Genomic DNA, 57,671 nt, shown 5'->3' on the forward strand with positions numbered 1-57,671 from the left:
CTGTATCACAGCTTTCCGGCCACAGAACACCGCCATCCGGTTCAACACCCAGGTAGACCAGGTAGCCGAATTCCGGGGAGATACTTTCCGGATCAGCGTTATTTTAAACAATCTTATTTCCAACGCTGTTAAGTACCAAAAACCGGAAGAACCTGAACCGATGGTCAACCTGTCGGTAAAAGTGGAACCGCATAAGGCCACCATCTGCATCCGGGACAATGGTATCGGCATCCTGAGCGAGCATCTGAACAACATCTTTAAAATGTTCTTCCGCTCCAAGAACAACAACAAACCAGGAAGTGGCATAGGCTTATACATCGTAAAAGAAGCCCTCAGCAAAATTGGCGGTACAATTAATGTAGAGTCCAAATACGGCGAAGGCACTCAATTTGAAATTACCATCCCGAACAGAAATGAATTCGATACCTGACCTGCGCGTCATATTGATTGATGACAATGAGATTGATTTATTGCTGCATGAGAAGTTGATTACGTTTCAACAAATCAGCAGAACGGTGATTTCATTCGCCAATGCTAACAAAGCACTGGAGTTTTTATCGTCCAATATCGCCCTGCCGAAAATACCTCCTACCATCATTCTGTTAGATATCCAGATGCCTGAAATGGACGGCTTTGAGTTCCTGCAGGCTTTTGATACCTATCCTCAGAAAATCAAATCGCAGTGTCATATTGTGATGGTATCGTCCTCCCTTGATTATGGCGATATCACCCGTACCAATGCCAATCCTTTGGTCATCAAATTACTCCGCAAACCCTTGCTCCTAAAGGAACTAAAGGAAACCGTAGAAGGAATTTTCAAAGATTTTGTGTAAAAAGTTGGCGGATTCGGAAAATTATCTATTTTTGCATTCCCGAAAGGGAAAATAATGGGGGATTAGCTCATCTGGTAGAGCGCAAGCATGGCATGTTTGAGGTGAGCGGTTCGAGCCCGCTATCCTCCACCGATCTTTCAAGACCCGCGCACAGCGCGGGTTTTCTGTTTATACTACCATCGTAATTTTCTGTATTACAAGGATCAATTTGAAAGGTTGGGGACCGAAAAACGGTGTATCTGTTTTCTTGTTGTGTATTTTCAAAATTTTCTAACCCTGGCTCACCCGGCTTTAACGGATATCTAATGCCTGATGCACGCCACCTGAATATTTTCCGTGCAGCCAGACCCTACTATTGGAATACATCCAAAGAACACTCCCGCATCAAGTCCACCTTTACCCCGGGGTTACTATAGGGCTACTGTATGTACCATAGCGATATATCCAGGGAAACACTCCTTTCTCATTTCTGTCGCCAGGCAATGTGTTTTTACTCCATCCCCCAACTTTTCGACTTGATCCATTTTCACCTGATAGCAAATAAAATACTTACGTAACAGATCATTACGAGGTTTTCCGACAGATAGGATTCCTACATTAATTCGCTGCTGCATAGATAAAAAAAATCCGGTCATTGACCGGATTTCTATAACGCTATGATTTCTTCATGTTGGCCTTGATCGCACTCACTTCAGCTTTCAGCTCCTTATTTTCTTTGTCAAGCTGAATAAGGTACAGTGTCAATTCCTCCACTTTTCGAAGGAGCTTGCTGTTCATTTCCTCCAGATCAACGCCCTTTTCTTTCACCGTTGCTGCCGATGGCATATCAGGCAGATGCTGATACCGGCTGATATATGCTTCCAGTTCCTGCAGGGACGGTAAGCTGTAATCTTTGGCGAACACATAGTCGGGCCAGCGCTGTTGGTTCTTTACAACGATCCTTTCCGCGATCATATTACCGGCTACCGCCAACCGGTACCCTTTGGTATCGTGTACGCCTACCCCTACATTGCCACCATTAGGATTCAGGTATAGGGTACCATCTTCAGCAGTGGGTGAATAAGCCTGGATAAAGCCGCTGTTATCCTGGCCTACAGAAATGCCCAGCCCTCCCTGAAAACGAGGAGAGACACAAGTGATATGATGCCCACCAGAAAAGAGATTCTGCTGACTAGTAGGGACATGAATGGTAAAGCCCCCGGTCTTGGCCGTATTAACAATTACCGCATCCATGGTCGATTGGTACGAGGAGGGTTGCAGGTCCGCATCTCCTACTACGATACCACCAGGTGCAGAAACAGGGTCATATTGTTTAAACGACTGTACTTCTGTTACCTCAGCTGCTTTCACTAACTGCAACGCAGGGTCCTGAACATACCCGGTAAAGGAAAATTCGGTCAGTGTAGAGTTGTTGTCGATGGTTACGGCCAGGTACTTTACGCCATTATAACGGAGTGTTACCAAAGAAGCTGGCTCGTTGTAACTGATAAGGCTTCCCCTGTCGGAATTATAAGCCGATGCTGTATTCACCTCCACCGTCCATTTCCGGTTCCATGCCCCCATATGGCCGCGTATCCCAGTGATTTTACCCATCACAAAATGGCCGTCCATGAGGGCATTGTCGTAAGATTTATGCAATAGGACGTAAGCAAATCCCTGAGCATCATCCGTAATGCCTGGAATGTCAATGTTGGTCCAATAGGCTCTGGTGGGGGAAGTTGGTCGTGTCTGTGCGTTAGCACGAACCGAAAAAGCTGCCAGCAGCAGCAGCATGCATGCAATTGTTTTCATGAAGTATAGGTTTGAAACAAAGAATAAAAAAGGGTTATCAGGTTCTGTTGGGCATTTTCATTTGTTGTACGGGTAACACAATAATAAAGGCTGTTCCTTCTCCCTCCACACTGGTGGCAGTAATAGCCCCCTGATGTTTGTCGATCACTTTTTTGGCGATGGCCAGCCCGATACCGGTGCCTTCGTAGTGATCTGCATTGTGCAGGCGCTGAAAGATAGTGAATATTTTAGACAGGTACTTTTCATTGAAACCAATACCATTATCGCGGATGGTTATACGGCAAAAGTCGCCATCTGCCTGCGGCTGGCTGTCGACCGTACTGCCGGCTATCGCTTCGGCGGAGATATGAATTTCCGGGGCCAGATCTTTCCTGGAAAATTTGAGGGCATTACTGATTATGTTCTGGAAGACCTGGCGGATCTGCCCAGGAACAGCTTCAATATGGGGCAAATTTTCCACACGCACCACAGCATGTTTCTCCGTAATGGTCAGTTCGAGGTCACTGATAATTTCCTGCACGACCACATTCAGGTCGGTCACTTCGTATATGCTTGCCGCCGACAGGCGGGAGTAGTTCAACAGATCGTTGATCAGCCGGGCCATCCTTTCTGAAGACCCTACAATCCTTTCCATATAGGACATGGCGCCAGGGTCTGTTTTCAGGAAACGGTCGCGCACAATGGCCCCAAACAGCTGTATTTTACGTAACGGTTCCTTGAGATCATGAGAAGCCACGGAGGCAAACTGCTGCAGGTCGTGGTTACTGGCTTCGAGTGATTTGTTAATCTCCACCAGTTCCTCTGTCCTTTCCTTTACTTTTCGCTCCAGTATTTCATTGGCCTGTTTCTGATGGGCAATATCTGTGAATGTACCGATCCATTTGCTGATACCGGTGCTTTCCCTAACGGGAATAATACGTAGCAGATGGCAGCGGAAACTATCATCTGCCCTGTCTTTCAGATAAACTTCCTTTTCCAGCGGCAACCCGGCACGCAGTGTATCGACGAGGCATTGCTGCAGGCTTTTGTCCATCGGTTGGGTTTCCGGCAGCTGTTGCAAGCTGTCCGCATATTTAAACCAATTGCGGTTAGCATATTCTATCTGCCCGTCAGGGGTAACGGTGAAGGCTATCTGTGGTAATACTTCCAGCATTGTATGCAGCTCATTCACTTTCTCACTGAGCGCCGCCTGGGCCAGCTTGCGGACTTCCACTTCCTCCTGAAGCGATTGGTGTATCTGCTTCAGCTCCTGTGACTGCTGGTAAAGCCGGGAGAAAGTTTTCACTTTCATCAGCAATACGTCCGGATCTACCGGCTTAGTGAGATAATCAATACCACCGGAGTCGTAGCCTTTTACAATAAAGCGTTTTTCTTTGTTGACAGCAGACAGGAATATGATGGGGATATCCTTTGCTTTGCTATAGCCGGAAATAGCTTCCGCCACTTCAAAGCCGTCCATACTGGGCATCTGCACATCCAGAATGATCAGGGTATAACTGTGTTTAAGTATTTTCTTCAACGCCTCTTCACCGGACAATGCCGTATCCACATCGAACTGGTACAATTCGAGCGTTTTCCGGATGGATAAAATATTCTCTGGCTTATCATCAACAATCAAAATCATACACGAATATATTAGGCTGGGATTTTTTTCCAATAACCATACCTCAACCGACCACCAGGCCGGCAAAATCATTAATAAAAGGCGCCATATCAGCCGCTGCCAGCACATGATCTACCGGCACCGCCTGTATGGCATGCCGCGGCATAAAATCCACGATGGCCGTGTCCGGGTCCTGTACGATAGTGATACCGCCTGCTTCATGTACGTCTGCCAGGCCCTCCACGCCGTCGCCGTTAGCACCGGACAGCAGCACTGCCATTGTCTTCGGACCAAACACACCTGCAGCAGAGGTAAACGTAACGTCTATACTGGGCCGGCTGAAATTCACCTTCTCGGAATAGTCCAGGCTCAGGGTATGATCTGTTTCTACCAACAGATGATAATCACCTGGCGCTATATAAATGGTGCCCGGCAAGAGCACCTCTTTCTCTTCCGCCTCACGGACAGGCAACGAGGTTTTGACGGCCAACAGTTCTGCCAGTACGGAATCGGTACTATTTTGCCTGTGCAGGACGATGATCACGGCCGCATCCAACCGTACCGACAGTCCGGGCAACAACGTCAGGATAGCCTGTAAACCACCGGCAGAACCGCCGATCAGCACCACACGGGAAGCTGTAGCCATAGGGGCAATATTTTGTTGATTACAGATGATGTTTCCGCCAGATTTTCTCTTTACCGTCTAACTGCCTGAACTGTCCCGACACACTGGTAAAGTTAAGCGATTCCTTGCTCCCCAGCGCCAGGAAGCCCAAGGGCTCCATGCTGTCACAAAACAGCCGCAGCACCTTATCCTGCAGCGTTTTATTAAAATAGATCAACACGTTCCGGCAGATGATCAACTGGAATTCATTAAACGAGCCATCCGTGACCAGGTTATGGGGAGAAAAAATGATTTTCTCTCCAAGGTCCTGCCTGAATTTGGCGTACTCATAGTTGGCCGTATAGTAGGAGGAGAAATCATGTACGCCTCCCGCCTCCATATAGTTGCGCGAATATTGCTGCATTTGTGAAAGCGGAAAAATACCGGTCCTCCCCTTTTCCAACACACTGGTATTAATGTCTGTTGCATAAATCACCGATTTGTGCAACAGGTTAGCTTCTTTCAGCAAAATAGCAAAAGAATACACTTCCTCCCCGGTAGAACAGCCGGCGTGCCATATACGGATAAGCGGATAAGTGGCCAGCACGGGCAACACCTGTTGACGAAGCACGTAATAAAACTGCGGATCACGGAACATCTCCGTTACATTCACCGTGATCTCCTCCACAAAACGTAAGGCATAATCTGCATCGGAAATAATACGATAGCGGAATTCGGCAAAGCTCGGGAAGCGGTCCAGCTGAAAAAGATGATTTACCCGCCTGTTAATGGAGGCATGGGCATACTCGGTAAAGTCATACCCATATCGCTCCAGCACATCGTTGAGTAACATGCTCACTTCCTGTTCACTAATATGATTCCTGTTCACAGGTTATACAGATAAGTATTGTTGTAGCTGCGACAGCAACACATCTACATCAACTGGTTTTGAAATATAGTTATCAGCCCCGGCTTCGAGGCATTTCTCCCGGTCACCCACCATAGCCTTGGCTGTAACAGCAATAATCGGCAGATGTTCCTCTCTCTCTTTAGCCCGCAGTGCCGCAATGGTTTCGTAGCCGTCCATATCAGGCATCATGATGTCCATCAATACCACGCCTACCTGATGCTCGCCTTCCAGCAGTGCCAGTCCTTCAGCTCCGGTAGAGGCAGCAATACAGGGTATTCCACGGGAGCGCAGCACCGCTTTCAGCGCAAAAATATTGCGGGCATCATCGTCTATGATCAGTACTTTTTTCTGCTCCATATTATTTCATTCCTTTATCGTATAGCCATACACGTAATAACGAAATCAATTGATCAACATCCACTGGTTTGGAGATATAATCCGAAGCACCGGCCTTCAGGCATTTTTCTCTATCTCCCATCATGGCTTTAGCCGTAACGGCAATTACCGGCAGATGAGCGGTGGACGGTTGTTTCCGGATAGCGGCAATGGCATCATAACCATCCATTTCCGGCATCATCATATCCATCAACACAATATCCACGGTATGTTCGCTCAGTTGCTGCAACGCCTCTTTTCCATCCACAGCGGAGAGCACCTTCATCTGGTGCATCTCCAGCGCCTTCGTGAGCGAGAAAATATTCCGTACATCATCATCAGCGATAAGTACGGTCTTGCCTTTCAGCACTTCGTTGAGCAATGACATCTTGCCGTTGCCGGTCTGTGCGGCCGTATTATTTTCTGACACCAGGTGCAGGAACAACGACACTTCGTCCAGCATTCGCTGGTAGGAATGCGCTGTTTTCACAACAATAGAATCTGCGTACTGCCGTATCCGTTGTTCTTCTGCGCGGGAAAGGCTCTTGCCGGTGAATATGATGATGGGAAGATTTTCCAGCCCTTTGATTTCCTTGACAGTCTCCAGTGTCTCATATGCCTGTTGGTCGGGAATGCCCATGTCCAGTATCACACAGTCCACATCCTTTTGTTGCAGCAGTTGTACGCCGTCAGTAACGGTGCTGCTGATTTCTGAATTCACCTGGTAGTTGCCGAGGAAGTAAGCCAGCGCTTTTGCGTGTTTGGCATTCTCCTCGAGTATCAGCACCTTTTTAGTGGACCGCTGCAACACAAATTCCAGTTTCTCAAAAATATGTTGCATGCTTTCCATGGTGACCGGCTTGCTCACAAAGTCCACCGCGCCTTTCATGAGGCTTTCCTTTTTTGCTTCCAGCGAAGAGATGATATGCACCGGTATCGGACGGGTGGCCGGATCATTTTTCAATTCTTCCATTACCTGCCAGCCATCTTTTACGGGCAACTGAATATCGAGCAGGATGCCGATGGGCCTATATTTACGGGCCAGTTCACCCGCCATGTCACCTCTGACGGTAACCACCCCTTTATATCCCCGCTGGCGGGTAAATTCAAGCAACGCTTTTGCGAAGTAGGTGTCATCTTCCACAATCAGCACGGTGGAATCTCCCGGCCTGATATGATCACGATCATCGGGAATATCAGCAGGAATAAGCGGTGCGAGGTAAGATATACCATCTTTGGCGGCCAATCCTTCATCGACTACTGTGGGCTCTTTCACCGCTATCGGAGAAGACACCGGAGCGAAAGCTGCTTTTTCTTTTTTTCGTGCTGCCGGTACCGTTACTGAGAACTCACTGCCATCTTCGCCGTTACTTTCGAGGGAGATGTGCCCACCCAGCAGCTTGGCCAGCTCTCGGCTGATGGACAGCCCCAGGCCGGTGCCTCCGTATTTGCGGCGGGTAGAGCCATCCGCCTGCTGGAACGCCTCGAAGATCACCTGTTGTTTTTCTGCCGGAATACCGATGCCGGTGTCTTTCACTGTAAAGCGAATGATACCGGGTATTTCGCCATTTTGCACCGATAGCGTAACGGAACCTTTGGCAGTAAATTTCAGCGCGTTGGAGAGGAAGTTTTTCAGTATCTGTTCCAACCTGATCTGATCAGTCTCCATAGACGCCGGTGCACCGGGCATAGCAGCCAATTGCAACGTCAGTCCTTTGTCGCGCGCAATCGGTTCAAACAGCGCCTGCATATTGGAGAAAATATTTTCGATGTACACCTGGCCATATTCCAGCTCCATCTTACCGGATTCTATCTTGGACAGGTCCAGTATTTCATCGATCAGCGTCAGCAGGCCTTTGCCTGAGGAATTGATGACCTGTGCGTATTCCACCTGATCGGCATTCAGATTATGGTCGTGGTTTTCAGATAATAACCTGGACAGCAGCAAGATGGAGTTGAGCGGCGTACGCAGCTCATGCGACATATTAGCGAGGAATTCCGATTTATATTTGGTACTGAGTGCCAGCTCTTCTGCTTTTTTGTGGATATCCAGATTACGTTCCACGATGATCTGGTTTTTCTCTTCCAGCATGCGGCTTCTCTCTTCCAGTTCAGCATTGGACTGCATCAGTTCTTCCTGTTGCACTTTCAGCTCTTCTTCAGACACTTGCAGCTTTTGGGTTTGTGCTTCCAGTTCCGCGTTGAGGCTTTCCAGTTCACTATGCTGTACCTGTAGTTCTTCTGCCTGGGCCTGTGTTTCCTCCAGCAGTTCCTGCAGGCGTATCCGGTTGCGGGTACTTTGTATCGCCACCGCGATGCTGTTCGATGCCTGTGTTATGTATTGCATGGCGCTTTCGCTGAAGGGGAACAGCGACCCGATTTCCACTACGCCTTCTGCTATGCCGGCATGTATCAGTGGCATAATGAGCACATGTCCGGGTTGTGCGGAGGCAGCGCCGCCAGCGATATGCAGAAAATTATCAGGCGCTTCACGGAGGTGTATTAGTTTCCGCTGCTGCAATGCCTGTCCCATCAGGGTTTTACCGGCTGCCACTACGGGAGGTGCCGGGTATTGTTCAGAAAGCGCGTGCCCGGCGGAGAAATGCAGGTCACCATTCTGGCGGATATACAGCACGCCTGTTTGTGCACCGGTATATTGTACCAGGTCTGACAGGGCGTCTTTGGTGAGGGACTGCATGTCCCTTTCTGTGAGCAGTGTTTCATTGATTTTATTGAGTCCTGCCTGCACCCATATCTCCTGTTCATTTTCTTCGCGGAAAAGTTTCAGGTCTGCCGCCATTTGCACAACGGCGTTGCCCAGTGTATCTTCACTACTGCGGGGCTTCACCGTGATATTAAAATCTCCTTTCCCGATACTATCAGCCGCAGAAGCCAGTTCCTGGCCTGCCTGGTCAATAGCGCCCAGTGATTTGGACAGGCTGCCGATAGCATCTTTTGAGTGTATATCGGGCGCTTCCCCGCTCATGCCCTGGGCTATTTTGTCGGCGGCAGTACGCAGTATATTCAGGCTCTCCGTAATCGTTTTGATGGTGTAGGTCACGAATGCGATCACTATCACCACAATCAGCACGAGGAAAATGAAATACCGTGTTTTGAGATCATTTTCTTTTTGTGCGATGGTACGGGCTTCTTTGCTCACCTTGTCTACAATGCTACGTTGCAGCTGCTTGAGCTGGTCCACCGCAGCACTGGAATTGTCCCACCACGAGTCGGCATTAAAGAGGGTATCTATTTTCCTGTTTTTGACGGTATTGCCGATGAAATCGGAGGTGATGATGAATTCGTTGCTTTTCTCCACTTTCAGCAATGCGGCAGCATTGGCGGGAGATGACTTGTCGAGGAATTCGGCCCGCAGCGAAGCATACATATCGGTATTGTTTTCGATACGGGAGAAATCATCCGGCCATACTTCCTTTTTCAGGATGAAGTAATAAATATCCATCCGTATGAGGCCCTGATAGGCAGCCATTTGTGCCAGCAGGTACTGGGAATTGAGGTCCTGTTGCAGGGGTTTCAGCACACCGACATCGGGTGTACTGGCGTGCGCGAGGTTATTGAGCCGGAATATCAGATTGGAATAATAATCCAGCACCTCCCGCTGTGGCATGTTCTTATTGTCGATCTCTTTTCTTTTTTTCGGGAGCGTATTGAGCAGCGAATAAGTAAAAAAGTGGCTATCTGCCGCCAGCAGCCTGGATTTCACGGCATCGATGGCCAGATCTGTTTTGGCACGTTGCATCAGCAGGTCGTTCATGGCATAGTTGCCCAGTACGTAATTCACGCTGGAACGGCGTTCCATATGTATTTCATCGGCCACTTTCATCACGGTGGCGGCTGTACTCACGTCCTGTAGCAGGTTTTCGATACTGCGGATATCCTCACTCTGTTTGTTGAATACCTGGATACCCAGATAAATAAGGCATATCAAGGGAACAATAGCAATCAGGAATAACTTCCTGGGCAGTGGCAGCTGCATAAAAAACTTCTTCATCCGCCTGAGCTCGTTTAATTTTTATCAGGAAAATATAAATACCGGGTAAATGGCATCGCAAACCGTATACCTAACAATAAACCAGTGCTATGAAAATAACAACAAAATCATAAATTTGTCTTTATTCTAAATCTCATATGGTGAGCAGCTGTAAATATTCCTCTGTACTTTTAATTGACGATGATGTGGACGACAGGATGATATTTGGCGACGTATTGAAAGAGTTGGTGCCGGATATTATTTACAACGAAGCTATCAACGGTGAAGATGCCCTTACCCGGTTGGAAGAAGGCTTAGTCCCAGATCTGATCTTCCTGGACCTTAATATGCCGCGGGTAGACGGTAAGCAGTTCCTGGCTGAACTGCGGCAGATTGAACATCTTCGCCATATCCCTGTTATCATTTATACCACTTCTTCCCATGAATCTGATAAAAAGGAAACCCGTGCGCTGGGCGCCTCCTATTTTATCACCAAACCGAATAGCTTGCATGAACTGAATCAGCTGCTAAAGGGTATCCTGGAAGAGACGATTCAATATTCCCTGTAGCCGTACCGCATTAAAAAGGCCTTGCAAGGAATTGCATGGCCGGATATTTATTATTGTTAAGATATTCGATTTTTTGTCGCAGGACAAACCTGACAGGACCTTGGAAAGTTCACCCCAAAACACACTACCATGGCCCACTTCCTGTACAGGCAATGTTGTAATACAGCATCCTGGTCAATCCAATAAATATATATAAACGATTTTAATATCCAGAAATTATTTGTGAAGCTGGACAACCTGCTTCAAACTTAATAAATTGCACGTTCTAATCTAATGGTATTATGAATCTGGAAGAACTGGAAAGGTTATATCAGGAACAGGCATACACGGTAGCAACGATTGAACTGGAAACATACCTGGAAGAGCATCCGGTCGAAGCTGCCGCGTGGTACCTGATGGGCAAGTGCAGGCTGGAAATAGCCAAATCCGCCGAGGACAGGGAGGAGATGACCACTGCATACCAAACCGCATACGAAGCATTCAGCAAAGCATTGGAATATAACCCTCAACATGTTCAGGCAAGGATTCACCGTGCCTACATGGGCGCTAACGTTATCAACGATAAAGCAACAGAAACACTGGAAGATTGCCAGTTTATCATTGATCAGGGCGATGAGGAACTGATCACCAAAGCCCTCCTGTACCGCTTTCAGATATGGGTGCTGCAAAATGAAACGGATAAAGCACTGGCAGATATGCACCGCAATCTGGAAATCTATCAGTCGCTCTACCTCGACGACCTCCCACAGCTGAACGTAGCCCGGTTCCAGTGTCATACCCGCATCGGCGACGTATACTACCACAACGAGAATAAACCTACAGCGCTGGATTATTACCGGAAGGCATTCCAGTGCACCGTTTACAATAACCGCACCCTCTCCACGTTGCATTTTGCCCTTGAAATGGCAGATTACGACTTCGCTGCCGAAATGCTGCACATCGCCAGCACTTCCGGTGAACAGGAAGAGGAAGACATGCTGAAAATCCTCCACCAGGTAAAAGCCCTGCTGGACCAGGGTATACGGCACCCCGCACTGGCAAGGGAATTCTGCTGGGGCACCATCGACTTCTGGCATCAGTTCTACGGCGAAGACGAAGCGGAAGGCACCCTGGAACAGATCTCCACCGGCAAACGCTTTATCGCCCTGTATCCGGAGGAAAGTTATTTTTATCACTTCACCGCTACTGCCCTGTTTAATATCGGCAGCTATAGCGAATCATTGCCGTATTATGAAAAGGCAATGGCCATCCGGCCCTACCCTTCGACCATTATCCGGTGGTATTATGCCCACTATAAGACACACGGACAGTTCCCGGACAACTGGACCGATATCGATTACCCTATCGCCTACGATTGGTATTCCGCCGGCGTAGTATGCAATGAACTGCTGCAGGAAGAAGAGGACTCAGGGCCCCGTCAGATACTGATGCAACTGAAGAAATACCTCTACAAGAAGGCTTATGCTTTGTACTACCCCTACTGGTATGAAAATACCGGCTCCTCTTATGCCGGCCATCCGCATCATTTTGCCATGTGCTGCAACAACTACGGCATCACCCTGTTTGAACTGGGCGCATATGAAGAGGCTATTCATATCCATAGCGTGGGATACAATATGTCCCCGTTCTGGGAGCAGCTGGAATCCCGCGCCGATGCGTTTCATCAGCTGGGGAAATATGCCGAAGCCGTGGCCGACCGGCAGATGATCCTCAACACCTTCATCTCTACCCTGCCACTCGTATACTATGTTTCTATTCATGAACGGATCATCGAAGACCTCACCGCACTGGAACGCTACGATGAAGCGATGGCCCTCTACAATAAGATCCTGACGGAATATGAAGAATGGATTGCCAACGATATGGAGGAACTGGAAGAGGATGAAAAAGAGATCATCATTTACAACATAGACCGCATCAAAACCGGTCGCGCCTTTATCAAAACAAATAGCCAGGACGACCTCCACGAAAGAATACAGGCACTCGAAAAACATCTCGAGGAAAAGCCCGACGACAGCGATGCCTACTTCAACCTGATGTACCTGTATTATGACAATGCCCAGTATGAACACTGCATCGGCGCGGTCAACAATCGTATATCCATTGGCGGTATTCCCAAACTGCCGCTGGTATCGCAGATGAAGATATACTACTTCAGGGGTAAAGCAGCGCTTAAACTGCGCCGGTATGAAGCCGCCATCCAGGATATGCTGCAAACACTTGACATCATGTCCCGTGGTGATGAATCAGACAATTCACCCAACAACCGCTGTGGCGTATATGCTTTCCTCGCAGAAGCTTACCTGGGGCTGGAAGACTACGACAGTAGCCTGCAATACGCCAATCAGTGTATTCAGACTTACAAAGATATGAACTGGAGCTGGGATGCAGAATCCTCCGCGTTTTACTACACCATGGCACTGGCACAGGAAGGAAAAGGAGACCTGAGCGCCTGCCGTAAAACCATTGACCGCATTCTGGAAAAAGACCCGGGCTTTCAGTCGGCACTCAGCAAAAAAGCAGGATTGAAAAACAGTAGCGGACTATTTTCGTTTTTGAGGAAGAAAAAAGATTAGTCATAAAAAAAGAAAAAAGCGCGGAGTTGACCTTCGCGCTTTTTTCTTTTTTATGATGACCCATTAATTGATCAATACTTTATTCCGCACCAGCAAACACGCGCCTATGATACCTGACTTTTCACCAAGGCCAGAGATACGCAGCTTGGTATCGTTGTTGACAAGGCTGAGGGAATATTTATTCACCGCGCTTTTGATGGGCAGCCGGATATAATCCTGTGTAGCAGCCAGGCTACCGCCCAGGATCACCAGTTCAGGGTTGAAGATATTGATCAGCAGGGCGATACCGCGGCCCAGGTTCTCTCCTATTTTGGCGATCAGTTCAATCGCCAGTACATCATCGTGAATAGCGGCATCAATGATATCTTCCAGCTGGATGCTGTCCGGTGCGCCGGGTTTACGGCTCAACATGGACGAGGAGCCTTCCCGTAATTTCTCCTGGAACATGCGTGTGAGCGCCCATCCGGATGCTTCCGTTTCGAGGCAGCCTTTTTTCCCACAGTGACAGATGATTTCATTGTCAAACAGCGGAATATGCCCCACTTCGCCGCTGTAGCCTGATTTACCGTAATACAGCTGGCCGTCTATAAGCACACCCATGCCGATACCATAATCGAGGTTCAGGAAAAGCACATTGCGTTCCCCGTGTACCGCATCGGAACAGAATTCGCCGTAGGCCATGGCACGGGAGTCGTTTTCCAGGAAAACGCGGATACCTATTTTCGTCTCGATGATTTTACTCAGCGGCTCCTCATCGAAATAGAAAAAGCTGTAGCTGTAGCCGGTAGCGTAGTTGATACGCCCGGAGAGGTTAATGCCGATGCCCAGTATTTTTTCCCTTGGCACGGGCAAACCATCGATAAAGTTGCTGATCAGTGTACAAAGTTCCTCCAGGGAGGCTTTGTTGTTATCCAGTTTATAAGGGATATTCTCTTCCGTGCAGACCAGGTTTTTCTGCAGGTCAGACAATCCCAGATTAAGATGGTGCTGTTTTACGTCTACCCCGATAAAAAATGCGGAATCAGGTACCAGGCCGTACAGATTGGGCTTCCGGCCACCGGTGGACTCCACCTTTCCGTAATCTTTTACCAGTCCGTCCTGAATCAGGTCGTTGAGCAGGGTGGTTACTTTGGGAGCGCTGAGGTTAAGCTGCTTGCACATGTCAGCAATGGTGGCATTGCCGATGTTGGCGAAGTAGGCCAGGGCGGCTTTCTTCAGGTTAATGTTCTTATAGGCTACCCCGGTAACATTTTCATTGTTCAGTTCTTCGAAAAAGGTCTTAGCCATATATAGTGTGCTTTACTTGATTGAGGGGCCAAGTTAATAACGTTATTCTTAATAATTATTAAAAGCGATCGTAATCAAATCGGTTATTTACATAAACCCGTAATATTTCAAAAATTATTTTATTATTTAGCAAGAATAAATAAATTTTATTAATTAGTATTACCAGTTAGTAATTAAATTTTTTATTTTAGTCGTCTATCTAGTTCTTTATGATTGATATCAGACGAATTTTTATCAGCCAACTTCTTTGTTTCCTGACCTGGCAACTCAGTGCCCAGTCGCTGCAAACCGACCTGCTCATTATCGGAGGCGGAGCCAGTGGCACCACAGCCGGCATACAGGCGGCCCGTATGGGCGTCCGCGTGACCATCCTGGAAGAAACCACCTGGCTGGGAGGTATGCTCACCTCTGCAGGCGTTTCAGCCATTGACGGCAACAATGCCCTGCCATCAGGCCTCTGGGGCGAATTCCGCGAACAGCTGCACCAGCATTACGGCAGCCCGCAGGCCGTAGCCACCGGTTGGGTAAGCAACACCCTCTTTGAACCATCTGTCGGCAATAACATCCTGCAACAGCTGGCAGCCAAAGAGAAACAACTGCAAATCCTTTTTAACACCAGCTGGACAGGTATCAAAAGAACCAACGGCCGTTGGCAGGTCAGCTTTATCCGCAACAACCAGCCAGGCTCCATCGAAGCGCCACTGATCATAGACGCCACCGAACTGGGCGACATCATGGCCGCCACCCACACCGCCTACCGCACCGGCATGGACAGCCGGCAGGAAACCGGCGAAGCCGTAGCACCGCTTAAAGCCAACAACTACATCCAGGTGCTTACCTATGTGGCCACCCTTAAAGATTATGGCGCCGGCACAGATAAAACCATTCCCCGCCCTGCAGGATACGATCCCGGCGTCTTCCGCTGCTGCTGCGCCAACGACGATCCCTACAGCGGCAACGGCGGCAAAATGAACTGCGACCATATGATGCAGTACGGCAAGCTGCCTAATCATAAATACATGATCAACTGGCCAGGCTGTGGCAACGACTACCCCCTCAATGTCATCGAAATGACCCGCGAAGCCCGCTCCAAAGCCCTGCAACAAGCCAAACTGCATACCCTGCGCTATCTCTATTACCTGCAAACGGAACTGGGCTACAAACATCTCGGCCTCGCTGATGATGAATATCCTACGGCCGACAAACTACCCATGATTCCCTACTACCGGGAAGCACGCCGCCTGAAAGGCATTGCCACACTGGGCTTTAATCATGTGGCCACCCCTTTCGATCAGCCGGAGGCGTATTATCGTACAGGCATCGCCGTAGGAGATTACCCGATCGACCACCACCAGGAAAAAGATCCTGCGGTCCCGAAAATAGATTTCTCCAAAGCCAAGGTACCTTCTTACAATATTCCGCTCGGCTCACTGATACCCGCCACCACAGAAGGCCTGATCGTGGCAGAAAAAAGCATCAGCGTCACCAATATTGTTAACGGCGCTACCCGCCTGCAACCGGTCGTACTACAGCTGGGGCAGGCTGCCGGCGCGTTGGCGGCCATCTCCCTGCAACAAAAAATACAACCGCGACAAGTGGCCGTCAGACAGGTGCAACAAGCCTTGCTGAAAGCAGGTGTATACCTCATGCCCTACATCGACGTTCCGAAAGAACATCCACACTTTGCTGCTATACAGCGTATAGGTGCTACCGGTATCCTGCGCGGCACCGGTATACCCTATACCTGGGCCAATCAAACCTGGTTCTATCCTCAGCGGCCCATCAGTGAATATGAATTTACACAGGGGATGCTCACCTACTACCGGGATGCGCGGAAACTGGCGCCCACCGGGCAGGACCTCACACCGGCGTTCCTGATAAAAATATGGCAGACCGCAGGTGTTACCGTCACCTACGACCAGTTAGCGACAGCCTGGAATCAGCTGCAATTCAGCACTACCCTGCGCGACAACCTGCCGCTCAACCGCGAAATGGCCGCTGTACTGACCGACCATTTCCTTCACCCGTTTGATATTCCCGTGTCCTTCACCGGCGCTATTCAACCATAAAACAAGCACATCATGAAAATAACAGGCACTTTCCTCGACGAGATCAGTCACGATATCCCGCACCAGAACTGGGGCCGGGCAGAATGGGACGCCGACTTCTCCCATATGAAAGCCGTGGGCATAGACACCGTATTTCTTATCCGCAGCGGATTTCAACGCTGGCTCACCTACCCTTCCAAAGTTGTCATGCAGGAAGAGGGTGGCTATGAGCCGCCGGTAGACCTGGTAAAAATGTTCCTCGAACTGGCAGACAAACACCATATGAAATTCTACTTCGGTCTTTATGACTCCGGTAAATACTGGTGGAAAGGCGATTTCCAGAAAGAGGTCGACATCAACCTGAAAGTCATTGATGAAGTATGGAAAAATTATGGTCATCATAAATCCTTTCAGGGCTGGTACCTTACGCAGGAAGTAAGTCGCCGTACGGGTAAAGTAATTGACCTCTACGCCAAACTGGGCAAACATTGCAAGGACATCTCCAACAATCTGCCTACCCTGATATCTCCGTGGATAGATGGCAAAAAGGCCGTGATGGCCGCATCTTCCACTATCACCAAAGAAGATGCAGTATCACTGAAACAACATGAAAGCGAGTGGAGCGAGATATTCGATGGCATCAAAGGCGTGGTAGACGCCGTAGCCTTCCAGGATGGCCATATCGAATTCCACGAACTGCCCGATTTCTTTGCCGTCAACAAAAGGATGGCCGACCGCTACGGGATACAATGCTGGACCAACGCCGAATCCTTCGACCGCGACATGCCCATCAAATTCATGCCGATCAAGTTTGAAAAACTGCGCATGAAGCTGGAAGCCGCGCGCAAAGCAGGTTACGACAAAGCCATCACCTTCGAGTTCTCCCATTTTATGAGCCCGCAGTCCGCTTACCTGCAGGCCGGGCACCTCTATAACCGCTATAAAGAATACCTCAAAACCTTCTAATCAATGAACAGGACAATGGAATTTCACGATTATGCCACGTTGTATCGCAACAACCTCCTGAATGATGTCATCCCTTTCTGGATGCAGCATTCACCTGACACCACATACGGCGGCTACTTTACCTGCCTCGATCGGGATGGTAAAGTCTTCGACACCGATAAATTCATCTGGCTGCAATGCCGTGAGGTATGGTGTTTCGCCATGCTGTACAATAAAGTGGAGCGAAAACAGGAATGGCTGGACATGGCCATCCAGGGCGCGGAATTTCTCCGTAAACATGGCCGCGACAAAGACGGGAACTGGTATTTCTCCCTTACCCGTACCGGCGAACCGCTGATAGCGCCTTACAACATTTTCTCCGACTGCTTTGCCGCCATGGCTTTCGGGCAGCTGTACCAGGCCACCGGCAACGAAGATTACAGCCATATTGCCATCAGCACTTTCCACAATATCCTCCGCCGGCAGGACAATCCGAAAGGGCATTATACCAAAGCGGTACCCGGTACCCGTCCTTTGCAGAACTTCGCACTGCCCATGATACTCTGCAACCTGGTGCTGGAAATGGAGTCCCTCCTCGATAAACAACTGGTGGAAGACACCATCCAACAAGGCATCCACACCGTGATGGAAATTTTTTATCAGCCAGACGCCGGTCTGATCATGGAAAACATCACGCCGGAGGGCAAACTCTCCGATTCCTTCGAAGGTCGCCTGATCAATCCCGGCCACGGGTTGGAAGCCATGTGGTTTGTGATGGACCTCGCCACCCGTAACAACGATACCGCACTGATCACCAAAGCCAAAGATATCGCGCTCTCGCTGCTGGAATACGGATGGGACGAGGAACACGGCGGCATCTTCTATTTCCTGGATGTAAAAGGATATCCGCCGCAGCAGCTGGAATGGGACCAGAAACTGTGGTGGGTGCATATAGAAACCATTATCAGCCTGCTGAAAGGCTACCTGCACACCGGTGACGAAAAATGCTGGGAATGGTTTAAAAAAGTACACGATTATACCTGGAAACATTTCCCTGATCCGGAAAATGGTGAATGGTTTGGTTATCTTAACAGGCAGGGACAGCCACTACTTCCGCTCAAAGGCGGTAAATGGAAAGGCTGTTTCCATGTGCCAAGAGGGCTTTACCAGAGCTGGAACACGCTGCAGCAACTGGCAGCCAGACAAGAATTATCTACTCAACCAAAATAGTTATGGCGGTAATATCCACAACCAACCAGCCACAGACCACGGTCACCGGCAGCCGGCAATCCTATATGCCTGCGCTGATTTCGCTGGCTGTACTGTATTTCATGATGGGGTTCATCACCTGTCTGAATGATACGCTGGTGCCCTTTTTCAAGAAGGGGTTCACCCTTACTTACTCCCAGTCTTCGCTGGTGCAATTTTATTTCTTCCTCACCTATGGCATCATGTCAGTACCCGCCGGCAGAATAGTTAGCCGTACCGGTTACAAGAAAGGAATGGTACTGGGCTTTGCCATTGCGGCCATAGGCGGATTGTTGTTTTATCCGGCATCGGTATATCATCAGTATGTACTGTTTCTGGCGGCATTGTTTGTCATCGCTATTGGCATTGTACTGTTACAGGTGGCCGCCAATCCTTACATTACAGCGCTCGGGCCGGCCAATACCGCCTCTGCGCGGTTAACGCTGATACAGGGCGTAGGATCTGTGGGCACTACCGTAGCACCTTTATTCGGCGCCCATTTCATTCTGGCCAGGCTGGAAGAATCGCATGCATCCAGTGAGGCCGTAAGATATCCGTATCTCGGTATTGCCGCGCTGTTGTTGCTGATCGCTTTTGTTGTTTCACGTTTATCCCTTCCCGTTATCAGCACTACCGGCAGTACAGGCAAAACCGATGATGATAACGGCAAGGGCGTTTTCTCGTATCGGAACCTGCGTTTCGGTATTATCGGCATTTTCGTGTACGTAGGTGCAGAGGTATCTATCGGTACTTTTCTGACCAACTATATCACCGACCTGCTGGGTGTTCCGGAGAATGTGGCCAACAATTACGTGGCGTTTTACTGGGGAGGCATGCTGGTAGGACGTTTGTTGGGTGCCGGGCTATTGCGCGTATTACCGCCGGCCAGGGTCCTCGCCGTATGTGCCGTAGCGGCTGTGGCGCTGATACTGGTATCTGTAAGTTCCTCCGGACTGGTGGCAGTATGGAGCATGATTGCGGTGGGGTTGTGCAATGCCATCATGTTTGCCACTATTTTCTCTTTGTCGGTAGAAGGTGTAGGCCGGCATACTACCGCCGCATCGGGACTGCTGTCTACCGCCATCTGTGGCGGGGCGGTGCTCTCTTATGCCCAGGGGCTGCTGAAAGACCATGCCACCTGGCAGATCGCTTTTCTGGTGCCGGTCATCTGTTATCTCTATATCCTGTTTTATGGCCTCAACGGGCATAAAGCATCAAAACAGCCTGTATGAAACGGAGAGACTTTTTAAAGCAATCGGGCATGGCTTCCGGCATCCTGTTGTTACCATCTTTTGTGCAGGCCGCTGTGAGCAGCACACCGCCGTCAGCAGGGCGCAGGGTGGTGTTTATCCGGCTGCAGGGCGGCAATGACGGGCTGAATACCGTTATTCCTTATAGCCAGGAATTTTATTACCAACAGCGGCCGCAGCTGGCAATTCCGGCAGATGAAGTGTTGCCTGCGTCCAATGGCTGGGGGTTTCATCCTGCCTTGCAGGAGCTGATGCCGGTATATGATCGGCGGCAGCTGCTGGTGTTGCAGCAGGTAGGTTACCCGGATACCGACCTGTCACATTATCATTCCGGCCGGATATGGCGTACCGGCTGTTGCCAGGGGCTGGAAACCAATCACTGGTTGCCCGCTTCCGTGGCGGTGGCGGATTACGGAGAACAGGATTTTGGTCCGTCTTTGGAAGATATCACCCGCAGGATTATTCAGGGAGATACTACCGCTGTTTATCATGTAGCGCTGGATGGCTTTGATACCCATCAGTTTCAACGGGTGCAGCATGATCCGTTGCTGGCCACCTATGCGTGTGGTGTGCGGCGGCTGTTGCAGCAGCTGGAAGAGGGCGGCCAGCTGGACAATACGCTGGTGGTCACCTGGTCGGAGTTTGGCCGTAGCCTGACCGAGAACGTGCGCCGGGGTACCGACCATGGCGAGGGTAACCAGGTACATATTTTCGGCAGCCGGTTGAAGCAGTGGGGTATTGAGCCTTGTACACTGTCCGATGGCCACCTGCCGGTACGGACGGATTTCCGCAGCGTATATGCCACCATTGCCCGTCGCTGGCTGGGAGCAGACAGCAGGCTGAATGACCGCTTTCCGGCTATGGGCTGGCTGTAGTGGGTGTTTCTGACACCTTTCTGCGGGATTCTGTTCACAAATTTTTTTAATTCATAGAAAATAATACCTTTGCAGTCCTTTTTGAGTAAAAAAGGACTGCTTTTTTACTTATTTTCGCGCGGCCCTCCGGGGCTGGCAGCCGAAAGCAAAAGTTCTTATTTTTATCAGTTCCGGGTGTGGTGAAATTGGTAGACATGCCAGACTTAGGATCTGGTGCCGCAAGGCATGGGGGTTCGAGTCCCTCCACCCGGACATATACTATTAAGTGGCAATGTGTCAATATGGCAACGTGATAATGCTATGCTTTCCTTCACTTTCATTGTCACTGCGCTCCTATCTGACGCGCTCTCACCTAATCAATTGTCTTTTATTATTTTTTAATTTCCTGCCATTCCTGCTTGCCGTTGTGACTTCATGGCAGAAAATCAAACAAGGAATCATTATTGCTTCTTAAAGAACATTTTTATACAATTCAATTATGGCAACCGTTACCAGAGAAAACATTGGTTTATTGAACGATAAGATCACTGTGAAAGTGAGCCAGGAAGATTACCTTCCTAATTTTGACAAAGCAGTAAAACAATTCAGCAAGAATGCAAATATCCCCGGCTTCCGTAAAGGAATGGTACCTGCCGGTATGGTTAAGAAGATGCACGGTCCTGCCATTTTCGGCGACGAAGTGCTGAAAACCGTGGAAAAAGAGCTGATGGGTTATGTACAGGCAGAGAAACTGGATATCTTCGGTCAGCCGCTCTCTCTGGAAAAAACTGCTAAAAACCTCGATTTCGCTAATCCGGAAGAATATGCTTTCGAGTTTGAAGTAGGCCTGAAACCAACTTTTGAAGTTACTCCACTCGAGAACAACAAAACTACCCTCACCCGTTACAAAGTAGCTGTGACTGATGACATGGTAAACGATGAATTACAGCGTTTACAGTTGAAAGGCGGCAAACCTTCCGAGTCTGAAGCCGTTTCCACTGAAGATGACATCATCAATGTTACTTTCGAAGAAGCAGATGCCAAAGGCAACGTGGTGGAAGGTGGTATCACCAAAGAAAACAGCCTGCTGGTTAAATACTTCACTGACGCTGTTCAGGCTGAGCTGAAAGGCAAAAAAATCAACGACAGCATCGTTATTGAACTGGGTAAATCTTTTGATGAACAACGTTTGGGCTGGATCCTGAAAGATCTGGGCTTTGAAACCGGCGATAAAGAAGCCGCTAAAAAGCACTTCAAACTGACGATCACCAAAATCACCCTGGTTGAAAAAAGAGAATTGAACGAAGAATTCTTCAAAGAAGTTTATCCTGCTGACAGCATCACCACTGAAGAAGCTTTCCGTGGTAAACTGAAAGAAGAAATCGCGAAATACTGGGATTCAGAAAGCCGTAACCACATGCACAACGACCTGTTTGAAGTGCTGGTTCATGAAACGCCGATCGAATTACCAAAGGATTTCCTGAAACGCTGGCTGCAGGTAGGTGGTGAAAAACCTAAAACCGCAGAAGAAGCTGAAAAAGAATTCCCGGGTTTCGACCACCAACTGCGCTGGACACTGATCAGCGATAAACTGGTTCGTGACAATAAACTGGAAGTTTCTTTCGAAGATCTGAGAGAAAGCGCCAAACAAAAAGTACTGGGCTACTATGGTGGCGCCGCTGCTGATGGAGCTGAATGGCTCGACAGCTACCTGGACCGCCTGCTGCAGGACGAAAAATTTGTTGACCAGACTTACCGCGAAATGATCACTGCCAAGTTGTTTGACTGGGCTGAGACCAAGGTGAAAGTGAAAGAAGAGGAAATCAAAGCAGAAGAATTTGTTAATTTACCTCATAAACATCACCATCATGAACATTAATAACGACGAATTCAGAAGATATGCCATTAAACACCGCGGAATCAGCAGCCTGGTTGTAGACAGCTATGCCAAGAGCCACTCTATTAACAGCCTGACTCCCTACATCCTGGAAGAACGCCAGATGAATATGACGCAGATGGACGTATTCTCCAGGCTGATGGCTGATCGTATCATTTTCCTCGGCGACCCGGTAAATGACTATGTGGCTAACGTAATTACCGCACAGTTACTGTTCCTGGAGTCTTCCGACCGCAACCGTGATATTCAGATGTACATCAATAGCCCCGGAGGCAGCGTATACGCAGGTCTGGGCATTTATGATACCATGCAGATCATTTCTCCTGAAGTAGCTACTATCTGTACCGGTATGGCCGCCTCTTTCGGCGCTGTACTCCTGGTAGCCGGCACTAAAGGCAAACGTACTGCCCTGAAACACGCCCGCGTAATGATCCACCAACCTCACGGCGGTGCTGAAGGCCAGACTTCTGATATCGAAATCACTGCCCGTGAGTTCGTTAAGCTGAAAAAAGAGCTCAACGAAATCATTGCCGGTCACTGCGGTCAACCCGTGAAAAAAGTGGAAAAAGACTCTGACCGTGATTACTGGATGACCGCTGATGAAGCTAAAGAATACGGCATCATCGACGACGTTCTCCAGAAAAATCCGAAAAAACAACTGGATACTCCACAGTAATCCGGTAACCGGGAATCAAGACACGATAGATATAGCATAATTCTTAATTGTTAAATCCTGAGAATACTTGGTTTATCCCGTAACAATCACAACATCCGGACTGATCAGGAACATCCTGGCCGGTTAAGATAACTTTAACAGTCCCGCCTCAGGCGGGGCTGTTTTATTTTCTGCCCACCCGGATTTTTAGTGTAAATTTGTAACCCTGTAACGAGATTGCAGGCATTGAGATTCGTCGAAAAATAATTTATTCTGAAATGAAAGAATCGAAAATTCGTTGTTCTTTCTGCAGCCGCTCCAAAGATGATGTGCAGATACTGATTGCGGGTGCTGAAGGACATATCTGTGAAAACTGTGTGGCCAACGCACAGGAGATCATTGACGCGGAGCTCTTCACTCCCGGCAAAAAGCCTGCTGCACCAGCCGCCAGCGCTATGCCCAAAGTAGCTAAGCCCATGGACATGAAGAAGTTCCTGGATGAATACGTGATCGGGCAGGACGATGCTAAAAAAATACTGGCCGTAGCGGTTTACAACCACTACAAAAGGCTGAACCAGCAGATAGGAGACGATGAAGTGGAAATCGAAAAATCCAACATCATCATGGTCGGTGAAACCGGTACCGGTAAAACACTGCTGGCCAAATCCATCGCCAAACAACTTAACGTGCCCTTTACCATCGTAGATGCTACCGTATTTACAGAAGCAGGCTATGTAGGTGAAGACGTGGAAAGTATCCTCAGCCGCCTGCTGCAGGTATGTAACTACGACGTGGAAGCTGCTGAACGCGGCATCGTATACATCGATGAAATCGACAAAATAGCCCGTAAAAACGATAACCCTTCCATCACCCGTGATGTAAGCGGCGAAGGCGTTCAACAAGGCTTACTCAAACTGCTGGAAGGAGCCGAAGTACTGGTACCTCCGCAAGGCGGCCGTAAACACCCTGAACAGAAACTGATCAAGCTGAACACCAGCAACATCCTGTTCATCTGCGGTGGCGCTTTCGACGGTATCGACCGCATCATCAGCAGAAGAGTGCAGACACATTCCATCGGCTTCACTGTCAACAAAGACAAGGAAGAAGAGAACAGAAAACAGATCCTCCGGTATGTAAATTCCCAGGACCTGAAATCTTTCGGCCTGATCCCCGAATTACTGGGACGCCTGCCGGTAGTGACCTATCTCAACTCACTGGACCGCGACACACTGAAAGCGATCCTCACTGAGCCGAAGAATGCACTGATCAAACAATACAAGAAACTGTTCGCGATCGAAAACATAGACCTCCATGTGGAAGCCGAAGCGATTGAATATATCGTGGACAAAGCCATGGAATACAAACTGGGCGCCCGCGGCCTCCGGTCTATCTGTGAAGTGGTACTGAGCGATGCCATGTATGAACTGCCATCTGCCAATGAAACCACTTTTGCGCTGACGAAAGAATATGCCCAGGCTAAACTGGAACAGTCTACCTTATCGAAGCTTAAAGTAGCGTAATCAATTACGGATGACGCGTTACAAATGAAGAATGGGAGAAATCCTGTATCCACACACTGTAACCTGTCATCCGTAATTTGTAATTAACCTTTAAAACCCACTATTATGCAGGAACTTATTCAGCAATTACAGGCCAAAGCCGGCCTCACACCTGAACAGGCCGCCCAGTCGATTGAAGTGATTAAAGAATACGTGAAAGGCAAACTTCCTCCCTTTATTGCGGGTACTGTAGATACCTGGTTTGCCAATATGTCCGACAAACCCGGCGAAAAGAAAGAAGGCCTGATGGACAAAGCCAACGACTTTCTCGATGATGTAAAAGACAAAGCTGAAGACTGGAAAGATAAAGCAGAAGATTGGGCCGAAGATGCTAAAGACAAAATCTCCGACCTCTTCAACAAAGATAAAAAACAGGCATAACCAGCCATCCGAAAGATATAAATGAAAAGCCCCATTGACGCGGTCAATGGGGCTTTTCATTTGTACGTCATTATAAACTCTTCAGGTACAAAAACAACGCCTGCAACTCCTCATCTGAATATTGGGCCGTCATGCTCCACGGCATGTCCTCATTTTTGAGCTTCAGGCCTTCCGGGGTATTACCGGTACGCAATACCGTCATAAACTCCTGTGCGGTCCATTTACCTACATTGCCTTTAGACGTGATATCAGCCACTTTCTTACCGCCGGGAATAGGACTGTCACCGCCGGTAAATTTGGGGTTATGGCATCCCGTACAGGACACAGACAGGTATTCCCCATACTCCCTGGTAACCGCAACGGGCATGGCACCAGGTTGCTGATAGGAATGATCTATCATCTCCGCCGGGAAAAGCGGCAGTTTGCCCAATACCGCCAGCACTTTACCTACAGGGCCGGTCTTTATGGGAGGCAACGTCCTGTTGACCGCCGGTTGCGCTTTACAAAAAGCGATAAGGGCTGCCACGTCTTTGTCGGACAGCTTTGCGGTCTCATAAGAAGGCATCAGCTTCAGGGTTTTGTTGTTGGTACCCAGACCGTGGCGCATGGCTTTGAGCCAGTCCTGATCAGTATAACCGGCAGGACGGCCACCTTGTCCGCTGGTGAGGTTGGCCCCAGCCAAAAGACCGATAGCCGGATCGTTGAGAAAGATCTTGCCTCCCAGGTCGGCGCCGTGACAATCACCACAACCTTTGATCGCATACAGGTGCGCACCGGCAGCTATCGATGCAGCATCATGTGGGATCGTTATTGGCCGCACTTCTACCGCATATTGTTTATTCACATGCGTGCCGTACACATAAAAGAAAATACCGAAAATAATCAGTAACAGGACTGTAAGGCTCAGCAAAACAATGCCGGTCCATTTCAGGATCTTGGGGAACATCATAATAACAATTGTTGGTTTAGGAATCAGCAGGTAAAATTAAAACAGGGAGTTTTGCCGGATATCAGTAGTACTACTCATTTTTAACGTAGAAGAGGGCTGCTTTTAACGTATGAAAGCATAACGTGGATTACAGGCCGTAATACTATTAGTAAGATGCAGATGAGGCTTTTCCGGTATAAGAAAGCACCCGTTTTAAAGGGTGCTTTCCAGTGCGTAAAAGTGTTTCAAATCTTTCTTTGATTTTGTGTTAAGGTTGATAAACGGTAAAGAGTGATGAATTAACCCAAATTTAACGTTCCTTTTGCAATATTAAATAACACTAAAGGGGTAATATTTCATTTTATTGTCAAAAAAGATAAATGGTTTGCCGCTTATCTTTTTTTAAATTAAAAAAAAATCGCTTATCTCCTGTCTATCAAAATCAATATTCAAAAACGCTGTAGTTATCTTAATGCCTCTCTGGCGATCACAATCTTCTGAATTTCAGAGGTTCCCTCCCCGATGGTGCATAATTTTGCATCACGATAATATTTTTCTACAGGAAAGTCCTTTGTATAGCCATAACCACCGAAAATCTGCACCGCGTCATTGGCCACTCTCACTGCTACTTCGGAGGCGAAATATTTCGCCATGGCTGCCTCTTTTGTCATTTTCACACCGCGGTTTTTCATGTCCGCAGCCTGCAAAGTGAGCAGTGTAGCGGCTTCTATCTCGGTCGCCATATCTGCCAGCTTAAAAGACACCCCCTGGAATGAAGCAATAGGCTGATCGAACTGGTGTCTTTCTTTAGCATATTTCACCGCAGCATCACGGGCGCCCATCGCGATACCCAGCGACAGCGCTGCAATAGAGATACGCCCGCCGTCCAGTACCTTCATGGATTGTATGAAGCCATCGCCTTCCGCTCCCAGCATATTGGCGGCCGGAATGCGGCAATTATCAAAAATCATTTCGGCAGTTTCTGAAGCACGCATGCCCAGTTTATTCTCTTTCTTACCTCCACTGAAGCCCGGCGTGCCTTTCTCCACCACAAAGGCGGTCATACCATGACTGTCACGCACATCGCCGGTACGGGCTATCACAACGGCCACATCACAGCTTTTACCGTGGGTGATCCAGCATTTGGTGCCATTTAGCACCCAGTGGTCACCGTCCTTTTTGGCCACACATTTCATGTTCATCGCATCAGAGCCAGTGTTGGGCTCTGTGAGGCCCCATGCGCCAATCCACTCGGCAGTGGCGAGTTTGGGCAGGTATTTCTTTTTCTGTTCTTCATTGCCAAACTGGAGAATGTGCCCTGTACACAAGGAATTGTGTGCCGCCACACTCAGGCCGATAGCGCCGCAAAAACGGGCAATCTCACTGACAACGGTCACATATTCCAGGTATCCCATGCCGCTGCCACCATATTCCTGTGGAACCAGCACTCCCATTAATCCCAGCTCGCCCAGTTGTTTGAACAACTTTACAGGAAACTCCTGTGTTTCGTCCCATTCCAACACGTGCGGTACTATATGTGTTTTTCCGAAATCCCGGATCATTTGCGCGATCTGTTGCTGCATGTCCGTTGGCTCAAAATTCATAACGTGCGGGTTTAAAAAGTGATTACAATGTAATGTTCAATTTTACGATAAATAACGTCATCCACCAACGGTAGCTGCCGGAGCTCCTCCACACGCCTGAAAGCCCCATGGGCACTACGATACTGTATGATAAGACGGGCTAGTTTATAGCGTATGTATGGATGTGCCGCCAAAGATTTTTCATCTGTGAGGTTGAGGTCTATTTTTTTTAGAGATCCGTTACTGATCTGCAATAAAGGTTGAATTTTTTTAAAGGTGCTGTCTGGCAGGCCATAACATTCGCCCACCTGGCTAACGTCGTAGAAGCCGCCCAGCTTCTCCCGGAATGCTACGATACGCCTCGCAAAACCGGGGCCTATGCCCGGCAGCAGCTGCCATTCGGCCGTATCAGCGGCATTAACATCTATTGCCTGTGGCAGTGGTTTACGATGCCGGGCACCGTAATGATAAGCGGTGTCCCTGCGTTCCGCATGCATACTACTGTCCGGCCTCCTGTCAGCAACGCTGCCCGTAATCCGCACATAAGGCTGCAACTGCCGGCATAACGAGGGAGATAGTCCGTATATGCGCTCCAGATCGGCGGCTGAGCGGAACCGTCCGCCTTTCTGCCGGTAACGGTCGATGGTGGCAGCCGTCCGGGCGCTTACCCCCAGCCGCTGCCAGCCTTCGGCAGGCAGGGTATTGGGGTCGAAATAAAACAATGCGGCGGGTACAACGGCCGCGGCTACACGATCGGCAGGTAAATCAGGTGCCAGCGGTTTGTTTGTTACATCTGCTGCAGCGGCTTCCAGGGAACGCAGCGCGGCAGCACAACCGGCCGTGTCCGGCGGGGCAGTCCCGTGTAAATAAAACCACAGGTCTGGCGCCCGGCTGGTAAGCCATACCAGCAACAGCAACAGGACAATGCCTGCCTGCTCTTTGCGGGAAAAGCGGAATAATTCTTTCAGGGAAGTTTTGTGCATAAGGGGTTATCACTTGTCCCCAAGTTAATGCACGGCTGTCAGGAAAGTGTTAACAGGAAGTAAACGCCGTTATATTTCCAGCGTAAGGCCATCATAGGCCAGCGCCATACCGTCGGGCAGCTCTTGCATCACTTCGTCGTGCAGGCCCATCTGGTGACTGATATGCGTGAAATACACCTGCGGCACCTCCAGCTCGCGCCCCAGTGCGATAGCCTCTTCCAGCGTAAAGTGAGAGATATGTGTTTCTTTTCGCAGCGCATTCAGCACCAGTATCTTCGACCCGCGGATTTTTTCCTTTTCTTCCGGTGCAATAAAATTGGCATCGGTGATATAGGTGAAATCGTGAATCCGGAAGCCCATTACCGGCATTTTATAGTGCATCACCTGTATAGGCGTGATCGTGAGGCCATTAATCTCAAACGGCACATCATCAATGGGTTTCAGGTTGATCTCCGGAATACCGGGATACTTGAAATCAGCGAAGGCGTAGGCAAATTCCCGCATGATAACGTTCTGCGAGAAATCAGTCGCATAAATATCGATAGCGCCCTGCTGGAAATAGTTGAATGCCCGGATATCGTCCATCCCGGCTATATGATCTTTATGAGAGTGCGTGATCAGTACTGCTTCCAGGTGTTTTACCTGTGCCCGCAGCATCTGGTAGCGGAAATCGGGAGTAGTGTCCACCACGATATTGCCCGCCGGTGAGGAAATAAAAATACTGCTTCTCAGGCGTTTGTCTTTGGGATTGGAAGATGTGCATACTTCACAACCGCAAGCGATGACAGGTACGCCCTGCGATGTGCCTGTTCCAAGAAATGTAACTTTCATCCTAGCATTAGTTTTCTGGTGCCTCTTCCCCGAGGGCCGCTGCGTTGTCAGCATCCGGCACGGGCTTACTGTTCAGGATCTGCTTGTAGAGCTTGTGTGACTCTGCGGTGAGCAACTCCTCATCCAGCGGCAGCGTGGATAAAATATCCAGCAGCGTGTTAATACGTCCTTCCAGGTTCAGGAACTTATTGATCACCACAACCTTCCTGTCTTCAAGGATACAATAACCAGAAGTAAAAGAACCTTTTTCAAAACGCAGTATGTACTTGGCATCTTCAAAAATCTTCTCCAGCTTAGTCAGGTTATTAGGTGTGATCTTAATATTCATACCACAAATCTAAACAATTACTTGGATACCATTCTCACCACGGGCACGATCATCTCTTCCAGAGAGATACCGCCATGCTGGAAGGTATTGCGGTAATAGTTCACAAAATAATTGTAGTTGTTAGGATAACACAGATAACCATCGCCGCGGGCGAAAATATAGGATGAGTTGACATTGGGCTTAGGCAGACCGGCATCCCTTGGATCGCGGAAAGCCAGTACTTCCTTCGGATCATAGTTGAGATTACGGCCGTGTTTATATCGGAGGTTGGTAGTCGTTTGTTTATCGCCGATCACTTTTACCGGCGTCTTTACCCGCACGCTGCCGTGATCGGTAGCGATGATCAGGTTGATTTTTTTATCACCAATACGTTTGAGCGCCTGATGCAGCGGGCTGTGCTCAAACCAGCTGGCGGTAAGGGAACGGTAAGACGTTTCATCACTGGCCAGTTCTTTCAGCACTTCCATTTCCGTGCGGGCATGGCTGAGCATATCCACAAAATTGTATACAATGATGCTCAGCGGATAGTCCAGCAGGTTATGGATGTTACTGAGCATATGCTGCGCGTCGGTATGGTTGGTCACCTTGGTGTAGGAAAACCGGGCATCCATTTTCATGCGTTGCAGCTGGGACGCAAAGAACTTCTCTTCATACAGGTTTTTCCCGCCTTCTTCGTCATCATTCTTCCATTCTTCCGGGAACTTGTGTTCAATATCTACCGGCAACATGCCTGCGAAGATGGCGTTACGGCTGTATTGCGTACTGGTAGGCAGGATACTGTAGAAAGTATCTTCCTCCACCACCCTGAACGATTCCTGGAAAATGGGCAGGATAGCCTTGAACTGGTCCAGCCGCAGGTTATCTATCAGCAGGAACACATTCGGCACATCAGGGTCCATAAAAGGAATGATCTTTTTCGCGAAGAGCGTATGAGACATCACTGGCGCATCCGTCGCTTTGGGGTGCAGCCAGTTGGAATAATTACGGCTGATGAATTTGGCGAATTCCGTATTGGCTTCCGCTTTCTGGGCATTAAACACTTCCAGCATTTCCGGGCTGTTGGCTTTGGTCATTTCCATTTCCCAGTACACGAGTTTTTTGTAGATATCCATCCACTCGCTATGGTCGGGGTTGGAATTGAGCGCCATAAACAGGGAGCGGAACTCCTGCTGGTAGGCTGTGGTGGTTTTTTCGGCCACCAGCCTTTTGTTGTCTATGATTTTTTTGAGAGATAATAATACCTGGTTGGGATTGACCGGTTTGATCAGATAATCGGTGATCTGTGAGCCGATGGCGTCGTCCATTAAGTTTTCAGCCTCGTTTTTGGTGATCATCACCACGGGTATCTGCTGGTCTATCTCCTTGATTTTGCCCAGTGTCTCCAGGCCGGTAAGGCCGGGCATGGACTCATCGAGCAATACCACGTCCACCACCTGATCTTTGAGGAATTCCAGCGCATCGTAGCCGTTTGTGAGTGCGGATACGTTATAACCTTTGCTTTCGAGAAAAATAATCTGTGATTTGAGGGATTCAATTTCATCATCTACCCACAGTATGTTGATCTGGCTCATAGTTCGTTTTATGGTTGCGGAAAACAGAAAATTACCGCTAATTTTTGGCAAAAATCATTCCCCTGGTCATCCATTGCGGTAATTATATGTTAAAAATGGGCCATGCGGTTAAAATCCGGGATGGAAAAAAGCGGGTCGGTCCTTAAAGTTGATTACCTTCGCATACAACATTTTTCTACCTGTAACCTACCAATTGTTTTTTACTGTAAATAGGGGTTTTCCCTATTAAAAGCGTCATTATAAGTAAAAAAAATACATATAATTAATTCATAGTGTAGTTTTGCATAATGGCACTATGGATTTCAGGTGCGCTTAGGCATTTGAAATTGAATAATCTGATGCAATGACCGAACGCAAGCGAAAAATTGTTAATGATCCGGTGTATGGCTTTATTACCATAGATCACCCGTTGATTTTTAACCTACTTTCCCACCCCTGTTATCAGCGTTTACGCCGGATACACCAGATGGCTCTCGCTCATTTGGTTTACCCCGGGGCCATGCATACACGTTTTCATCATAGTCTCGGCGCTTACCACCTGATGACCATGGCGCTCCAGGAGCTGAAGAATAAAGGTGTTGATATCACTCCCGAAGAAGAAGTCGCCGCCAAACTGGCTATTTTACTGCATGATATAGGCCATGGGCCGTATTCCCATGCACTGGAAAACGGCATCATCGAAGGCGTGTCCCATGAAGCTATTTCGCAGTGGCTAATGGAAGACCTCAATCGCCAGATGGACGGAGCACTGTCACTTACCCTCGATATTTTTAACGGCCGTTATTATAAAAAATTCCTGCATCAACTGGTTTCCAGCCAGTTAGACGTAGACAGGATGGACTATCTCAATCGCGACAGCTTTTTTACCGGCGTGGCGGAAGGCACTATCGGGTACGATCGTATCATCAAGATGCTGACCGTACATAACGGAGAGCTGATGGTGGAAGAGAAGGGGATTTATTCCATCGAAAAGTTCATCGTGGCCCGGCGGCTGATGTACTGGCAGGTATATCTGCATAAAACAGTACTGAGCGCGGAAAACATGCTGGTAAAAATCCTGCAGCGGGCAAAAGCCCTGGCACAGGATGGCCAACAGCTGTTTTGCTCGCCGGCGTTATCCTATTTCCTGTACAATACTGTCAGCAAAGACAATTTTGAGCGGGAACCGGATTGTTTACGGCTGTTTTGCATGTTGGATGATTATGATATTATGGGCGCAATAAAAGTCTGGTCAGAGCACCCGGACAAAGTACTGTCACTTTTATGTAAATGGCTTATTAACAGGGAGTTATTCAAAGTGGTATTAACCAATGAACCGTTTGACAACAGTGCGGTTGACCTGCTTCGCCAACAGGTGGCACAAAAATGGCAGATCACAGACAGCGATCTGGATTATTTCGTTTTCACGGACGTGGCCTCTTTGAGGGCTTATAATGTGAACGACGAAAAGATCAATATCCTGTTTAAAGACGGAACTGTAAAAGACATTTCCTCGATAGACAACGCATTGATTAGTCACACACTGGCTATACCGGTAAAAAAATTCTACATTTGTCATCCAAAAATCTAGGCTAACAAGGTTTTGCAAGCTTTAAAACATTAAAGAATAAATTCATACATTCCGGAGTAGGCCTGGAAAACATTACAAATATTAATTATGCAGTTTAGCGCATTACAGTTAGCGACCATGTTAGATGGTACGTTGGAGGGAAATCCGGACGTGAAGGTGAGCAACATCGCCAAAATCGAAGAAGCAGGCGAAGGCATGCTCAGTTTTATTGCCAATCCTAAGTATGAAGAGTTCATATATACGACGAAAGCATCTATTCTGATCGTGAATGAAAGCCTGGTGATAGAACGTCCTATCCATTCCACATTGATCCGGGTAAAGGATGCTTACAGCAGCTTTGCCCTGTTGTTGGAAAAATACCGTTATCTGACCGGCAACAAGTCCGGCGTCCAGCAGCCTTCCCACATTCCCCAGTCTGTAAAGATGGGGCAGAACGTATTTGTGGGCGCGTTTGCCTACCTGGGCGAAAACGTGGTACTGGGCAATAACGTAAAAATATATCCTGGTGTGTACCTGGGCGAGAACGTGGTGGTGAATGATGACGCGGTATTATACCCGGGCGTAAAAGTATATGACAACTGTATCGTAGGCAGCCGTGCCATTCTTCATGCCGGTTGTGTGATCGGTGGCGACGGTTTCGGCTTTGCGCCGCAGCCGGACGGTTCATATAAGAAAGTACCGCAGATTGGCAACGTGGTTATTTATGATGACGTGGAAATTGGCGCCAATACGACTATCGACAGAGCTACAATGGGCTCTACGATCATCCGCCAGGGGGTGAAGCTGGACAACCTGATCCAGGTAGCCCACAACGTGGATATCGGCATCAATACCGTGATTGCCGCTCAGACCGGCGTTTCCGGTAGCACCAAAATTGGCCAGAACTGCGTAATCGGCGGCCAGGTAGGCATGGTAGGCCACATCCACATCGCCGATGGCACCAAGATCAACGCCCAAAGCGGACTTTCCAAGTCTATTACTGTTCCCAACAGCTCTCTCACCGGTTCCCCGGCGTACGATTATAAAAGTTCGCTGAAAAGTCAGGCAATTTTTAGAAATTTGCCGGACCTTGAAAAACGCGTGAAAGAATTAGAGGAGATGGTAAAACAACTGTTACAAGAAAGAGCAGGGGTTTAATTAATCTGAAGATCAAACAGTTATACATTAGTTAATATGATGGAAAATCAACAGTTGCAGAACCAGCATACCCTGAAAGGCGATATTAGCATTTCGGGCGTAGGTTTGCATACAGGAGCCAGTGTAAACATGACGCTGAAACCGGCATCACCGGGTTCCGGCATCAAATTCCAACGTGTAGACCTGCCTAACCAGCCCGTTGTAAAAGCGGACGTGGATTACGTAGTAGACACTGCCCGCGGCACCACGCTGGAACATAACGGCGCCCGCGTAAGCACGGTAGAGCACCTGCTGGCAGCACTGGTAGGTACCGGTGTTGACAACGTTCTGATTGAGCTGGACGGTCCGGAAATTCCGATCATGGACGGTAGCTCCCTCCCTTTCATCGAAGCGATCGAAAGAACAGGGACCCAGGACCAGGACGCCAAAAAGATCTATTATACTATAGATACCAATATCAGCTATTACGACGAGCAGAAAAAAGTAGAGATGGTAGCCTTACCGGCACTGGACTACAGCATCACCTGCCTGATCGACTTCAATTCTCCCGTACTGGGCACCCAGCACGCGAAAATGAAGAACATTGAGCACTTCCGGAACGAGATCGCGTCTTCCCGCACCTTCTGTTTCCTGCATGAGCTGGAATATCTGCTGAGCAATAACCTCATTAAAGGCGGCGATATCAACAACGCCATTGTAGTGGTAGACCGTGCCGTGAATGAAGAAGACATGTCACGCCTCGCCAAAGCCTTCAATCGCGATACCATCTCCGTACAACGCGAAGGTATCCTCAACAACATTGAGCTGCGTTTCCCGAACGAACCGGCACGCCACAAACTGCTGGACGTAGTGGGCGACCTGGCGCTGATCGGATATCCCATCAAGGCGCATATCATTGCCAACCGTCCGGGCCACGCTTCCAACGTGGAGTTTGCCCGTAAGATCAAGGCATACATCAAAAAGAACAAACACAATAAAGACGTTCCGGTATATGATCCCAACCAGCCACCGATCTTCGATACACCCCGTATCGAAAGAACGCTGCCGCACCGTTATCCGATGCTGCTGGTAGACAAAATCATTGAACTGGGCGAAGAAAGGGTAGTCGGCATTAAGAATGTGACCTTCAACGAACACTTCTTCCAGGGCCACTTCCCCAGCAACCCTGTAATGCCGGGCGTTTTACAACTCGAAGCACTGGCCCAGGTAGGCGGTATCCTGGCACTGAACCGCGTACCGGACCCTGAAAATTATGATACCTACTTCCTGAAAATCGACAACTGTAAATTCAAACAGAAAGTCGTACCAGGAGACACCATGATCCTGAAAATGGAACTGCTGAGCCCCATCAGAAGAGGGCTTGTGGAAATGCGGGGAACGGTTTTCATTGGCAATAAAGTTGCTACCGAAGCCGACATGATAGCACAAATTATAAAAACCAGAGAAGGCAAATAAAAGCAATGATCCACCCGCTTACATACATACATCCGGACGCCAAGGTGGCGCCTAATGTTAAAATTGATCCGTTTACCGTCATCCACAAAAACGTAGAAATCGGCGACGGCACCTGGATAGGCTCCAACGTAACCATCATGGAAGGAGCCCGCATCGGTAAAAACTGCCGCATCTTCCCAGGCGCTGTTATTTCTGCTATCCCTCAGGACTTAAAATATGCGGGTGAAGAAACCACTGTGGAAATAGGGAACAACACTACTATCCGTGAATTCGTGACCATCAACCGTGGTACGCGCGACAAGTGGAAAACCAAGATCGGCGATGACTGCCTGATCATGGCTTACAGCCACATTGCGCACGACTGCGAAGTGGGCAATCACTGCATCTTCTCCAATAACACCACCCTGGCAGGACACATCACCGTGGGCGACCACGTGGTACTGGCAGGCATGGTGGCCATCCAGCAGTTCTGTAAAGTAGGCGACCACGCCTTCGTTACCGGCGGCTCCCTCGTGCGGAAAGATGTACCTCCTTATGTAAAAGCCGCCCGTGAGCCCCTCTCCTATGTGGGCATCAACTCGGTAGGCCTGAAAAGAAGAGGTTTCGCCCTGGAAAAAATCAATCATATCCTGGATATTTACCGTGTGATTTTTGTGAAGGGCTATAAATTATCCAAGGCCATCAGCATCATCGAAGCTGAGTTCCCTGCAACTGATGAAAGAGACGAAATTCTGTCCTTCATCCGTGAATCCGGCCGTGGTATTATGAGAGGTTATACTTCCCATTCCAATGACGATATCTCTTGACCAAACAGGTAAACGTTTCAACTACGACTGGATATTTCGTGGTGTGAGCCTTACCTTCCGGGAAGGAGAACGCTACGCGATTCTGGGGCCTAACGGTTCAGGAAAATCCACTTTACTACAGATTATCAGCGGCGCCGTTCAACACAATGAAGGCACCGTACAATACAGCACACCGGAAAAACCCATCGCTCCCGATGCGTTTTTCCGGTACTGTGCTATTGCAGCCCCTTACCTGGAGCTCATAGAAGAATTTACCCTCACTGAGATCATCACCTTCCATACCCAGTTCAAATCCTTCCTGCCCGGTATTACACCCGCCATGGCCATGGAAATGGTAGGACTGGAGAAAGCGGCCCACAAACAACTCCGTAACTTTTCCTCCGGGATGAAACAGCGTATCAAACTGGCGCTCGCCATTCTCAGCGATGTGCCCGTACTATTGCTGGATGAGCCCTGCACGAATCTCGACTCCGCCGGTGTAGCGCTTTACCAGGGGCTGATCAACCAATACGGAGGCAACCGCCTCATCATCGTCAGTTCCAACGACGAACAGGAGTATTTCATGTGTAAACACCACATTCGTATAACCGACTACAAACAATAGTGCTGTCATATCGCGATTTTGTTATCTTCGTTGCCAACTAACCGTCTTCGCGCTATATGATTACTGCCGGCAAAAAAGTACTTAACGGCTGGGCCATGTATGACTGGGCCAACTCCGTATACAATCTCGTTATCACTACCACCTTCTTTCCGATTTATTTCCTCGCCGTCACCGACGAGCACGTATCCTTTATGGGCATGCGTTTCGTCAACTCCGCCCTGTATAACTATACCATGGCGGCGGCTTTCCTGCTGGTAGCGATCGCATCTCCCATCCTGTCGTCTATTTCCGACACCCGGGGCAATAAAAAGAACTTCCTGAAATTTTTCACCATCTTGGGCTCCGTGTCGTGCGCAGCCCTTTTCTTTTTCACCAAAGGCTCCCTCTGGCTGGGCGTGCTGGCCTTTATGCTGGCCACCATGGGCTACTGTGGCGGACTGGTATTCTATAACTCCTATCTGCCTGAAATAGCCGCTCCTGAAGACCGTGACCGTATCAGTGCCCGAGGCTATAGCATGGGGTATATCGGTAGTGTATTGCTGCAACTGGTGGGCTTTGCCCTGGTCATGACCCTGCCTTTCGGATTGGATGAAGGCATGGCTGTAAGAGGCACCTTCCTCCTGGTAGGTGTATGGTGGCTGGGATTTGCCCAGATCACTTTTGCCACGCTGCCAGCCTCCAAAGCCACTGTCAGCAAACATACCAGCGGTGCGCTCACCGAAGGGTTCGGCGAACTGCGCAAAGTATATGCCCAGGTAAAAACGATGCCGGTGCTGAAACGTTTCCTGCGTGGGTTCTTCTTTTACAGCATGGGCGTACAGACCGTCATGATGGCCGCTACCATCTTCGGCAGTAAAGTGCTGCGTCTGCCATCCGACAAGCTGATTGGCACCGTGGTGATCATCCAGGTGGTAGCTATCGCCGGCGCGTGGGGCATGGCCCGCCTTTCCGGCATCTTTGGCAATCTTCGTGTATTGATTGGCGTTATCATTGTATGGGTAGGTATCTGCATAGCTGGCTACAAAATGCAAACCGCTACCGACTTCTATCTGCTGGCCACCGCGGTAGGCCTTGTCATGGGCGGTATACAATCACTCAGCCGTTCCACCTACGCCAAACTAATGCCCGAAACAAAGGATACCGCCAGCTTCTTCAGCTATTACGATGTTACTGAAAAACTGTCGATTGTGATCGGTATGTTTTCTTTTGCTTATATTGATGATTATACGGAAAACATGCGTAACTCCGTACTGGCGCTGGTCGTGTTTTTTGTGATCGGCCTGATATGGATTATTTCAGCGTTGCTGAAACAACGGCAACTGGCCAGTGTGGAAACAGAAAAAGAAAAGCATTTAGTCATGTAGTTGCCACGGCAACCCAATACACGAGCATATGAAATTATACACCATCGAAACGGGTTTCTTCAAACTGGATGGCGGCGCCATGTTTGGCGTAGTGCCTAAAACACTGTGGAGCAAAACAAATCCTGCTGATGAAAATAACCTGTGTTCCTGGGCCATGCGTTGCCTGCTTATCGAAGACGGTAACCGCCTGATACTGATCGATAACGGTATCGGTGATAAACAGGATGCTAAATTCTTCAGCCACTACTATCTGCACGGCGATGCTACGCTCGACAAATCCCTTGCTGCACATGGTTTTCACCGTAACGACATCACGGACGTGTTTTTAACGCACCTCCATTTTGATCATTGCGGCGGCAGTATTATACGGGAAGGTGACAAACTCGTCCCTGCCTTTAAAAACGCTACCTTCTGGAGTAATGAAGACCACTGGAAATGGGCCACTGTACCCAATGACCGGGAAAAAGCTTCTTTCCTGAAAGAGAACATCCTCCCTATCCAGGAGAGCGGTCAACTGAAATTCATTGCCCTTCAGGAAGGCGTCACCTTTACTGATCACATAAGTATCCGTTTTGCCAACGGGCACACCGATGCCATGATGCTGCCACAGATCCGGTATAAAGACAAAACCATTGTATATATGGCCGATCTGCTCCCTTCCATCGGGCATCTGCCGCTTCCTTATGTGATGGCTTATGACATGTTCCCGTTGACGACCCTCACGGAAAAGAAAAAATTCCTACAGGAAGCGGTTGACAACCAGTATGTGTTGTTCTTTGAGCATGACCCTGTCAATGAATGCTGTGTGCTGCAAACCACCGAAAAAGGTATCCGGGCGGGAGAAACATTTGCCCTTAGCGCCCTGTAGCACTGTCAGTATGTCATTGCCCACAGGCCCGCATCATTTTTGATCTGCATACAACATGGCTATACATATTACACCGGATAATAAACTGAAAAAACTGATCGTTGTTGGCGACCGTGTACTGATTAAGCCAACGACGCCGCATGACCGTACCAAAAGCGGATTATACCTGCCTCCCGGTGTGCAGTCGAAAGAAAAGGTACAAAAAGGATATGTGATCAAAACCGGTCCCGGTTACGCTATTCCCGTTCCCGTGGAAGACGAGGACTCCTGGAAACCGGAAGAGGATAAAGTCAAATATATCCCATTACAGGCCAAAGAAGGCGACCTGGCCATCTTCCTGCTCAGTGGTTCCACCGAGATCGTATATGAAGACGAAACATACTTCATCGTGCCACAGGGAGCCGTCCTGATGCTGGAGAGAGAAGAAGACCTGTAAATCATTTAGGAATTTAGAGATTTTGATATTTAGATCCCGCCCGCTGGGCGGGATTTTTTATTTATATTATCGGGAGATTATATTTCCTTTCGGGCGTGCAAACTGCCATCCAACGGCAGCGATTGCAACCGGTTTTTGTTATCTTCATAAAAAACAATTTACACCATGGCCAATCAAGAAGCATTTCTGGAATCCATTAAGAACGGCTATACATTTAAAGGCGAGCATTTCAAATTAGGATGTGCTATGCTGGATGGTGAAGTGATCAGTGGAGCAGATGTATTCCTCCCCCTGAAAACCATGAACAGGCATGGTTTGATTGCCGGCGCCACCGGTACAGGTAAAACCAAGACCCTGCAGGTAATCGCCGAAGGCCTCAGCGATGCCAGCGTTCCCGTGTTACTGATGGACATCAAGGGCGACCTTAGCGGTATTGCAGCTGCCGGTACTGACAACCCAAAAATTCAGGAGCGGTACCAGAAAATCGGCGGCTCCTGGTCACCCGCCGCATATCCTTCCGAACTGCTGTCCCTCAGCAACGAGAAAGGTATCCGCTTACGCGCCACCACCAGCGAATTTGGTCCCATACTACTCTCCAAAATACTGGAACTGAATGATACCCAGGCCGGCCTCGTAGCCATGTTGTTTAAATATTGTGACGATAATAAACTCCCGCTGCTGGACCTGAAAGACTTCAAAAAGGTACTGCAATTTGCCTCCGATGAAGGCAAAGCAGAACTGGAAAAAGACTATGGTAAAATATCCACCACTTCCACCGGCACTATCCTCCGCAAAGTGATAGAACTGGAACAACAGGGCGCTGATCTCTTCTTCGGAGAAAAATCCTTTGAAGTAGATGACCTGATGCGCATCAGCGACGATGGCCGCGGTGTAGTATCTATCCTGCGGGTGGCCGATATCCAGGACCGCCCCAAACTTTTCTCCACCTTCATGCTCAGCCTGCTGGCAGAACTCTATGCCACACTGCCTGAGGAAGGTGACCTAGACAAACCCAAACTGGTGATGTTCATCGACGAAGCGCACCTGATCTTCAACGAAGCCAGCGACGCGTTATTGAAACAGATAGACACCATCATCAAACTGATACGCTCCAAAGGCGTGGGTATTTTCTTCTGTACCCAAAATCCCATGGACATCCCGGCTTCTGTGCTTGGACAACTGGGCCTTAAAGTTCAGCACGCCCTGCGCGCCTTCACCGCCAACGACCGCAAAACCATCAAACAGACCGCCGAAAACTATCCGCTGTCTGACTTCTATAAAACTGATGAACTGCTTACCCAGATTGGTATTGGTGAAGCGCTGATCACCTGTCTCAACGAAAAAGGTGTGCCTACGCCGCTGGCCGCCACCATGCTGGTATCGCCGCGTTCCCGTATGGACGTGCTCACCGATGCGGAAATAGACACCCTCGTCAACAATTCCAAAATGGTGAAGAAATATGCCGAAACCATCGACAACGAAAGCGCCTACGAAATACTGACTGCCAAGTTGCAGGAAGCAGCTGAAAAAACAGCCACAGCCGCCAGTTCCGGCTCATCCGGCTCAGGTAAACAGAAAGAAGAGAAAAGCCTGCTCGAACAGGTAATGGGCAGCTCCGCCATGCGGCAGGCAGGCCGTACAGCCGCCAGCGTTATCACCCGCAGCCTGCTGGGCGCACTGGGCCTGGGCGGCAAAAGCAAGAAATCATTTTTTTAGCAGGCACCACAACCGGTTACGATTGATGGCTAAAGGATTTGTGCAAAAAAACTGACCGTTTTTTTATACTTTAATCCGGATAAATCTTAACCGGCGGCACGCCGATTTAAACGATAATTATGAGTAAAGTGATCAAAACGGGCATCTGCTCCTTCGGCATGTCCGGACAAATTTTCCATGCGCCATTTATTTATGTGAACCCGGGCTTTGAATTTACCGCCGTGGTGGAACGCAGCAAGGACCTGGCCAGACAAAGATATCCTAACGTAAAAGTATATACGTCAGTTCCCGATATGCTGGCAGATAAAGAGCTGGAGCTGATCGTAGTAAATACCCCCAACTACACCCACTTTGAATATGTGAAAGCCGCGCTGGAAGCAGGTAAGAATGTGATCGTGGAAAAACCTTTCACCGTAACAACCGCTGAAGCGGAAGCACTCATCGCGCTGGCGAAAGAGAAAAAGCTGCTGCTTAGCGTGTACCACAACCGCCGCTACGACAGCGACTTCAAAATCGTGCGCAAAGTACTCAACGACGGTCTGCTGGGCGATGTCCTCGAAGCTGAAATCCACTACGACCGCTTCAAGGAAGAACTGAGCTATAAAAAACATAAAGAAGTAGCCAATCCCGGCACCGGCAGCCTTTACGATCTCGGCTCCCACCTGATAGACCAGGCGTTGCAGCTGTTTGGCTTCCCTACATCCGTATGGGCAGATATCAGGATCATCCGCAAGGATTCCGTGGTAGACGACTACTTTGAGCTGGTGCTTTTCTATGACACCCTGCGTGTACGCCTGAAATGCAGCTATCTCATCAGGGAAGCACTGCCTTCCTATCAGATCCATGGCCGCATCGGCTCCTTCATCAAAACAAAATCCGACATACAGGAAGCACAACTGCAAAGAGGCCTGCTGCCCAACAGCCCGGACTGGGGCGCGGAAGCGCCGCATGAATGGGGACTGCTGCACACCACCATCGACGGGAAAACGGTAAAACAATACCTCCCCGGCACCAGCGGCAACTACATGGACTACTATCAGGGTATCTACGAAGCCATTGCTAACAATGCCCCTAACCCGGTAGATCCGAAAGATGCCGAAAATGTGATCAGAATTATTGAAGCTGCCTTCCAGAGCAGTAAAGAAGGCCGTGTAATTTCATTGTAATATTTCGTCATTTGGTTATTTGATTATTAAAGTATGCTCAGACAGTCTTTCAATAATCAAATAACCAAATGCTTAAATGACTAAATGCAAAGTTTCCCTTCCTCATCACGGCGTAGCAGCCCTTCTTCATTCATAAACTGCAATACCGCCATCAGATCGCTTCTGCGGATATCAGGTAACTGCTGATGCAGTTCCGCAAACAGCAGGGGTTTATCTTTCAATATCACAGTAACGTTGTCAGATATACGTTTAAACGATGCAGCATCCGGCGGGGATGATTTTTTCTTCAGGCATACATCACAGATACCACAAGGTTCCGCGTCCTTCTCTCCAAAATAAGCCACCAGCTGCTGCGTGCGGCAGGTATCACTGTGACGGGCATACGCAAACATAGCCGCGAGCCGGTCAGCATATACCTTTTTACGCACTTCTACCCGCGCCATATTGATACGCAGGTTGGACGCCGATACCCTTTCCTGTAAAAAGCAGAGCTGTGGCTCATCACGCCGGGCGTGATAATGGATGATGCCGTATTGATGCAGCTGTTGCAACAAAGCAGCGATATCATCGTCCTCCATGTACATAATCCTGCCTATCTGTCTTTCGTATATCGGCACGGAGTGATCAAAAATACCTTCATAGGTACGCAGCAACACCTTGATGATCTCTTCCAGTGCGGGATACGCGTTTTCAAAAGCGTACAGGGATTCTTTATTGGTCACAAATTCCGCCCGTGAAGGTAGGAACACACTTTCACTCAGTTGCAGCACCTCTTCCTGTTCCAGCAGTTTGACAGCGCTGTATACCATCGTGAGGTTCAGCTGGAATGTGCGGGCAAAATCGTTGATATCGAAATCAAAATATACGCCTTCCGCGCTGCCTACCGGCACCTGTAAATAGTTCACCACGCATTGGTACACTTCCCGCACCTGTTCCAGCGTAGGGAACTGCAATGCAATACGGTCATGCATTTCCGCCAGTTCTTCTTCGTTGTACAGCAGTACAGCATATGCCTTTTGTTCATCCCTGCCTGCGCGGCCGGCTTCCTGGTAGTAAGCTTCCAGGCCATCGGGCATATCGTAGTGCACCACAATACGCACATCCGGTTTGTCGATGCCCATGCCGAAAGCATTGGTACAGACCATCACCCTGTTTTCGTTATTGATCCAGGCTTCCTGCCGGACGGTTCTTTCAGCCTGTGGCAGGCCGGCGTGGTAATAACTGGCAGATATGCCCTGCAGTTGCAGCAGGTCGGCTATTTCTTTGGTCCGCTTGCGGTTGCGGCAATACACGATACCGCAGCCTGGCACACGGTCCAGTATATGTTTTACTTTATCGATTTTAGTGGCTTCTTCCAGCACACTATAAGAGAGATTAGCGCGGGTAAAGCTTTTGGTAAACACTTTAGCGTCCTTCATCAGGAGCTTGTCACAGATGTCTGTCTGCACTTTGGGTGTGGCAGATGCTGTAAGCGCCAGTACCGGCGCCTCCGGGAAGTAGCTCCGGATATCCGCTATTTTCAGATAGGCAGGACGAAAATCGTATCCCCACTGGGAAATACAATGCGCTTCATCCACCGCAATCAGGTTCACCGGCAGGCCGTCGCAGTAGGTTTGAAACAGTTTGCTTTGCAGCCGTTCAGGAGACACGTACAGGAATTTGCATCCGCCCCTGCGGGCCGCTTCCAGCACACGTTCCACGTCTTTATACAACATCCCGGAATAGATGGAATACGCCGTGATGCCTTTCTTTTTGAGGTTGGCCACCTGGTCTTTCATCAGCGCAATCAACGGTGTGATCACGAGGCACAGCCCCGGTTTGATCATAGCGGGCACCTGAAAACAGATGGACTTGCCGCCGCCGGTAGGCAGCAGCGCCAGTGTGTCCTGACCTGCCAGGATACTGTTGATAATATCTTCCTGTAATGTGCGGAACTGGTTATGACCCCAGTATTGCTGCAATATGGCTACGGGTGTACTCAAATTATTCGCTGAATAGTGTGCCCGCAATTTACTATTTAGGACGCACTTACCACCCGTTTATACCGCAACCGGACGGAATTGATGGCCAGCACCACATCGGAGAAGCCCATCACACCGGCTGCCAAAATAGGATTGAGCCATCCAAGAGCGGCCACCGGAATGGCTACCACATTGTAAATAAAGGCCCAGAAAAGGTTTTGTTTGATGGTAAGGTAAGTATGTTTTCCCAGTCCCAGCGCCAGCGGCAGCGAGCCAAGGTTATTGTTGAGCAGTATTACATTAGCGCTCTGCATGGCCACCTGCGTGGCATCGCTGAGGGAGATGCCGATCGTGGCTTTGGAAAGTGCCGGAGCATCGTTGATACCATCACCTACCATGGCAGTAGGCGCTTGCTGCATGAAGCGGTCGATCTGTTCGAGCTTTTGCTGCGGCGACTGTTCTGCATATACCTCCGTGATACCCAGCGCTGCGGCCAGTTCCCGGCATTTGCGGGCAGTGTCGCCACTGAGCAGCACTGGCTGAATACCAGAAGCTTTCAGTTGCTGAATCACAGTAGCTGCTTCGGGTCGTATTTCATCTGCAAAATCGAGCCAGCCCATGAGCGCGCCGTTGCGTACCAGGTAAAGATTGTGGCTATCATCACCTGTAAGCCCGGCTGCCATACGGAAAGAGCCGAGCTCCCATTCGTTGCCTTCTTTGTCTTTAGCCCGCATGCCCAATCCTTTATGTTCGCGCACCTGCTGCAATGGCACTTCTCCGGCCGGTTTCCACATAGCGGCCACTGAACGGGCAATCGGATGGGAAGAATATTTCTCCAGGCTGTAAACGATCTGACGGAAAACTGTGTCTTCCATCGTAGTATGATAATGACGAAGGGTCAGTTTACCTGTGGTGAGTGTCCCTGTTTTATCGAATACGACCCGTTTGATGTCTTTAAAGAGCTCTAATGTATGCCCTCCTTTGATCAGGATACCGTTGCGGGCGGCGCGTCCCAGTCCTACCATGACAGCTGCCGGCGTGGCCAGCCCCATCGCACAGGGACAGGCGATCACCAGGACGGCTATACTGCGCATCATAGCCGTACCGAAAGTAGTGTGGCCGATAAAATACCATCCCAGGAAAGTAACTATGGCGATGCTCAGTACCAGCGGAACGAAGATGGCGCTGATACGGTCGGCCAGCCGCTGCATAGGTGGCTTATCGCTCTGGGCCTGTTTTACCAGTTCAATGATATAAGACAGCACGGTGTCCTTACCGGTAGCGGTGATGTATACTTTGATACTGCCATCTTCCAGGATGGTGCCGCCAATGACTTTGTCTTTTTCTTTTTTGTTGACAGGGTCACTTTCGCCGGTGATCATGGATTCATTGATATGCCCGCTGCCCCAATAGATAGTACCGTCCATCGGTATTTTGTCACCCGTGTTGACCAGCACACAGTCCCCGGGACGGAGCGTCCGGTTATCCACTTCGTGAATATGTTCGTGTCCATGGTCGGTATTGATCAGGCGGGCCATTGTAACCTGCATGCGGGCCAGTTCTGTGATGGCGGTGGTGGTTTGTTTTACAGACTTTTCCTCCAGCAGGTTGCCCAGGAATACGAGGGTGATAATGGCCGCCGTAGTCTCGAAGAACAGGTAATCTGGGTTGCCGTTCACCAGGGCGCCGATAACGCTGTAAATGAAAGCAGCCGAAGCGCCCAGGGTCACCAGCACGTCCATATTGGCCATGCGGTTCATGAGGGAGCGGACAGCACTCTTACCAAAATGCCACAGTCCGGTGATAAATACCGGCAGTGTAAGCCAAAACTGCGTCCATGGGTTGTGCAGCCAGTGCCAGTCGACCCACATGTGCAGCAGCAGTGGCAGGGTAAATATTAAGCAAAAGAAAAATTTAAAGTTCAGGGTTTGGTAAACCGGTACTTTAGCCGATGCCTGGTCGGGCAATACCACGCGGAAACCGAGGTCGTTGATACCGTTCAGCACTTCCGCCGAATCAGCGCCAGCGGGGGCGATGAAACTCACCTCTTCCGTAGCAAAGCTGACATTGATATTTTCCATGCCCTTTTTCTCGAGGTATCGGGACACGCTGAGCGCACAATTGGTGCAGTGCATGCCTTCCACCTTGCAACTTACTGATGTCATGGTGTTTCCTTTTTTCCGGCTACAAAATTACCCCATGACGCGCTAAGCCGGTCAAATATTAATGCAACAGCGTATAGATTTAACATATCCCTGCAGCCTCCAAAAACAGCCATAAATCGCTACATTTGCCTATGCAATGGACATTTACGCTGGAACAGCTGCCGGACGTAGCCGGTGCTTTCTGGAATTATTTTGGCGATAAGCAGGTATTTACGCTCAATGGGCCCATGGGTGCCGGTAAAACCACGATGATCAAAGCTTTATGTGCGGCCAAAGGCGTAGCCGACGCCACCGCCAGCCCTACTTTTTCCATTATCAATGAATACGGTTACCTGGACCCACAGGGGAAACCACGCCGTATCTATCATTTGGACCTCTACCGGCTGAAAGACGAAAATGACGCCATCAGTGCCGGTGTGGAAGACACGCTCTACCAGGACGCCATCAGTTTTGTGGAATGGCCCGACGTGATAGCCCCCCTCCTACCACCGGATACCATCCACCTTCAGCTGGAGGTGCTGCCGGACCAAAAAAGGGTACTGCGCGAAATCTCCGCATCTGACAAATAGTGTATCTTTACAAATACAGAAAAACAATATTGACCGTTTTATGGAGCAAAGGCAAAAACCTGTAGTGAGTGCTGGCTTTACTTATTCACCACTGGAAGAAACGCTGGATATCCCACAAAAAAATTCCCGTTTATTCATCGGTATACCCAAAGAAACATCCTTCCAGGAAAACCGTATTGCCCTGACGCCTGACGCGGTAAGCATCCTGGCTGCACACGGACATCATATCGTGGTGGAACATAAAGCCGGCGACGGTTCCCACTATTATGACACCGACTACTCAGAAGCCGGCGCTGAAATCGTTTACGATAAAAAGGAAGTCTTTAAGGCAGAGATCATCGTTAAATCAGCGCCGCTGAACGATGAGGAAATAGAGCTGTTACATCCCCACCAGATTGTTATCTCCCCCATCCATCTGGCCGCGCTGAAAGCGCCACAGGTACAGAAGATGATGGACAAACGCATCACCCTGTTGTCTTTTGAAAATCTGAAAGATGACGCCGGCACCTACCCCATCGTAAGGGCGATGAGTGAAATTGCCGGTGGCGCCGTGATGCTCATTGCCGGTCAATACCTGAGCAATGGCAACAAAGGCAAGGGTATCCTTCTGGGCGGCATTACCGGTATCCCACCCACCAAAGTGGTGATCATCGGCGCAGGCATTGTAGGTGAATTCGCTGCCCGTACCGCGATGGCACTGGGCGCTTCCGTAAAAGTATTCGACAACAATATTTACAAGCTGAAAAGGCTGCAAAACAATATCGGGGTACGGGTATTTACCTCCGTTATACAGCCTAAAGTGCTAGCCGAACAACTCCGCAATGCTGATGTAGCGGTAGGCGCCCTCTCCTCCCAGAGCGGCCGTACGCCTATTGTGGTGACCGAAGCGATGGTGAGCAATATGAAGGCCGGCTCTGTGATTGTAGATGTGAGCATAGACCGCGGCGGCTGTTTTGAAACTTCAGAAATCACCAGCCACGAAAACCCGGTCTTCAAAAAATACGACGTGGTACACTATTGTGTTCCGAATATCCCCTCCGGCTTTGCCCGCACCGCCTCTGAAGCGATCAGCAACGTGCTGATGCCCCTGCTGGTGGAAGCAGCCGATGACGGCGGCTTTGAAAACCTGGTGTGGATCAAGCGCGGCGTAAGAAACGGGATCTACCTGTACAAAGGCGCCCTTACCAATTACCACCTCAGCGAAAAATTCAAGCTTAAATACACTGACCTGGAGCTGCTGTTGGCAGTCAAAGGGTAACTGTGATGACCATGATTATTGCTGATTCTCCTGATTCAGGGAGATTGATGCGGAGAGTTGGACGAAGATAAAAGCGAATCGCCGATGATGTTATATCATCGGCGATTCGCTTTATAAAGTCAGTACTTTTTGATCTTCGGGCCGATCTTCGTTCAGATCTTCGCTAATCAGGAGAATCAGCAATAATCATGGCCATCACAGTTACATCACAGTTACAGTTTTTTCCCCATCAGGATGGCGACAATAATGATTCCGCCAACGATGATACGATAGTAGCCCCACATCTTAAAACCATACTTTTTGAGGGTGCCGATAAAGAATTTGATCGCCAGCATAGCCACCACAAAAGCTACGATATTACCTACCAGCAGCAGTTTTAGGTTCTCCGGATGCGCCATCAGCAGTTCTCTGCCTTTGAGCAGTTTATACCCCGTGGCAGCAGCCATGGTAGGCACGGCCAGGAAGAAAGAGAACTCGGCCGCTTCGCTGCGGGTAAGCTTCTGTTGCATACCGCCGATGATGGAGGCCGCACTGCGGCTTACACCCGGTATCAGCGCCAGGCACTGGAAGAAACCGATACGCAGGGCGGAGAATATGCTGATTTTTTCGTCTGAATCGATCACCGGATTGCGGAACCAGTTGTCCACAAACAGCAGCACGATACCACCCAGGAACAGCGTTACGCCCACCGTCAGCGGGCTTTCCAGCAGCTCATCAATTTTATCGCTGAAGAGATAACCGGCGATGAGAGCAGGAACCACCGCTACTGCCAATTTAAGGTAGAACTGGAACCTGTTTTTATCGAAAACAAGGAATTTCCGCCAGTACAATACCACCACGGCCAGGATGGCGCCCAGCTGTATCACCACTTCAAACAGCTTGGTAAATTCATCTTTGTTGATACCCAACAGGGAGCTTACAATAATCATATGTCCCGTGGAGGAAATGGGCAGAAACTCGGTCAGCCCTTCCACAATGGCGATAATGATGGCATGGAAGAAGTTCATTAAAATCAAGTATGGTTAAAATGTGATAAAAAAAGCGATGAGGGCATCATCGCTGTTATAATATGATTGTTGGCTCAAATTATTCTTTTGTTTTGGGACGGGCCATGATGGCATATACCTCTATCAGCAGGCCCAGTACAATCACAATGGGCGCCAGGGTGATACGGCGGAAGCTGTATACTTCTTCCGGCTTGAACGTATTGGGGTCGTTGCTGTTTCCGCCCATCATGAGGAGGAAGCCGATCACAACTACTACGATACCCGCCATCATGTACTTGTAGTTTTCTTTAGGAAAGATAGGCCGGCTGTCGGTCACCTGGGTATCTTTTGTCACAGTTGATCTGAGCGTTTCTTTAGCCATAGTGTTTATTTGTTAAGATGATGTTGCATTAATAAAGATCGTCCAGTTTCAGCCGCAGGTATTTCATTACAGAGCGGTGGGTACTGAACAGGGAGATAAAGATGCCCACGACGATCATGCCCAGGAAAAGCAGGGCGATCATCATATTGTCGCGTAATCCGTTCAGTTCCGGCAGTGCTTTGTCGGCAAATGACAGGATACCTACGAGGCCGGCAATAGCGATAAGTGCACTGATAGCGCCGTTGGCAATACTGCGGAGATCGAACGGTTTGGCGATGAACCAGCGGGTAGCGCCCACCATCTGCATGGTTTTGATCAGGAAACGGTTGCTGAACATAGCCAGACGGATCGTATTATCGATCAGGAAGATGACCACCAGTGCCAGCAGGCAGCTGATAATCAGGATCACCATCCCTATTTTATTGACGTTTTCATTCAGTTTCTGTACCAGGCTGCGCTGATAGGATATCTCCCGGACGATGTTCTGCTGGGTGAGATTGTTCTCAATGACCTTCAGGCTGTCTGTGTTCACATAGTTGGCGTTGGCCTTGATATTGATGCTGGCATACAGTGGATTGTACTGTAGCAGCTGGATGAAATCCTCGCCGAAGTCCTTTTTAAAACGATCGGCAGCCACATCTTTCGATACGTATTCAATAGATTTGATATACGGTTTGTGAGCAATGGAATCACGGAGCGCCAATGCCTGGTTCTCTTTCACATTATCTCTCAGAATCACCTGAATTTCAATATTTTCCTTGAAATACTTGCTGAGTTTGCTGGCATGGATAACCACCAGCCCCAGTGTACCTAATGAAAATAATACCAGCGCTACCCCAATAATGGAGTAGATATAGGACGGCTTGGATTTTTTTGCTGATGATTTCCCGGATTGCGCCATTAATCTTGCAGTTTATCGGCGAAAATAATAAAAATTAGTAGTTATGTGTTTAATTTTGCCAGTCCAACCTGTCACTGGCAGCAATATATGTTAAGAAAACGGCAATATATAAAGATGTTGGGGGATGTCATTGCTGTATTAATATTTTTAACATTATTTTGCCGAAACGGCATCATCCGATTTTAAATTTATAACTGATAACGCGGTAAAGCCCGGATGTATTGTTTATACCCCGGTCGATTATCGTTCATCTACATTGAGATATGGAATACAATTTCAGGGCAATCGAAAAGAAATGGCAACAGCAATGGAAGGAGTCCCACGCTTATAAGGTAAGCAATGACAGCCCCAAGCCCAAATGTTATGTGCTGGACATGTTCCCCTACCCCTCCGGGGCAGGCCTGCATGTTGGCCACCCGCTGGGTTATATTGCAACAGACATCTACTCACGCTATAAAAGGCTAAAAGGCTTCAACGTACTGCACCCTATGGGATACGATGCCTTCGGCCTACCAGCGGAACAATATGCCCTGGAAACCGGTCAGCATCCTGCCGTGACCACCACCCAAAATATCAAGGCTTTCCGCGAACAGCTGGATAATATCGGCTTTTGTTATGACTGGGACCGCGAGGTAAACACCAGCGACCCTTCTTACTATAAATGGACCCAATGGATTTTCCTGCAGCTGTTTGAGAGCTGGTACAACCGCATCAACGCAAAAGCAGAACCTATCAGCACCCTGACAGCCATCTTCGAACAGGAAGGCAACAGCCGTCATGCCTGCCCGGGTGACCGTCAGCGGACCTTTACTGCTGCTGAATGGAAAAACTACTCCGAAAAGGAACAACGGGAAGTACTGATGCAGTACCGCCTCGCCTTCCTCGACTACGCCGAAGTGAACTGGTGCGCTGCCTTGGGCACCGTACTGGCCAACGACGAAGTGATCAACGGTGTGAGTGAACGCGGCGGCTTCCCCGTCGTGAAAAAGAAAATGCGCCAGTGGTTCCTGCGCATCACGGAGTACGCCGATCGCCTGCTCACCGGCCTCGAAACCGTTAATTTCAGCGACGCCATGAAGGAAATGCAGCGCAACTGGATCGGTAAAAGCCAGGGCGCCGAAGTGACCTTCTCTGTGAAAGGCTCCGATCATACCATCGAAGTATATACCACCCGTCCCGACACTATCTTCGGTGTGGACTTCGTGGTGATTGCCCCGGAGCATGAACTGATACAACAGATCACCTCCGCTGAACAAAAAGCTGAGATCGAAAAATACCTCGAATACGTTCAAAGCCGCTCCGAAAGGGAACGTATGGCAGACGTGAAACAAATCACCGGCTGCTTTACCGGCGCCTACGCCATCAACCCGCTCAACGGCCATGAAATACCGGTATGGACCGCAGAATACGTGCTGGCAGGCTATGGCACCGGCGCCGTAATGGCCGTGCCTTGCGGTGATCAGCGTGACTTCAGCTTCGCCCGCCACTTCAACATCCCCATCACCAACATCATCGGGGATGCATTCAACGGCGAAGAAGCCAATCCCACCAAGGACGCCAAACTGCAAAACAGCGGCTTCCTCGATGGCATGGACATGAAGCCCGCCATGGACGCGGTGATCGACAAACTGGAAGAAATGAAGATCGGCAAACGCCAGATCAACTTTAAAATGCGCGACGCCGGCTTCAGCCGCCAACGGTACTGGGGTGAACCTTTCCCAATCGTATTCAAAGACGGCATAGCCTACCCGCTGGACGAAAAAGACCTCCCGCTGGAGCTGCCACACGTAGACCAATACAAACCCGGAGAAGAAGGAGAAGGCCCGCTGGCCAATATCACCGACTGGGTAAACGTAGCGCCCGACGTAAAACGCGAAACCAACACAATGCCCGGTTATGCCGGCAGCAGCTGGTACTTCCTGCGTTATATGGACCCTCATAACAGCACCACCTTCGCTGATCGTAAGGCCACCGATTACTGGAACCAGGTAGATGTATATGTAGGCGGTACCGAACACGCCGTAGGACACCTGCTCTATTCCCGTATGTGGACCAAAGCGCTCTATGACCTGGGCCACATCGGATTTGACGAACCATTCAAATCACTGATCAACCAGGGTATGATTGGCGGTAGCTCCAGACTGGTATATCGTATCCGCGGCACTCAGCAGTTCGTTTCCCATGGCCTGAAAGACCAGTACGAAACAGATCCGCTGCACGTAGACGTAAATATCGTTGACGGCCTGGAGCTGGACATGGAAGCTTTCAAAAAATGGAAAGCCGATTATGCTGAAGCTACCTTCATCCTGGAAGATGGGAAATACATCTGCGGCGTACTGCTGGAAAAAATGAGCAAACGCCTGTTCAATACTGTCAACCCGAACGACCTGGTAAATAAATTCGGCGCGGATACCTTCCGCATGTACGAAATGTTCCTCGGACCAGTAGAACAGTCCAAACCTTGGGACACCAAAGGCATTGAGGGAGTACACCGTTTCCTCAAGAAGCTGTGGCGCCTGTTTGCTGACGAAAACAAAGGACTCATCGTTACCAACGATGCTGCCACGCCGGAAGAACTGAAAATATTACACAAAACTATCAACAAAATTGATGGCGACACCAGCAGCTTCTCTTATAATACAGCTGTCAGCCAGTTTATGATCTGTGTGAACGAACTGGCCACCATGAAATGCAACAAACGCGCTGTATTGGAACCAGTGCTGATATTGCTCACACCTTATGCCCCGCACTTCGCTGAAGAACTGTGGCATCTGTTAGGCAATACCACCAGCATCCTGGACGCTGCTTATCCGGTGTATGACGAAAGCTTTACCAAAGAAAGCACCTTCAACTACCCCATCGCAGTAAACGGTAAAACCCGCACTGAAATGGGCCTTCCGCTGGATGCAGACAACAGCGCCCTCGAAAAAGAAGTGCTGGCCAGCGAAGTAGTGCAGAAATGGCTCGATGGTAAACAACCGAAAAAAGTAATCATCGTAAAAGGCAGAATGATCAATGTGGTGATATAATCGCACAATCATCTACCTATAAGAAAAAAGCGCGCAAAGCTATAGCCTTGCGCGCTTTTTTATGTATAAGGTTGATTTAAATACCGAGAATAAACCACCCGGTGATAAACGCCACCAGCATCATGATAAACCCCGACAATAGTAACGCCAGCCCCTCTTCCCTGTCCTCCGACATCAGCAGCATCACGCCTACGATGCCATAAGCCAATACCAGCAGGCCTAACAGTATGCCTGCCGTTTCCAGATTATCTCCTCTGCCAATACCCAGTGCGATGAAAAAAATCAGCAGTGGTATTAGGGCAAGGTAACCGGTTTTCCACCAGAAGTTGCGCATAAGCGTCGTTTTAAACATGGCTAATGAAGTCCGGCAATGATAAGTCCGCAGGTAGACAAGCCTACCATCATGATAATACCGGCTGCCAGCACCATTGCCTTACCTGCTTCTGCACCCTCCCTGGAAAATATAGCTAACAGCACGCCTATCACCAGGTAAGCCGGCACTACAAACAACAACAGTAAACCGGCACTCAAAATCCCTTCATCGCCGGAAACCGCCAGCACTAAAGCAATTGACAGCGGCACACCTAACATCCACAACAGCTTTTGAACAAAAGGTTTCATATATAACGTTTATGACTGAACGGATTCCCTTTCCTCCTGTAATGTTTTCAGATAAGCTTCTTTGTCATCCCGGTAAAACAGGTTCATCGTTTCAAACGGAATAATCCTGCCATCTTTATGTACAATATGCACACAGGATTTTTTGATGGCGCGCACATCGAAATCATATGCATCAATAAACCGCATGATCACAATCCGGAAAAGATTGTTGTAATCCAGTCCGGGCGCCTGTATCTGTGGCAGGCAACACAATAAAGACTGCATATCACAAACCGCCGCATCGGTGGAAATTCCGGTACTGAAAATTTTCAGCACATGCTGATGCAGTTTCTCATCCTGCTCATATACGATGGTGTTTTTACTATTGTTCAGCAAAACAGCCGGATCTACAAAACGGGTTAGCGGGAATATTTTTCCGTCTATTTTCAGCGCGTAGGCCATGGCCAATGCATCCGGATTACATGGTACCGGAATAATGTCATTGGCATTGAATATGGGCGACTGCTCCAGTATCCGTTGACGTACTTCCGTCAACGTTATACGGTCGGTAGCCGGATCAAAATCATCTGTACGGCCGGCCACCTGTACCGGCTGAAAGGTAACGCCCCTCACACACGGTTGCTGCAGGGCATAATCAATGATACTTCCCATTTCATCCTCATTGACGCCGCGTTGCAGCGTCACCACCAGTGTAGTGCTGAGGTTCACCTCATTCAGGTTTTCAAGCGCCTGCTTACGGGTATCGGTCAGGTCTTTGCCACGCATGCGTTCCAACGCTTCGGGCCTGAAGGAATCGAACTGCAGGTACACCTCAAAGTCAGGCATATAAGTAGCCAGCCGGGCTGTAAACGCTTTGTCTTTCGCAATACGTATCCCGTTGGTATTGATCATCAGGTGACGGATAGGCTTGCGCTTCGCGATGTCCAGTATTTCAAAAAACTGCGGATGGAGCGTCGGTTCGCCGCCACTGAGCTGCACCACGTCTGGCTGACCTTCATTGGCCACCACGATGTCCAGCATCTGCTCTATCTCTTCCAGGGTACGGTGCCGCCCATAATGAGGAGAAGACATCGCGTAACAGGTAGGACACGTAAGGTTACAACGGTCTGTCACTTCAATCACCGAAAGACAGGAATGCTGTTCATGGTCCTGGCAAAGCCCGCAATCATACGGACAACCGTAATGCGTACGGGTGTTGGTTTTGAGTGGTGCTTCCGAGGGTTTGTTATAGTTCCGGGTATTTTTATAATAATCGATGTCTGTAGCAATAAGTACTTTTTCCCTTCCGTGTGTGGGACAGTTTTTCACCATAAACACCTTGTTATCCTCAAATATAACTTTCGCGTCTACACGTCGCAGACAGGTGCTACAGATGCTTACCGTAAAATCGTAATACGTGTAATTTTTCTCAGGCATATTGTTTCTCAATTAATCGTGATGGGAAAATAATGACGGGCGCGTAATAAATCAGTCCGGCCAGACAGGCCAGTTGTATAGAACCAAGGCCAAAAGCGAACCGGTAGCCGGGCTTGATAAAATCGAGCAAAAAACGGAATAATAAATATCCGATCATGAATAGTTGAAAACGGGCGCCGCTCACCAGCCGGTAACGCCGGCCTGCCATGCGCAGCACCTGCCACAGCAGTAACAGGAAAACAATTTCATACAAAGCCACCGGGTGCCTCATCAGCCCATCTCCCAAATCCATTCCCCATGGCAAACTGGTGGGTACTCCGTAGGTCTCTTCATAAATACCCATACTGAAACAACCGATACGGCCAATGATCATGGCCAGTATCAACGGAAAAGTGAACAGGTCGCCGGTTGACTGCCGCTCTCCTACCAGCTTTTTAATGGTTTCCACCCCTATCAATCCCCCCAACAGGCCACCCACAATGGTTTTATTCTGGTAGATATATAACAACGGGTTAGTCGCGTGAAACAGACCAGGGGGATTCTCCAGTGCTCCCAACAGGCGGCTGCCCAGCAAAGCGCCAAAGGTAGCGCCAATGATAGACCAGATACGGTTGTTACTGTCTACCTGATCGCCCTGGCGGCGCCGCAGGAATAGGAAATACCGGAAACCGATGAACATGCCCAGCGTCTCCGTTATCACATGCAACGGAAGATGAAGAGAAGCAACAGACACATAGACAGGGTACACCACGGGGCAACTGATTATTTTATACACAAATTAATATTTATATTTAGATGTACAGTTTAAGCTGACAAAATATGTTACAGGAGGTATTAAAACAACACCAATCCACCTTCCACCCGGTGATCACGCTGCTTCATCCCGACGAGCAGCTGCTGGTCATGGATTTTACTGCCAACAATACGACCCTTACCAAACCTGTTCTGAACAATATAGACCGGTTCTGCCGCTACATTACCCGCACCCTCACCTCCGGTGGTTGCCGGCTGGGCATCGGTGGTTATAATGAGCACCGTACCATCTATGCCGTGAGTCCTCATTTTGATGCCGGAGAAGAGCCACGCAGGCTGCATCTGGGCATCGACGTATGGGGCCCTTCCGGCACACCGGTGTCTGCACCGCTCAACGGCCATGTGCACAGCTTCCGCTTCAACGACCACTTCGGGGATTATGGCGCGACCATTATCTTACAACATCAACTGGACGGTTATACGTTTCATACGCTGTACGGGCACCTTAGTATCTCCAACCTGCAAGGCCTCTACGAAAAGATGCCCATAGCGGCCGGGCAACAGTTTGCCTGGTTCGGCACACCCGCCGAAAACGGTGGCTGGCCGCCCCATCTGCATTTTCAGATCGTAACAGATATGATGCACTACCGTGGCGATTATCCTGGCGTATGCCGCTACAGTGAGCGCGACAAATACCTGCAAAACTGTCCCGATCCTGATCTCATCCTGCAGCTGAACCGTAATACGCACGGCTAAAAATATATCCCTATTGGCACAACTCGCAGCCTTAAAACTGCCATCCATCCATAGCCACTTGACATAAAGCAACGCGATTGATATTTTTACCGGCTAAACAGATATAGTATGAGAAACATATGGCTGACAGGCTTATTATGCCTGCTCGTGGG

At 49.1% G+C, this 57,671-nt stretch carries 50 protein-coding genes and 2 tRNA genes (2 of these 52 cut by a window edge); 30 read left to right on the forward strand and 22 right to left on the reverse strand.

All coding sequences use genetic code 11. The annotated features are described in order from the left end of the window. From HHL17_RS00265 to HHL17_RS00275, 3 genes are all read left to right on the forward strand, one after another. Positions 1-430: the end of a sensor histidine kinase gene (locus HHL17_RS00265; RefSeq protein WP_169222830.1), read on the forward strand. Its footprint begins 668 nt before the window's first position; only the last 430 of its 1,098 coding nucleotides appear in the window; its start codon lies beyond the left edge, outside the window; it ends in the stop codon at positions 428-430. Continuing rightward, complete coding sequence (locus tag HHL17_RS00270) at positions 414-833, forward strand: response regulator (RefSeq protein ID WP_078670208.1); 420 nt, start codon at positions 414-416, stop codon at positions 831-833. Before HHL17_RS00265 ends, HHL17_RS00270 begins: the two co-directional genes overlap by 17 nt. Positions 834-889: 56 nt before the next feature. After that, positions 890-962, forward strand: a tRNA-Ala gene (locus tag HHL17_RS00275). A 525-nt stretch (positions 963-1,487) separates the two neighbouring features. On the opposite strand, the gene HHL17_RS00280 is transcribed toward HHL17_RS00275, so the two are convergent. Genes HHL17_RS00280 through HHL17_RS00305 form a run of 6 tightly spaced genes read right to left on the reverse strand, consistent with a single transcriptional unit; the run spans position 1,488 to position 10,128 of the window. Next, on the reverse strand, positions 1,488-2,624 hold the full coding sequence (locus tag HHL17_RS00280; protein WP_169222831.1) for a hypothetical protein: 1,137 nt from the start codon (positions 2,622-2,624) through the stop codon (positions 1,488-1,490). A gap of 37 nt (positions 2,625-2,661) precedes the next feature. Further along, the gene (locus HHL17_RS00285; RefSeq protein WP_169222832.1) at positions 2,662-4,248 is read right to left on the reverse strand and encodes a hybrid sensor histidine kinase/response regulator; all 1,587 of its coding nucleotides are present in this window, start codon (positions 4,246-4,248) and stop codon (positions 2,662-2,664) included. Between the two features lie 43 nt (positions 4,249-4,291). Then, the gene (locus HHL17_RS00290; RefSeq protein ID WP_169222833.1) at positions 4,292-4,873 is read right to left on the reverse strand and encodes a chemotaxis protein CheB; all 582 of its coding nucleotides are present in this window, start codon (positions 4,871-4,873) and stop codon (positions 4,292-4,294) included. Positions 4,874-4,892: 19 nt separating this feature from the next. Continuing rightward, positions 4,893-5,720 (reverse strand): CheR family methyltransferase, encoded by an 828-nt coding sequence (locus HHL17_RS00295; RefSeq protein ID WP_317166496.1) that lies wholly within the window; start codon positions 5,718-5,720, stop codon positions 4,893-4,895. 3 nt (positions 5,721-5,723) lie between these two features. Beyond that, the gene (locus HHL17_RS00300; protein ID WP_169222834.1) at positions 5,724-6,098 is read right to left on the reverse strand and encodes a response regulator; all 375 of its coding nucleotides are present in this window, start codon (positions 6,096-6,098) and stop codon (positions 5,724-5,726) included. 1 nt (position 6,099) lies between these two features. Then, positions 6,100-10,128, reverse strand: a complete 4,029-nt coding sequence (locus tag HHL17_RS00305; protein ID WP_169222835.1) for a response regulator — start codon at positions 10,126-10,128, stop codon at positions 6,100-6,102. A 137-nt stretch (positions 10,129-10,265) separates the two neighbouring features. On the opposite strand from HHL17_RS00305, the gene HHL17_RS00310 reads away from it, so the two are divergent. Continuing rightward, positions 10,266-10,676, forward strand: coding sequence for a response regulator (locus HHL17_RS00310; RefSeq protein WP_169222836.1), 411 nt, complete (start codon positions 10,266-10,268; stop codon positions 10,674-10,676). A gap of 281 nt (positions 10,677-10,957) precedes the next feature. Then, on the forward strand, positions 10,958-13,252 hold the full coding sequence (locus HHL17_RS00315) for a tol-pal system YbgF family protein (RefSeq protein ID WP_169222837.1): 2,295 nt from the start codon (positions 10,958-10,960) through the stop codon (positions 13,250-13,252). A 63-nt stretch (positions 13,253-13,315) separates the two neighbouring features. Here the strand turns inward: HHL17_RS00315 and HHL17_RS00320 are convergent, their stop codons facing one another. Beyond that, positions 13,316-14,539, reverse strand: coding sequence for an ROK family protein (locus HHL17_RS00320; protein WP_169222838.1), 1,224 nt, complete (start codon positions 14,537-14,539; stop codon positions 13,316-13,318). 209 nt (positions 14,540-14,748) lie between these two features. On the opposite strand from HHL17_RS00320, the gene HHL17_RS00325 reads away from it, so the two are divergent. From HHL17_RS00325 to HHL17_RS00370, 10 genes are all read left to right on the forward strand, one after another. Beyond that, positions 14,749-16,608 carry an FAD-dependent oxidoreductase gene (locus HHL17_RS00325; RefSeq protein ID WP_169222839.1) on the forward strand — a complete coding sequence of 620 codons (1,860 nt, stop codon included), beginning with the start codon at positions 14,749-14,751 and terminating at the stop codon, positions 16,606-16,608. A gap of 12 nt (positions 16,609-16,620) precedes the next feature. Further along, positions 16,621-17,553, forward strand: coding sequence for a DUF4434 domain-containing protein (locus HHL17_RS00330; RefSeq protein WP_169222840.1), 933 nt, complete (start codon positions 16,621-16,623; stop codon positions 17,551-17,553). A 3-nt stretch (positions 17,554-17,556) separates the two neighbouring features. Beyond that, on the forward strand, positions 17,557-18,762 hold the full coding sequence (locus HHL17_RS00335) for an AGE family epimerase/isomerase (RefSeq protein WP_206155881.1): 1,206 nt from the start codon (positions 17,557-17,559) through the stop codon (positions 18,760-18,762). A gap of 2 nt (positions 18,763-18,764) precedes the next feature. Further along, entirely contained in the window at positions 18,765-20,012 is a 1,248-nt protein-coding gene (locus tag HHL17_RS00340) for a sugar MFS transporter (RefSeq protein ID WP_169222841.1), read from the forward strand. Then, positions 20,009-20,905, forward strand: coding sequence for a DUF1501 domain-containing protein (locus HHL17_RS00345; RefSeq protein ID WP_169222842.1), 897 nt, complete (start codon positions 20,009-20,011; stop codon positions 20,903-20,905). Before HHL17_RS00340 ends, HHL17_RS00345 begins: the two co-directional genes overlap by 4 nt. Positions 20,906-21,075: 170 nt before the next feature. Then, positions 21,076-21,157, forward strand: a tRNA-Leu gene (locus HHL17_RS00350). A 226-nt stretch (positions 21,158-21,383) separates the two neighbouring features. Then, positions 21,384-22,763: a trigger factor gene (tig, locus tag HHL17_RS00355; RefSeq protein WP_169222843.1), complete on the forward strand. Its 1,380-nt coding sequence runs from the start codon at positions 21,384-21,386 to the stop codon at positions 22,761-22,763. After that, a complete protein-coding gene (gene clpP, locus HHL17_RS00360) occupies positions 22,753-23,457 on the forward strand; it encodes an ATP-dependent Clp endopeptidase proteolytic subunit ClpP (RefSeq protein ID WP_169222844.1) in 705 nt (234 codons plus the stop codon). The genes tig and clpP overlap by 11 nt, the downstream gene beginning before the upstream one ends. Before the next feature lie 257 nt (positions 23,458-23,714). After that, positions 23,715-24,956: an ATP-dependent Clp protease ATP-binding subunit ClpX gene (gene clpX, locus HHL17_RS00365; protein WP_169222845.1), complete on the forward strand. Its 1,242-nt coding sequence runs from the start codon at positions 23,715-23,717 to the stop codon at positions 24,954-24,956. Between the two features lie 105 nt (positions 24,957-25,061). Next, positions 25,062-25,376 carry a YtxH domain-containing protein gene (locus HHL17_RS00370; protein WP_169222846.1) on the forward strand — a complete coding sequence of 105 codons (315 nt, stop codon included), beginning with the start codon at positions 25,062-25,064 and terminating at the stop codon, positions 25,374-25,376. A 70-nt stretch (positions 25,377-25,446) separates the two neighbouring features. Here HHL17_RS00370 and HHL17_RS00375 read toward each other — a convergent pair whose 3' ends face one another. The 6 genes from HHL17_RS00375 to porX all read right to left on the reverse strand — a co-directional run bounded on the left by HHL17_RS00375 (position 25,447) and on the right by porX (position 31,600). Then, the gene (locus HHL17_RS00375) at positions 25,447-26,325 is read right to left on the reverse strand and encodes a c-type cytochrome (protein ID WP_169222847.1); all 879 of its coding nucleotides are present in this window, start codon (positions 26,323-26,325) and stop codon (positions 25,447-25,449) included. Between the two features lie 443 nt (positions 26,326-26,768). Further along, positions 26,769-27,908: an acyl-CoA dehydrogenase gene (locus HHL17_RS00380; protein WP_169222848.1), complete on the reverse strand. Its 1,140-nt coding sequence runs from the start codon at positions 27,906-27,908 to the stop codon at positions 26,769-26,771. 11 nt (positions 27,909-27,919) lie between these two features. Then, the gene (locus tag HHL17_RS00385; RefSeq protein ID WP_169222849.1) at positions 27,920-28,870 is read right to left on the reverse strand and encodes a ComEA family DNA-binding protein; all 951 of its coding nucleotides are present in this window, start codon (positions 28,868-28,870) and stop codon (positions 27,920-27,922) included. A gap of 69 nt (positions 28,871-28,939) precedes the next feature. Then, positions 28,940-29,701: an MBL fold metallo-hydrolase gene (locus HHL17_RS00390; RefSeq protein ID WP_169222850.1), complete on the reverse strand. Its 762-nt coding sequence runs from the start codon at positions 29,699-29,701 to the stop codon at positions 28,940-28,942. 7 nt (positions 29,702-29,708) lie between these two features. After that, on the reverse strand, positions 29,709-30,029 hold the full coding sequence (locus HHL17_RS00395) for a hypothetical protein (protein WP_169222851.1): 321 nt from the start codon (positions 30,027-30,029) through the stop codon (positions 29,709-29,711). 17 nt (positions 30,030-30,046) lie between these two features. Then, positions 30,047-31,600, reverse strand: coding sequence for a T9SS response regulator signal transducer PorX (porX, locus tag HHL17_RS00400; protein ID WP_169222852.1), 1,554 nt, complete (start codon positions 31,598-31,600; stop codon positions 30,047-30,049). A 499-nt stretch (positions 31,601-32,099) separates the two neighbouring features. Here porX and HHL17_RS00405 point away from each other — a divergent pair, with 499 nt between their 5' ends. The 10 genes from HHL17_RS00405 (at position 32,100) to HHL17_RS00450 (ending at position 42,722) form a co-directional block, all read left to right on the forward strand. Continuing rightward, positions 32,100-33,170 carry an HD domain-containing protein gene (locus tag HHL17_RS00405; protein WP_240975056.1) on the forward strand — a complete coding sequence of 357 codons (1,071 nt, stop codon included), beginning with the start codon at positions 32,100-32,102 and terminating at the stop codon, positions 33,168-33,170. Between the two features lie 87 nt (positions 33,171-33,257). Then, on the forward strand, positions 33,258-34,307 hold the full coding sequence (gene lpxD, locus HHL17_RS00410; protein WP_169222854.1) for a UDP-3-O-(3-hydroxymyristoyl)glucosamine N-acyltransferase: 1,050 nt from the start codon (positions 33,258-33,260) through the stop codon (positions 34,305-34,307). 36 nt (positions 34,308-34,343) lie between these two features. After that, positions 34,344-35,762: a bifunctional UDP-3-O-[3-hydroxymyristoyl] N-acetylglucosamine deacetylase/3-hydroxyacyl-ACP dehydratase gene (locus tag HHL17_RS00415; RefSeq protein ID WP_240975057.1), complete on the forward strand. Its 1,419-nt coding sequence runs from the start codon at positions 34,344-34,346 to the stop codon at positions 35,760-35,762. 5 nt (positions 35,763-35,767) lie between these two features. Beyond that, the gene (lpxA, locus tag HHL17_RS00420; protein WP_169222855.1) at positions 35,768-36,568 is read left to right on the forward strand and encodes an acyl-ACP--UDP-N-acetylglucosamine O-acyltransferase; all 801 of its coding nucleotides are present in this window, start codon (positions 35,768-35,770) and stop codon (positions 36,566-36,568) included. After that, the gene (locus HHL17_RS00425) at positions 36,552-37,172 is read left to right on the forward strand and encodes an ABC transporter ATP-binding protein (protein WP_169222856.1); all 621 of its coding nucleotides are present in this window, start codon (positions 36,552-36,554) and stop codon (positions 37,170-37,172) included. Before lpxA ends, HHL17_RS00425 begins: the two co-directional genes overlap by 17 nt. Positions 37,173-37,228: 56 nt before the next feature. Further along, positions 37,229-38,536: an MFS transporter gene (locus HHL17_RS00430; protein ID WP_169222857.1), complete on the forward strand. Its 1,308-nt coding sequence runs from the start codon at positions 37,229-37,231 to the stop codon at positions 38,534-38,536. Positions 38,537-38,564: 28 nt separating this feature from the next. Next, complete coding sequence (locus HHL17_RS00435; RefSeq protein WP_169222858.1) at positions 38,565-39,404, forward strand: MBL fold metallo-hydrolase; 840 nt, start codon at positions 38,565-38,567, stop codon at positions 39,402-39,404. A 55-nt stretch (positions 39,405-39,459) separates the two neighbouring features. Continuing rightward, on the forward strand, positions 39,460-39,840 hold the full coding sequence (locus HHL17_RS00440) for a co-chaperone GroES (RefSeq protein ID WP_206155882.1): 381 nt from the start codon (positions 39,460-39,462) through the stop codon (positions 39,838-39,840). Between the two features lie 165 nt (positions 39,841-40,005). Continuing rightward, positions 40,006-41,556 carry a helicase HerA-like domain-containing protein gene (locus HHL17_RS00445; protein WP_169222859.1) on the forward strand — a complete coding sequence of 517 codons (1,551 nt, stop codon included), beginning with the start codon at positions 40,006-40,008 and terminating at the stop codon, positions 41,554-41,556. 119 nt (positions 41,557-41,675) lie between these two features. Next, positions 41,676-42,722, forward strand: coding sequence for a Gfo/Idh/MocA family oxidoreductase (locus HHL17_RS00450; RefSeq protein WP_169222860.1), 1,047 nt, complete (start codon positions 41,676-41,678; stop codon positions 42,720-42,722). Between the two features lie 80 nt (positions 42,723-42,802). Here HHL17_RS00450 and HHL17_RS00455 read toward each other — a convergent pair whose 3' ends face one another. Continuing rightward, positions 42,803-44,704: a RecQ family ATP-dependent DNA helicase gene (locus HHL17_RS00455; protein ID WP_169222861.1), complete on the reverse strand. Its 1,902-nt coding sequence runs from the start codon at positions 44,702-44,704 to the stop codon at positions 42,803-42,805. A gap of 35 nt (positions 44,705-44,739) precedes the next feature. Next, the gene (locus tag HHL17_RS00460; protein ID WP_169222862.1) at positions 44,740-46,848 is read right to left on the reverse strand and encodes a heavy metal translocating P-type ATPase; all 2,109 of its coding nucleotides are present in this window, start codon (positions 46,846-46,848) and stop codon (positions 44,740-44,742) included. A 131-nt stretch (positions 46,849-46,979) separates the two neighbouring features. Between HHL17_RS00460 and tsaE the strand changes: the two genes are divergently transcribed. Together tsaE and HHL17_RS00470 are read left to right on the forward strand one after the other, a co-directional pair. After that, positions 46,980-47,417: a tRNA (adenosine(37)-N6)-threonylcarbamoyltransferase complex ATPase subunit type 1 TsaE gene (tsaE, locus tag HHL17_RS00465; RefSeq protein WP_169222863.1), complete on the forward strand. Its 438-nt coding sequence runs from the start codon at positions 46,980-46,982 to the stop codon at positions 47,415-47,417. Between the two features lie 40 nt (positions 47,418-47,457). Then, complete coding sequence (locus HHL17_RS00470) at positions 47,458-48,675, forward strand: alanine dehydrogenase (RefSeq protein ID WP_169222864.1); 1,218 nt, start codon at positions 47,458-47,460, stop codon at positions 48,673-48,675. Positions 48,676-48,887: 212 nt separating this feature from the next. Here HHL17_RS00470 and HHL17_RS00475 read toward each other — a convergent pair whose 3' ends face one another. From HHL17_RS00475 to HHL17_RS00485, 3 genes are all read right to left on the reverse strand, one after another. Next, entirely contained in the window at positions 48,888-49,682 is a 795-nt protein-coding gene (locus HHL17_RS00475) for an undecaprenyl-diphosphate phosphatase (RefSeq protein ID WP_169222865.1), read from the reverse strand. Positions 49,683-49,761: 79 nt separating this feature from the next. Continuing rightward, entirely contained in the window at positions 49,762-50,043 is a 282-nt protein-coding gene (locus HHL17_RS00480) for a DUF3098 domain-containing protein (protein ID WP_169222866.1), read from the reverse strand. A gap of 28 nt (positions 50,044-50,071) precedes the next feature. Then, the gene (locus HHL17_RS00485) at positions 50,072-50,944 is read right to left on the reverse strand and encodes a cell division protein FtsX (RefSeq protein WP_169222867.1); all 873 of its coding nucleotides are present in this window, start codon (positions 50,942-50,944) and stop codon (positions 50,072-50,074) included. Positions 50,945-51,207: 263 nt separating this feature from the next. Between HHL17_RS00485 and leuS the strand changes: the two genes are divergently transcribed. Then, on the forward strand, positions 51,208-53,973 hold the full coding sequence (gene leuS, locus HHL17_RS00490; RefSeq protein WP_169222868.1) for a leucine--tRNA ligase: 2,766 nt from the start codon (positions 51,208-51,210) through the stop codon (positions 53,971-53,973). A gap of 76 nt (positions 53,974-54,049) precedes the next feature. Here the strand turns inward: leuS and HHL17_RS00495 are convergent, their stop codons facing one another. The 4 genes from HHL17_RS00495 to HHL17_RS00510 are packed head-to-tail and all read right to left on the reverse strand — an operon-like array spanning position 54,050 to position 56,785. Further along, entirely contained in the window at positions 54,050-54,307 is a 258-nt protein-coding gene (locus tag HHL17_RS00495; RefSeq protein WP_169222869.1) for a hypothetical protein, read from the reverse strand. Between the two features lie 20 nt (positions 54,308-54,327). Then, a complete protein-coding gene (locus HHL17_RS00500) occupies positions 54,328-54,594 on the reverse strand; it encodes a hypothetical protein (RefSeq protein ID WP_169222870.1) in 267 nt (88 codons plus the stop codon). Positions 54,595-54,603: 9 nt separating this feature from the next. After that, positions 54,604-56,010 (reverse strand): radical SAM protein, encoded by a 1,407-nt coding sequence (locus HHL17_RS00505; RefSeq protein WP_169222871.1) that lies wholly within the window; start codon positions 56,008-56,010, stop codon positions 54,604-54,606. Then, positions 56,003-56,785, reverse strand: a complete 783-nt coding sequence (locus tag HHL17_RS00510) for a prolipoprotein diacylglyceryl transferase (RefSeq protein WP_169222872.1) — start codon at positions 56,783-56,785, stop codon at positions 56,003-56,005. The genes HHL17_RS00505 and HHL17_RS00510 overlap by 8 nt, the downstream gene beginning before the upstream one ends. A gap of 44 nt (positions 56,786-56,829) precedes the next feature. Between HHL17_RS00510 and HHL17_RS00515 the strand changes: the two genes are divergently transcribed. Both HHL17_RS00515 and HHL17_RS00520 read left to right on the forward strand, forming a co-directional pair. After that, positions 56,830-57,519, forward strand: a complete 690-nt coding sequence (locus HHL17_RS00515) for a peptidoglycan DD-metalloendopeptidase family protein (RefSeq protein WP_169222873.1) — start codon at positions 56,830-56,832, stop codon at positions 57,517-57,519. Between the two features lie 108 nt (positions 57,520-57,627). Then, a protein-coding gene (locus tag HHL17_RS00520; RefSeq protein ID WP_169222874.1) for an endonuclease/exonuclease/phosphatase family protein crosses the window boundary here: on the forward strand, positions 57,628-57,671 show its beginning. It continues 808 nt past the right edge of the window; only the first 44 of its 852 coding nucleotides appear in the window; the start codon lies at positions 57,628-57,630; its stop codon lies off the right edge, out of view.

Origin of the sequence: Chitinophaga fulva, assembly GCF_012927205.1 — a bacterium.
Classification (GTDB): Bacteria; Bacteroidota; Bacteroidia; order Chitinophagales; family Chitinophagaceae; genus Chitinophaga; species Chitinophaga fulva.

Bases quoted from the DNA above. Each gene is read 5' to 3' on its own strand.
- HHL17_RS00385 (WP_169222849.1), bottom strand. From the start codon at position 28,870: ATGCACAAAACTTCCCTGAAAGAATTATTCCGCTTTTCCCGCAAAGAG.
- HHL17_RS00335 (WP_206155881.1), top strand. From the start codon at position 17,557: ATGAACAGGACAATGGAATTTCACGATTATGCCACGTTGTATCGCAAC.
- HHL17_RS00375 (WP_169222847.1), bottom strand. From the start codon at position 26,325: ATGATGTTCCCCAAGATCCTGAAATGGACCGGCATTGTTTTGCTGAGC.
- HHL17_RS00495 (WP_169222869.1), bottom strand. From the start codon at position 54,307: ATGCGCAACTTCTGGTGGAAAACCGGTTACCTTGCCCTAATACCACTG.
- HHL17_RS00270 (WP_078670208.1), top strand. From the start codon at position 414: ATGAATTCGATACCTGACCTGCGCGTCATATTGATTGATGACAATGAG.
- leuS (WP_169222868.1), top strand. From the start codon at position 51,208: ATGGAATACAATTTCAGGGCAATCGAAAAGAAATGGCAACAGCAATGG.
- lpxD (WP_169222854.1), top strand. From the start codon at position 33,258: ATGCAGTTTAGCGCATTACAGTTAGCGACCATGTTAGATGGTACGTTG.
- tsaE (WP_169222863.1), top strand. From the start codon at position 46,980: ATGCAATGGACATTTACGCTGGAACAGCTGCCGGACGTAGCCGGTGCT.
- HHL17_RS00325 (WP_169222839.1), top strand. From the start codon at position 14,749: ATGATTGATATCAGACGAATTTTTATCAGCCAACTTCTTTGTTTCCTG.
- HHL17_RS00470 (WP_169222864.1), top strand. From the start codon at position 47,458: ATGGAGCAAAGGCAAAAACCTGTAGTGAGTGCTGGCTTTACTTATTCA.
- HHL17_RS00305 (WP_169222835.1), bottom strand. From the start codon at position 10,128: ATGAAGAAGTTTTTTATGCAGCTGCCACTGCCCAGGAAGTTATTCCTG.
- HHL17_RS00300 (WP_169222834.1), bottom strand. From the start codon at position 6,098: ATGGAGCAGAAAAAAGTACTGATCATAGACGATGATGCCCGCAATATT.
- HHL17_RS00320 (WP_169222838.1), bottom strand. From the start codon at position 14,539: ATGGCTAAGACCTTTTTCGAAGAACTGAACAATGAAAATGTTACCGGG.
- HHL17_RS00310 (WP_169222836.1), top strand. From the start codon at position 10,266: ATGGTGAGCAGCTGTAAATATTCCTCTGTACTTTTAATTGACGATGAT.
- HHL17_RS00425 (WP_169222856.1), top strand. From the start codon at position 36,552: ATGACGATATCTCTTGACCAAACAGGTAAACGTTTCAACTACGACTGG.
- HHL17_RS00485 (WP_169222867.1), bottom strand. From the start codon at position 50,944: ATGGCGCAATCCGGGAAATCATCAGCAAAAAAATCCAAGCCGTCCTAT.
- clpP (WP_169222844.1), top strand. From the start codon at position 22,753: ATGAACATTAATAACGACGAATTCAGAAGATATGCCATTAAACACCGC.
- HHL17_RS00340 (WP_169222841.1), top strand. From the start codon at position 18,765: ATGGCGGTAATATCCACAACCAACCAGCCACAGACCACGGTCACCGGC.
- HHL17_RS00395 (WP_169222851.1), bottom strand. From the start codon at position 30,029: ATGAATATTAAGATCACACCTAATAACCTGACTAAGCTGGAGAAGATT.
- HHL17_RS00285 (WP_169222832.1), bottom strand. From the start codon at position 4,248: ATGATTTTGATTGTTGATGATAAGCCAGAGAATATTTTATCCATCCGG.
- HHL17_RS00405 (WP_240975056.1), top strand. From the start codon at position 32,100: ATGCATACACGTTTTCATCATAGTCTCGGCGCTTACCACCTGATGACC.
- HHL17_RS00445 (WP_169222859.1), top strand. From the start codon at position 40,006: ATGGCCAATCAAGAAGCATTTCTGGAATCCATTAAGAACGGCTATACA.
- HHL17_RS00440 (WP_206155882.1), top strand. From the start codon at position 39,460: ATGGCTATACATATTACACCGGATAATAAACTGAAAAAACTGATCGTT.
- HHL17_RS00280 (WP_169222831.1), bottom strand. From the start codon at position 2,624: ATGAAAACAATTGCATGCATGCTGCTGCTGCTGGCAGCTTTTTCGGTT.
- HHL17_RS00500 (WP_169222870.1), bottom strand. From the start codon at position 54,594: ATGAAACCTTTTGTTCAAAAGCTGTTGTGGATGTTAGGTGTGCCGCTG.
- HHL17_RS00515 (WP_169222873.1), top strand. From the start codon at position 56,830: ATGTTACAGGAGGTATTAAAACAACACCAATCCACCTTCCACCCGGTG.
- tig (WP_169222843.1), top strand. From the start codon at position 21,384: ATGGCAACCGTTACCAGAGAAAACATTGGTTTATTGAACGATAAGATC.
- HHL17_RS00370 (WP_169222846.1), top strand. From the start codon at position 25,062: ATGCAGGAACTTATTCAGCAATTACAGGCCAAAGCCGGCCTCACACCT.
- HHL17_RS00345 (WP_169222842.1), top strand. From the start codon at position 20,009: ATGAAACGGAGAGACTTTTTAAAGCAATCGGGCATGGCTTCCGGCATC.
- HHL17_RS00390 (WP_169222850.1), bottom strand. From the start codon at position 29,701: ATGAAAGTTACATTTCTTGGAACAGGCACATCGCAGGGCGTACCTGTC.
- HHL17_RS00505 (WP_169222871.1), bottom strand. From the start codon at position 56,010: ATGCCTGAGAAAAATTACACGTATTACGATTTTACGGTAAGCATCTGT.
- HHL17_RS00380 (WP_169222848.1), bottom strand. From the start codon at position 27,908: ATGAATTTTGAGCCAACGGACATGCAGCAACAGATCGCGCAAATGATC.
- HHL17_RS00330 (WP_169222840.1), top strand. From the start codon at position 16,621: ATGAAAATAACAGGCACTTTCCTCGACGAGATCAGTCACGATATCCCG.
- lpxA (WP_169222855.1), top strand. From the start codon at position 35,768: ATGATCCACCCGCTTACATACATACATCCGGACGCCAAGGTGGCGCCT.
- HHL17_RS00435 (WP_169222858.1), top strand. From the start codon at position 38,565: ATGAAATTATACACCATCGAAACGGGTTTCTTCAAACTGGATGGCGGC.
- HHL17_RS00475 (WP_169222865.1), bottom strand. From the start codon at position 49,682: ATGAACTTCTTCCATGCCATCATTATCGCCATTGTGGAAGGGCTGACC.
- HHL17_RS00290 (WP_169222833.1), bottom strand. From the start codon at position 4,873: ATGGCTACAGCTTCCCGTGTGGTGCTGATCGGCGGTTCTGCCGGTGGT.
- HHL17_RS00480 (WP_169222866.1), bottom strand. From the start codon at position 50,043: ATGGCTAAAGAAACGCTCAGATCAACTGTGACAAAAGATACCCAGGTG.
- porX (WP_169222852.1), bottom strand. From the start codon at position 31,600: ATGAGCCAGATCAACATACTGTGGGTAGATGATGAAATTGAATCCCTC.
- clpX (WP_169222845.1), top strand. From the start codon at position 23,715: ATGAAAGAATCGAAAATTCGTTGTTCTTTCTGCAGCCGCTCCAAAGAT.
- HHL17_RS00430 (WP_169222857.1), top strand. From the start codon at position 37,229: ATGATTACTGCCGGCAAAAAAGTACTTAACGGCTGGGCCATGTATGAC.
- HHL17_RS00315 (WP_169222837.1), top strand. From the start codon at position 10,958: ATGAATCTGGAAGAACTGGAAAGGTTATATCAGGAACAGGCATACACG.
- HHL17_RS00450 (WP_169222860.1), top strand. From the start codon at position 41,676: ATGAGTAAAGTGATCAAAACGGGCATCTGCTCCTTCGGCATGTCCGGA.
- HHL17_RS00415 (WP_240975057.1), top strand. From the start codon at position 34,344: ATGATGGAAAATCAACAGTTGCAGAACCAGCATACCCTGAAAGGCGAT.
- HHL17_RS00460 (WP_169222862.1), bottom strand. From the start codon at position 46,848: ATGACATCAGTAAGTTGCAAGGTGGAAGGCATGCACTGCACCAATTGT.